Below are 47,842 nucleotides of genomic sequence, written 5' to 3' on the forward strand. Positions count from 1 at the left end.
GTATGGCAATTATCGCGGGTGAAGTCACTACCAGTGCCTGGGTCGATTTGGAAGAAGTGGTTCGATCAACAATTTGTGATATTGGCTACACCAGCTCAGAAATGGGCTTTGATGGTCGAACTTGTGCAGTGTTAAATGCAATCGGTAAGCAGTCTCCTGATATCAATCAAGGTGTTGACCGAAAAAGCAAAGAAGAACAAGGTGCTGGCGACCAGGGTTTAATGTTTGGTTATGCAACGAATGAAACGGATGTCTTAATGCCAGCGGCAATTACTTGGTCTCACCAACTGGTCGAAAGACAAGCACAAGTACGTAAAAATGGTACTTTAAGCTGGTTACGCCCAGATGCGAAAAGCCAGGTAACACTGAAGTATGAAAATGGCAAACCCGTTGCGATTGATGCGGTTGTTTTATCAACACAGCACAATCCTGATGTCAGCCAAAAAGACTTACAGGAAGCCGTGCGCGAATTAATTATTAAGCCTGTTTTACCCGAAAATCTTATTCATGCGGATACTAAATTCCATATTAACCCTACCGGTAATTTTGTCATTGGTGGTCCGGTTGGTGATTGTGGATTGACTGGCCGAAAAATCATCGTTGATACTTATGGTGGTTCGGCACATCATGGTGGTGGCGCATTCTCTGGTAAAGATCCTTCAAAAGTTGACCGCTCTGCTGCTTACGCTGGACGATATGTCGCCAAAAATATTGTTGCTGCGGGTCTGGCAGATCGCTGTGAAATTCAGGTTTCTTACGCTATCGGTGTTGCACAACCAACCAGTATTAGCTTAAATACTTTTGGTACTGGAAAAATCGACGAAGCCTTACTGGCAGAATTAGTGAAAAAACATTTCGATTTAACCCCATACGGTATTATCCAAATGCTTGATCTAATTCGACCAATTTATCGTAAAACTGCAGCATATGGTCACTTTGGCCGTGAGGATGCTGATTTTAGCTGGGAAAAAACAGATAAAGCAGACGCTTTAAGAGCTGACGCTAATCTATAATCAATACTCTTAATCACAGGTTTGACCCTGTGAGCAAAGCAAATTAACTGAGGGGTGCTGCAGCAAACAGAAAAGTGTTTGTCACGCTCAGTTGATAGGTAAAAACATTTCTAAGGGCACCCTGATTAACTGGAGAGATTCAATGTCTGATAACAAAGACTTTTACGTAAAAGATCTATCTTTAGCTGATTGGGGACGAAAAGAGATCGCCATCGCTGAAACTGAAATGCCTGGCCTGATGGCTATGCGCGAAGAATATGGTAACAGCAAGCCGCTTAAAGGCGCACGTATTGCTGGATCACTGCACATGACAATTCAAACTGCTGTGTTAATCGAGACACTGGTTGAGTTGGGCGCTGAAGTTCGTTGGGCTTCTTGTAATATTTATTCAACTCAAGATCATGCGGCGGCGGCAATTGCGGCACGTGGCATTCCGGTGTTCGCCTACAAAGGAGAAACTCTGGAAGAGTACTGGCAGTTCACCCACAATATTCTTGACTGGGGTAATGGTGAAACTGCTAACATGATTTTAGATGATGGTGGTGACGCTACACTGGCCGTGATTCTTGGACAAAAAGCAGCGACCGATGGCAGTTTATTAGAAAATCCTGGCAGTGAAGAAGAAACATTCCTCTATGCATCTATCAAAGCACAATTAGCCAAAGATCCTGAATTATATAGTCGCCTTGCTAAAAACATCCAAGGAGTTACCGAAGAGACAACCACTGGTGTTATGCGCTTAAATCAAATGGCAAAAGAAGGCACACTACCCTTCCCTGCAATTAACGTTAACGACTCGGTAACCAAATCAAAATTTGATAATCTTTATGGTTGTCGTGAGTCTTTACTTGATGGAATCAAACGTGCAACCGACGTTATGATCGCTGGAAAAATCGCTGTTGTTTGTGGCTATGGCGATGTTGGTAAAGGTTGTGCACAATCTTTACGTGGTCAGGGTGCAACCGTTTATGTCACTGAAATCGATCCAATCTGTGCTTTACAGGCAGCAATGGAAGGTTATCGTGTTGTGACAGTTGAAGATGTTGTCGCACTTGCTGATATTTTTGTTACCACCACGGGTAATTTTGACATTATCCGTCACGAACATATGATTGCAATGAAAGATCAAGCCATTGTATGTAACATTGGCCACTTCGATAATGAAATTCAAGTTGCATCACTTAAAGAGTATCAATGGGAAAACATCAAACCACAAGTCGATCACATCATTTTCCCTGATGGCAAACGCATTATTTTATTAGCCGAAGGACGATTAGTTAATCTTGGTTGTGCAACGGGCCACCCAAGTTTTGTTATGTCTAACTCTTTCACAAATCAAACGCTGGCACAAATTGAACTCTGGTCAAACGGTGACAACTATAGTAATCAAGTTTATGTATTACCTAAACATCTCGATGAGAAAGTTGCTCGTCTACACCTTGAAAAAATCGGTGCAAAATTAACGGTATTAACCGCAGAGCAAGCGGCTTATATTAATGTTGATGTAGATGGCCCATACAAACCTGATCATTATCGTTATTAATTGGCAAAGTACTTTTGTATTATTGCTAAGTAAACTATTGTGATAGAGACTTTCTCTATCACAATTTCTTCAGAAATTTTTATTTATGCGCTATCATCGCTTTTACACATCCGACAAACTTTCTCCCGGAAATAACTACCAGCTACCTAAAGAAGTTGCCCACCATTGTATTCAGGTTTTGCGTTATGCAGTCAATGCGCAGCTCGTTTTATTTAATGGTGATGGAGCTGATTATCTGGCAAAAATTACCGAAATTAATGGAAAACAATGCCATGTTATAGTGGAAGATAAAACTGTAATTGACAATGAATCACCCATTTATATTCATCTATTACAAGGTATTGCTCGTGGTGAAAAAATGGATTTAATTATACAAAAAGCGGTAGAGCTAGGTGTAAATGAAATAACACCTATTTTTACTGAAAGATGTAATGTGAAACTTGATGCAAAACGTTTGCCTAAAAAACTTGCCCACTGGCAAAGTGTTGTGATTAGTGCCTGCGAACAATCTCAACGCGCAGTAATTCCAAAAATTAATCCGCCGAGTAATATAAAGACACTCATCGGTACTGATAAAATTATGTCTTTATATCTTGATCCTGGTGCCGAACATTCAATTAACCACCTATTAAAACAATATTCCAAAAATGATAAACTCAATATTGTCATTGGACCTGAAGGTGGTTTTTCTCTAAACGATATTAACCACTTAGTTGATATTGGTGCCACCCCTGCTTTGATTGGTCCACGAGTATTACGCACAGAAACCGCAGGACTTGCGTGTATTGCTGTGGTGCAATCAACTATTGGTGACTTTTAATCTGATATATTTTTTATTGGCTAGTCATGTTTCTCAGGTAACGTTAAATTTTGATACCAGAGTCAATTTAAAAAAGCTAAGTATTAAATACGCCTATTCAATTAGAAAATAAGTACAGTGTCACTTAGCCCATTCATATAAATGATTCGAAAGTTAAATGTTATTGTTCGCAAAAATGATTTTAGCGACGATAATAATGACGTTTAGCTCCGTCAAAAATTCCCCGACTTAAGACAACACTTTTTAAAATAACCTCCCAGAACCACAAGGACAGGGATCATTTCGACCAAGTTTTTCGATAAGTTCCTTGTCTCCGTGAACAATGCGATCACCACGCTTGACTTGAGTTTCTGAAGGATAATCTTTGCGACGTTTACTGGTTACTTCAAAAGCACACCAGATTTTGATATTGAGTTTTCATAATAACGCTCCCTGAAATTAAATTAAGTGAAAGGGTCTTACTTAAATAAATTAGAAAAGAGCTGAATCAGTAAAATTCAACTTATTAGAAAGAATATGGAGCATCAGCAAAAATAACTTTTGCTGATGCTCGCGATTATATATCAAATAACTTCAATGGCTAATGGCTACTGTGCAAATGGTTGGGGTCGAGGTGTGGCACTGGAAGATGGCGGCAAAATCGGTACGGTCAGCGTTGGCTGCTCGCCGGTTAAAGTTTTCAGGAAAGCAACAATTTTTGCATTTTCTGCTTTGGTAAAGTCTCGCCCTATTTGAACTTTTGCCATGATATCTACGGCTTGCTCTAATGTATCAACACTTCCATCATGAAAATAGGGATAAGTCAGTTCAATATTTCTTAAAGTAGGTACTTTAAAAACATGTTTATCTTCTTCTTTTCCAGTAACCGCTATTCGGCCTTTCGCTTCATTAGTGGTTTTATAAGGTTGTGCAATCCCCATCTTTTGAAATGAATTACCACCAACAGCAGCGCCGTTATGACAACTAATACAGCCACTTTGTTTAAATAACTGATAACCTTCCAGTTCTTGTTGATTAATTGCATCTTTATTACCTAGCAACCACTGATCGAAGCGAGAGTTAGGTGTAATCAATGTTTTTTCAAATTCAGCAATAGCTTGAGTGACTTGTTCAATCTCAATACCTTTATGGTTAAATATTTTTTTAAATTCTTTAACATATTGCGGAATAGAATTGAGTACATCAACCACTAACACATGTGAGGCAGCCATTTCTTTTGGATTTTCAATTGGACCACCAGCTTGTTCTTTAAGATCAGCGGCTCGACCATCCCAAAATTGCGCTAAATTTAAGCTGGCATTTAACACAGTGGGAGAATTAATCGGCCCTTGTTGCCAATTATGACCAATTGAAGTCGCCAGATTATCAGTCCCTCCACGACTTAAATTGTGGCAGGAATTACAGGAAATAAATCCAGACTTTGAAAGTCGAGGTTCAAAAAATAATTTTTTTCCTAGTTCGGCAAGTTGTTTATTAACAGATGTAACGGGTTTGATGGGTTCGATGGGTTCCTTGACGCTTGCTTTCGGCCCAAATCCCAAGCTACCAACACTCAAAATCGACATTAAAGTCAATTGCAGCCTTATTGTTTTCATTTATCTCTCCGTTGGGAATATGATATTGGTTGGCAAATTAACTAGACATCCAATAGATATCCAAAGCCATTTGAGTCGGAGATTATAAACATCAAAAATCACAATAAAGTGTACAGACTACACAGTATTTAGAGATATTTTTACCCAATAAATGAGGTAACCCTGTTCTTATTTCAATAAGAGATAAAACAATTTATTGTGATATTTTTCATTAAATTAAAAATTAAAATCTGACTATTTGCAGTTAGTAATTTTGACAAATTAATGACAGTTTCCAAATAATTACCTAATCCGCCATCCAAGTTTTTTCTCAATACTGACAACCATCATGCTGGCAATATCTTTACCTGTTGCCGACTCAATCCCTTCGAGTCCAGGTGATGAATTAACTTCTAGTAACAATGGACCATTTCGTGAACGAATAATATCGACACCCGCAACTTTTAGTCCTAAGGTTTTAGCAGCAAGTATTGCCAACCTTCTCTCTTCGGGTGTGATTTTTACAATAGAGGCCGAGCCACCTTGATGAATATTCGCGCGAAACTCACCAGGTGCTGCAGTTCGTTGAATTGACGCAACCACTTTGCCATCAATGACAAAACAACGTAAATCTTTGCCATCCGCTTCTTTAATAAACTCCTGTACCAACAGATTAGCTTTCAAGGATTTAAACGCATTAATAACGCTCTCCGATGCCTTACGAGTTTCGGCCAGCACCACACCGCGACCTTGTGTACCTTCTAATAGTTTTACAATTAATGGCGCACCACCAACCATTTCGATCAAGTCGGTAGTATCAATGGGCGAATTAGCGAATCCCGTAGTAGGAATATCAATCCCGCTTTTAAGCATCAACTGTAATGAATACAATTTATCACGAGATTGTGCGATGGCATCTGATGAATTAAAGGTAAATACCCCCATACTTTCAAATTGCCGAGTCAATGCACACCCATAAAAAGTTAAGCTGGGTCTGATTCGAGTAATTACCGCATCTAAATCTTTGAGCACTTTGCCGCCACGATAATGCACCTCGGGACAAACCGCATCGAGCTTCATATAACATTGCTTTATATTAAAAAAGTCAATTTGATGACCGCGTTGTCTAGCAGCTTCAATAATGCGTTTGTTGCTGTATAAGTCAGGATTACTGGCAAGCAATCCGACTTTTAAACCATTATTTAAATGTGAATCAATTCGTGGATAGAAATTTTTGACATCTTTATCACTGTAATGGCCCAGGCAAAAACTCTCTTCTGGATCAACGATCATTCGACCTTTCATTGCTTCTCGGCCAAGCAACATTCGATATCCCATTGAGTCTCGACTGGTAAGTGTGACTTCAACTTCCCAAATATCTCTCCCTGCTCGCATTTGAGTTTTGATGACATAACGCTTTTCCGACATGCCACTTGAACTTTTAACACGACGCCTATCAAAGACTTTTGCTTCGCAGCGAATGATAGTCGAACGATCGAGTTGCAAGGGATGCACTTCAAAGCTTAACCAACTCTCTCCATCACGTTTAAATGCCTGAATATTAAATGCATGTAATGAGGAAGTTTTGGCGCCTGAGTCAACTCTGGCCTTTACCGCCGGAATTCCTAACTGTGGAAACGCACACCACTCCTCACTACCAACAATAAATTTATCCTGATTGTTTGTCATTTGGCCTTCTTACAATGCTATTTCGTGGCTAAAACACCACTGAACGGGTTAATAATTATCATGTTTTTACTTTTCTAATCGCTCATCAGCTCACAGCCGTTTTATTCGACGATTATTTTTGTTGATTCTATTTTATCAGTTCTTGCTTAAAGAGATTAACTCCTTTAAATTGTCCACTCTTCTTGTCATTATTTAGTCAAAAGTCTTTATTTTTGATGCAATCCTGATCAGGTTATCAAATGAGCGCAAACCCCAAAACTTTTTTAAGTGAAATCTCCATTTATCCCGTTAAATCACTCAGTGGTATCCAACTAGATGAGGCTAAAGTTGAAACCATTGGTCTGCAACAAGATAGAACCATGATGTTAATTGACGAAAATAATGTTTTCATTACCCAGCGCAAATACCCCGAACTGGCTCTACTTGAAGTAAAACTCAAACATAACACAATACTTATAAAATCGCCAAAACAGCAACCAATTCAAATATCTGCCAGCGACTTTCAAGTAACACCACTCCCAGTCACCATCTGGAAAGATAACTGTTATGGTTGCGTTGCCAGTGAGTCCATCAACTCATGGTTTAGTGAGTATTTAGGATTTACCGTCAAGTTGGTGACTTATTATCACACTAATCCACGCCCGACTGATGTTAAGTATTCGAAACCCGGTGATATAGTAAGCTATGCGGATGGTTATCCTGTTTTGGTAATTTCAAGTGGGTCATTAGCCGATTTGAATTCGCGTCTGCAACAACCGGTATCAATGAAGCATTTTCGGCCCAATATTGTTATCGACAATTGTGAGCCCTATGCCGAAGATGATTGGCAACAAATTCGTATCGGTGAAGTAATATTTGATGCAGTAAAACCCTGTAGTCGATGTATTCTCACAACCGTTAATCCACAAACCGGTATCAAGGATCCGCAACAAGAACCCTTAAAAACGCTGACTCAATATCGCAAATTTGATAGCGGCATCATTTTTGGCAAGAATCTTATTCCTCACTCATCAGGAAAAATTAAATTAGGTGATCAATTAACCATTATTCGCTAAGTTAACTGACAACATACCTGAATAACAACTTTTTGCTTTAATGATAATTAGCATCAACCGCTATAAGCTTTTATTTATTCATCAGTTTGTTCAGCATCAAGGTTATATTTTAAACAGCAATCAAGCAGAGCAAGACAGTGCTGTTAATTTTCGCTACAATGGCTGGCTAGTGTTTTGCCCATTTAACAATCGCTTAAAAACCGCTTGACTTCATGGCTCTTAATTTTTCCTAAGTTATTAACATGTCTATAAAAAACAGCATAATCCACGCTTTAAAGCGCACCGTAGACGGTGGTGAAATCTCTATTCAGACTCGTGAGACAGAAATTCCCCCCGAGGGTCCAATTGTTTCCTTGTTTACTCAATTGAAACAAAGCTTCCAACGCAGCGCGCAGCGCCAATATGGCTTATTTGATCCGCAACAATCAGATAATCCATTACCCGGCTGGTTAAAACAATACGAAAAAGAATCCATGAGCTTTTTGAATGTCAGCAAAAAAATAACCGAACATTTAAAAACAAAGCTCGAAGAAATTAAAGAAGGATTAAGTGCTCATATTTTAATCGTTACCGAAGAGTTATTAGAAGAAAAACAACTGTATATCTTTTGGATAAATCACACCGAAGCGCAGTATATTGACTCAGAACTAGATGTCGATATTATTGAATATATTGACGGTAGTAAATTTCAGTTTGCCCTCAAACTCGACTTCAACCAATGGCAAGTTGAAAACTGGCAACAATACCTTTCGGTGATTACCGCTCGTGGCAGTAAAGATTTGGCACACGCCTTTTTACAATTTTGTGGCTTTGTTTCCAGTGTTAACTTGCAAGAACAAACTAACGAGTTCTTATCAATTGTTGATGAATATACGCAAACATTAACACCAGAAGAAAGTAAACAATACAAAACCAAAATTGTTGATTATTGTGTTGAGCAAGATATGCAAGGTAATGCAGTAAACATTAAAGACTTATCGGAAGAACTAAACGCCAATGACCCTGAGCATTTTTCAACATTTGTCAAAGAAAAGCAGGAAGATCCTAAAGAAGAAATTTATGCTCACCGCAATAGCTTGAAAAAATTTGTACGATTTTATGGCCGTGAAAAAGATTTAAGCATCAGCTTTTCTTCTGATATGATGGGTGATAACGTCATATTTAATCCTGAAAGTGGCGAGCTCATCTTAAAGTCTATCCCCAAGGCATTACAACAACAATTGGCTAAATATTTAAAACAAGATTAATCGCTTATTCTTATTTTAGATGCTAGATTGAGTTTCATTTAATTAAGTATCAAGATGAAGACAAGACTAATTCATAAGCAGCCTGACCACTGTTAACATATTTTTTTTCAAACAGCGTTACAGGCTCAATAACGCTGACTTCATTGACGGCAAAAAGTAGCCCAGTCAGCAACTCCCAAGCTCGGGCAAATTCTGCTAAATAAAGTAACCAATTGCTTCTTAAAATAGTGTGTTTCGCTAATGGTTGCAAATAAGGAAAAACAGGATGTCCGTGCCAACGTCGTTTTAAGTGAACAGACTTGGGCCAAGGATTTGGATAATAGATATAATGATGCGTAATCGGCAACTGATATTCAACACTCAATCGCCAAATATCTTCGCAGTTAGCTTGAATTAATAAACAATTTTCGGGTAATAATGTTGATTGTCGATTTTTACTAAGTCGATAAATAGATTGGTCAACACCGACAACTAACGCATCTGGATTTTTTTCAGCTAATGCTATCGTGCTCATTGCAGTTCCACAACATGAATCCAATATGATTTGTGGGAGTTTACCTATTGAAAATTTTTCATATAACAAATTAAAAGCCACAATATTATGCTGGCGAATAGGCCGCTGATAAGGATGATAAATATGTTTATTTACGATCACATCCAGATTTTTATGTAATCCATTTTGATTAGAAGTCACTCGCTTCGAGTGATACTGAAATAAGTTGCTCGTTAAATGATGGTTGGCTAATTTGGCCGAAATCTCAGATGACAAGTTTGAAGTTCGGTTAAATTGACTTTCGTTAGAAACTAATAAACTTGTAATTTTTTTATTCTTCACCACCGACATACCCATTAACAATTAATCGGCATGATTATAGACAAATATTCGCCTGATGGAAAATCAACATTCCATCAAGCTTAATAATGATAGTTTATCAATTCAATTGTTTTGCGATATCTTGCAAACATTGTATAGCAATATCAATATCGAGCTGGTCAGTTTCCCAGTTACTTAGTGCCATACGAATAATATTTTTACCTTGCCAACGCCCGGGACTTAAAAATAAGCGTCCATCTAAATTAATTGCTTTTAAATATTCGGCAGTCTTTTGATTAGCTATATCAAGTTGAAGGTTGTCACATGCTGGTCGAAACAACACAACATTCAGTTGGCAAGGATGTACCAATTCATATTCAGCTGATGCATCAATTTTTTGCGCTAATTGCTGTGCTAAATTCACACTTTGATTAATCCAGCTGGCAATACCTTGCTTGCCATAGGCCAATAAGGTAAACCATACAGGCAACGCTCTAAAACGCCGTGAATTTTCTATACCTAATGCTAAAAAGCTAGGAGCTTCATGGTTTGATGCCAAATAAGGAGCAGGCACATTACAACTGGCAAAAAGTTTGTCTAAATGGCGTGTTAAAAAGACACCACTTTCATAAGGCACATTCAACCATTTATGACTATCGAGAGTGATCGAGTCAGCCAATTCAATGCCATCCACCAGATTTCGCTTTTTCTCATCATCTAATAGTCGGGCAAATAAGCCAAACGCCGCATCAACATGTAGCCATGCATTATGCTGTTGCGCAAGCTGACTAATGGCTTGTAAGTCATCAAAGTCGGTTAGCGTTACAGTGGCTGTGCTGGCAATAATAATTTTAGCTGGCTTTTGAGAAGCTTCTAATAATTCTGCTAGATGTTGAACATCAATAGCTTCAGAGTCAGGCTTGGCATTTACCCTAGTGACACTTTGTTGTCCAAGCCCTGCCATTCCCAAACTTTTAATCATACTTGCATGCGGTGTTGTCGCAAAAATTTCAACTTCTAACTGGTAAGCACCTTGCTTGGCCACATCAATACCTTGTTGCTCTCCGGCAAATTGTCTGGCACATAATGCTCCCAAAAAATTCGATGCAGTCGCCCCAGTTGTAATGATGCCATTAAATGTTTCTGGCAAGTCAAACATTTCACAAAGCCAACGAATCGTATGTCGTTCAACTTCACAGGCAACTGAGTCACCATCAAAAGATAAGTTTTGATCAAAGGTACTCACGAGCCAATCAGCAAAAGTTGCTACGGGAGTTGCACCTCCAGTAACAAACCCCCAATATCGAGGTCCTCGTGATGCTGATAACTGTGGAATAATATGATCACATAAATACGCTAAAGCTTGATGAAATCCTTCGCCTTGTAATGATACAGGAAGCTTGGCTAATTGAGGCGTAATTTGTCCAACAGGTCTTTCATCTAAATCTGCCATAAAATTACGGGTAATTTGAGCAAAAACATTTAAATATTCATCAAGATTTTGCCAGTCAGCTTTTGAGGGTGACATATTTTTTCCTTCTCAGTCAAACAATCTAAAATGAGAATAGCAAATCCTGACAATCAAAAAACAGATACAGATTAATTGAAATTGATAATTAACAGATTAGCGTTAAACAAAAGCATCAACACAATGTTGATGCTTTTAATTGGTCAACGGATTAGAAGAATTGATAACGAATGGTAAAGTCTACACGACGTGGCGCCTGAAATCCGGTAGGCGATAAAAAGTTTGGATTAACTTCGTTATTATCTCTGGCCAAATCTTTTTGTTGGTTTACTTCGGTAACTGTATCAAAATTAAATGGATTAAACACATCGACCTGTAACGTTAAACCTTCAACAGCTTCTGGCCGATAGTTGATCCCCATATCCAATGTATACAACCAATCGGTTTCACCATAAGCACCACGCTTACTAAGCTGTGATACGCCATTTTCATCTTTACAATAAAAACTTGATGCGCTGTAGCGCTGAAAGTTTGCATAATCAAATGAAGTATCGCCAGCATGTTCAGTGCCTGGTTCACCAATCAATCCTTCTAACGGGATATAACCATTACAACTGGTTGGCGACCCGGATGATGCACTGATACGCCCAGTTAATGTCACTTCATCGGTGAGCTTATAAGCACCATAAGCTTTAAATTGATGTCGACGATCATTTGGCAAATAGCCATCACTACCTTCCTGATAGCGATAGTGATCAAAATCCTGAGTAGCTCCGGCGTCTTCTTGTCCCAAGGTTGAATTCACATAACCTTCTACATTACCTTTGCTATAAGATAATAAATAGGAAACATTCACAAAAAAGTCATCATTAAATGTTCTCTCTGCGGTGAATTCGAGTCCTTTATAAGTTCGTTTATATTCAGGTAACTGAAAATATTCATTCGGTACGGTAACGTGAGTCAAGTTACCATCATGTTCCAAGTCAATAAACAAACTTAAGTCTTTTCCTGGATTAACGATTAAACATCCTGACATGGTTCCAGGATAAAAATTAGTAAATCCATTATCTTGTGCCCAGTTATAAAACCCATCGTGCGCACAAAAGTCATCCATTCCATCACGCACCGTCTTATAAATTAATTTAGCACCGCCCGTCCAGTTTTCTCCCAGTTCTCGCTGATAACCAATAATCAGTTCATCTTGATGCATTGGCTCTAAATCAGATACAGCAATCACCCGTGGATCGGGCACTTGAATATCAATAATTTCACTTCCAAACTGAGCACCCAGACCAATTGGTTCACCCGTTGCAACATCAAAGCCATCGGTATAAAAATATTTTTGTGTGTAGGTTTCAGTGCGTGTCGCTCGAATATTGGTATTCGATGCGATAGGAATGAAATAGCGTCCTACACTAGCAAATAATTTTTGCGTACCATCTCCCATTAAATCCCATGAAAAACCAAGACGTGGTGCAATTAAATCATCCGCTTCAACAAACACTTCATTATTTGCAGCGTAGTTAGTAAAAGTTTCATTTCGTATTCCCAAATAAAGCATTAGATCATCATTAAACATCCAGCTATCTTCAATGTAAAACGCCGTATTATCGACTTTGAAGTTACCCGATTGAGTCGCATAAGTTCTCTCGCGAACGGTTAATGTACCTACGCCAACATCAACTCCATTAACAACTCCCCCATTAGCATCATTACCAGAAATATAACGATAATAGCGCTCTCCAGAATAGGTCACACCAGGAGAATAAGAAATAAATTCCTGACTATCGTAACCAAAGCGAATAGTGTGATCACCAATAGTCCAGTCAAAATCAAATTTTAAAGCAGTGCGTTCATCGCCATCGGAGCGAAAATTTGGATCGGTTATAAAATCATTCGATTGATTCCAGCAACCTATGTACACCCTATCGGTCCAGGTTAAATCGCCTGAAGTATCCCAAGCCAATGGGCATTCACCGCCTGGAAAAACACGAGGATTTTCATTATCTTCTTTATTCGACAATTCGCCGTACATTACCTTGACACTAAAGTCATCAGTTAAATGTCCAATGTAATTAATAATTTTAATATCACCGCCATTTTCTTCGGTATAGCTGGCAATTTCTTCACCATGAATACCAGTATTAATTTCACCTACTGGATTTTTGTAATCGGTTTTTTCTTCATCCGTTTTGTTTTGAATATAGGTCATCGACAATTGATGATTGTCTGTCACAAACCAATCGAGTTTAATTAACGCATTGGGTGATGTAATTTCTTGATGAGTACTAGTACTGGTGTAGTACCAGTCATTAGTATTTTTACGGCCTTCAATGTTGGCAAAAATAAATAATTCATCTTGAATAATAGGACCACCAATTGAAACATTGTAAGCCAGTCGACTATTGTAATCATCCGAATCATAAACACTAAAAGCACCATTAATTGAGCCTTTATCAACCACATCTTTTCGATCCGCTCGCAGGCTATCGGGGGTATAATAAACGGCAGCGCTAACTTCCCACTCATTACTACCACTTTTGGTAACAATATTAGTGACACCACCAAGTGACCGACCAAACTCGGCACCATAGCCGCCAGACTTTACCTGGGTTTGTGAAATGGCATCAAACGGTAAATTGGCATAATTAAGAAAAGTACGAATATTGGTGACATCAAACCCATCAATATAATAACCATTCTCAGCAACTGAAGCGCCACCAAATGAAGGTAAATTTCCAAAGTCATCATCCCCCTGTACAGTGCCAGGCGTCAGCATTGCCACATCAACCAGATTTCTGGCGACTGGCAGCAGGCTGATTTGTTCATCGGTAAATACCATTGTAGATTCAGAAGAAGACATATCAATTGAAGACACCCGAGTCCCCACAACTCGCACAACATTTTCTTGGCTATCCATAAAGTCAACCGCTGATCCAGTACCAATTTTAACAATAATTTCGCGGGTTTTACCGTCGCTTGTGGTAACTACATAGCGACCAGGCGGCACATCTTTAAAATTAAATCGACCATCTTTGCCAACAACAACCGTTCTTTTCGCACCGGTTGCTTTGCTTTTGTAAGTAATGCTGATTCCTGTTTCTGCCTCCCCATAGATGGATCCGGTATTATTACTCGATGCTTGCACGCCTAATGGTACAGCCAGCAATGTCGAAACCGCCATTGCCGCAAGCGTTAGTTTAAACTTTTGTTTGAATTGTTTTTTATTCATGTGATGCCCCAGTTTTTGTTTTGTTGTTTTAAATTATTTTTTATGTAGTTATTTTTTGGCGTACAACAACCAAAAACGGTCAAATGGTTACCGCCAGTTCTTATTAGTTCTCATCAATTTTTATTGAATTTTTATTGAATTATTATTGAACGACAGAAGCTATCTTAATTTTTGGCAAAAAACAATAACTCAGTATCAAATATCTTGAAATTAGATATTTCAGAATAAAATTACCATTGAATCCAAGGAAGTGTTCGTTAATAAGGAGTTTAGCGTTTTTGCATTGCAAAAACATTTATCTCAAAATAAAATTCTAAGCGGCTATAGCAAGTTTTCCAGTAGATGGAAAATGAGAATAGTAAAAAGGTGATAGTCATTGATAAAGCCAGATAGACCAAAACTTAATCTATCTGAACTTTATTAGCGATGAATTAAAAGTGAGGTATTCCCTCAAATTGCTGCTACTTCGCTAGCCAATTGTGGCAACGAGTAATGGCAACGGCCCGAAATTATCGACCCATTGAGGCAAACTGGCTTAAAGAAACCGGGCGATGATATCCATTAACCTCATTTGAAAACTCTTTAATTTCATTGACGGTGTCCATAATTGCTCTGGCTTTTTCCAACACAACACGACCTTCATCGGTTATGCCAACCAAGCTCTTACCGTTGCGGCAAAATATTTCCATCCCCAGTTCTTCTTCCAGTAAACGAAGCTGCTTACTGACCCCTGGTTGGGAAGTATATAACCGCTGAGAAGCTAAGGTAATGTTCAGGTCACTCTCAGATATGGCTAAAATAAATCTAAGCTGTTGAAGTTTCATCGCTAAATTATCTCCTGTTAAGTTACAACAAATTGGGGTATTGCTTTATGCCATTTTATTCAAATGGCATAAATTTATTTACTTACTGACAGCGTCGGCATGAACACCAGCAACTGCTCTGCCTGAAGGATCAGAGTTATTGGCAAAACTGGCATCCCAAGCTAATGCTTCTTTAGTGCTACATGCAATAGACTTTCCACCTGGCACAGTGGCCGCTGCACTATTTGATTTAAATTTACTTTCAAACAGTTTGCGATAGAGTAAGCCTTCTTTGGTATCAGGTGTATTGATTGGATAATCAATTTCTGCACGTTGCATTTCAATATCTGAAATCTGTGCTTCAGCATAATCTTTTAATGAATCTATCCAACTGTAACCTACGCCATCAGAAAACTGCTCTTTTTGACGCCATAAGATTTCTTCTGGTAAATAACCTTCAAAAGCTTCACGCAGAATTCGTTTCTCTATCTTGCCGTTACCACACATTTTAGCTTCGGGGTTAATCGACATTGCAGCGTCAAGAAACTTCCGATCTAAAAATGGGACTCGAGCTTCAACGCCCCAAGCGGACATTGCTTTATTGGCACGCAGACAGTCAAACTGATGTAAGCGCTCCAGTTTACGTACAGTTTCTTCATGAAATTCACGTGCATCAGGCGCTTTATGGAAATACAAATAACCACCAAAAATTTCATCAGCACCTTCGCCTGACAGCACCATTTTAATTCCCATTGATTTAATTTTTCGAGCCATTAAAAACATCGGGGTAGATGCACGAATGGTTGTTACATCGTAAGTTTCTAAATGGTAAACAACATCTGCCAGCGCATCGATACCTTGCTGAACGGTAAAATGAATTTCATGATGAATGGTACCAATCATATCAGCAACTTTTTGTGCTGCGGCTAAATCGGGAGAACCTTTTAAACCAACCGCGAAGGAGTGTAGTTGAGGCCACCATGCCGGGCTCTTCTGATCATCTTCAATTCGTTTAGCCGCAAAACGTTGAGCCACTGACGATATAATTGATGAGTCCAGACCACCAGAAAGTAAAACCCCGTAAGGTACGTCTGACATCATGTGCTTTTTCACTGAAGCTTCAAGCGCTTCGCGAACCATTTCGGGTGATGCAGGTTTGTTGACCACTGCTTCGTAGCTTTTCCATTCTGGCTTATAATAAGGCTTGATTTCGCCTTGAGCACTATCTAAATAGTGTCCTGGTGGAAATAAATAGACTTCGCGGCATACATCACTTAGCGCTTTCATCTCTGAAGCGACATAAAGTTGACGCAGTTCGTCGTAACCATAATAAAGTGGAATAATACCAATTGGATCACGGGCAACCAAATAGCGATTGTTCACCTGATCAAACAAAATAAAAGCAAACATCCCTTCCAGTTGATTCAGTCTTTTTTCTATTTGAACTGCCGAAACCTGATTGCTTGCGGTTAAATCCTGGGCATACAGCCCCAAAATGACTTCACAATCAGATTTGGTTTGAAATTGATATTGACTGACTTCGTCAATCGCTAACTGGCGGTGATTGTAGATTTCACCATTAACTAACAAGGCTAAATTTCCATTATTATTCAGCAGTGGCTGCTCGCCACTCTCAATATCAACGATTGCTAATCGCTCATGGACCAAAACCGCGGTATCGGTCTCCCACACCCCAGACCAGTCAGGTCCGCGATGGCGTTGTTTTTGAGACTGTTCAATCGCCAAACTACGTAGCGCTTTAACATCTCCTTGAATGTCCAATATACCAAAAATGGAACACATGGAATTTCACCTTTTGCCAGCTTAATTATTGTTGATAAAAATAGTTTGAGTGATTAGTCAAGTCTGACTTTCAAACCGATATTTTACAATCATTAAACAAATCGACCAAAAAGTGAATACCTATCAATAAAAACAAGTTTTTTAGTGAATATTTTTTAATTTTTACCTATTATATTGATAATTCGTTAAAATATACCAAAAAATTCTATGCAAAACTTTCAGATCGATAATTTGGACAAAATGATTCTTAACGCACTTTTAGACGATGCGCGCATCCCTTACGCAGAACTCGGTAAGCGATTTAAGGTGAGCCCAGCCACTATTCACGTGCGTATCGAGAAAATGCGGTCAGCGGGCATCATTGTCGGTACTCGACTAGCGATAGAGCCTAAAAGGCTTGGCTACGATGTCAGTTGCTATGTTGGGATTACCTTAAATAATGCGGGCGACTACCCTGAAGTTGTCAAACGTCTCGAAGCCTTTGACGAAGTTGTTGAGGCTTACTATACAACAGGGAAATTCAGTATTTTTATAAAAGTCATCTGTCACTCCATTGACGAATTGCAATGGGTATTAATCGGCAAAATTCAGTCGATAGAAAAAATACGCGATACCGAAACCTTTATGTCGCTACAAAACCCGATTCAGCGAACAATTAAAATCTGATTACTCAGCGACATACTCAGCCAAGACATCGCCTACCTGTGTGTTGTCCATATGGCCACGCAACCGCTCACTACCTGCTCCCAGAGCATAGAGAGCAACATCACCACCGGTATGTCCTTGAGTCGTCCATCCGGTGAAGCTGCGCTGACTAATAATTTTGGCAATCTTTTCTCGAATACTATCCCAATCTTGTAAGTTGACTTTTTTCAGAGACTGCTTTTCTGCTTGACTTAATTCAATCTTCATTGATTGTTCGACTTCGCGGATAATCGCTTTAGAATTCAAGACTTTTGTCGCAATAAAAGCCGGGGTCAGACTAAACTGGCGTAAAAAGTCAACATTCCATTGATAGTGCTTGCCACTGGTTTTGGCGCCAATTGATAATCCACCCGTTTCATGGTCTGCAGTAATAACCATTAATGTATCTTTACTGGCTTTTGTATAGTCAATGGCTACTTGAGCTGCACGCTCAAAATCCTGCATTTCTGAAATGACCCCTAACACATCATTGGCATGTGCAGCCCAATCAATCTGACTACCTTCAACAATTAAAACAAATCCATTTGGTTTTAAAACAGTCAGTTTATCTAGTGCCGCTTTAGTCATATCAGCCAGAGAAGGTTGGTTAATGGTTCTATCCCAATATTTATCTAATCCTTTATTGGCAAACACACCTATCAATCGCTGCCCTGTGGCATTTTGCAATTGTTCTTTCCGGTTAACAATTTCAAATCCAAGTTGGGAAAACTCCTCGAGTATATTTCGATCATGCCGTTGAAAGAAGGTTAATCCGCCACCTAGTGCGATATCCACTAACGGCATTTGTTCATATCGATTATCAATCAATTGATCAGCAATAGCATTTTCTTTCTCTCGATCGTCAATATGAGCATAAAACGCCGCAGGTGTTGCGTGAGTTAACTGAGAAGTGACTACTAGGCCTGTTGCCTTACCTGCGATACGCGCTTTTTCAAATAGATTGCGCAGTGGTTTAGCGTTTAAATCAACAGAAATTGCACCGTTATAAGATTTTTGAGCACTTGCATAAGCCGTTGCCGAAGCGGCTGAGTCGGTAATATTTTCTTTGCTGTCAGCAGCATTGGTATTGACGCTCCCCACCAGATAAGGATCAAACACTAATGGCTCTTCAAGGGGTGTTGCTGGATTGTCCTGAAACATTCGTAACGCTTTAATGTGTGCTGGCCCCATTCCATCGCCAATGAATAAAATAATATTTTTGGGTTTTGAATGTGATTTATTGGATGACGTCAATGTCGATTGTGCATTAGCACATGCCCAAGTAACTAATATTAACACTATCCCTAATAATTTTTTACTAACTCGATTTATCATGTGTGACACCAAACTGAAACTGTCTAATAATTAAACAAGAAAAGCGACATATTACTATGTCTCTTGAAAGGTTATTTTACATTCTATGCGGCTTTATACCATAACCAGTTATAATCACAATCGAAACGCCACTGCATATAATTTTCATTGATAAAATGTTACCTGATAGCTTGCACTTTATTAAACCAGTAAGAATTGCGTTAAGCTTTTCAGACTCACATACATTCTTTGTCATGATAATTTTTGGCTAAGGATTGATATTATATTTTGTATTCATCAGCACCTTTTTATCGCATAATACGTTATTTACTCCAGCAGCAGAGACAATAGTCAATAGATTTTAATTTCAGGGTGATTGATGCAGACAAAAATCAAAAGTGTCATTATTCTGGGCGGATATGGAAATTTTGGTAAGCGTATCGCACAGCATCTTATTCAAATTAATGAGCTAACCATTTTTATTGCAGGCAGAAGTCTTTCCAAAGCACAGAATCTGTGCCAGCAATTACAACAGTCAAAGCAATGTCACTCAGTACAGCCATTACAAATTGATATCGATGACACTAATTTTTCTAATATCATCCGCACAGTTTCACCCGATCTTTTAATTCACACAAGCGGTCCATTTCAAGGCCAAGACTATCGAGTTGCACAAGCCTGCATTGCTTATCATTGTCATTACATTGACTTGGCAGATGATCGCCATTTTGTATCTCACTTTGCACAACTCAATGCGCAACTCAATCAGCAACTTAATGCTAAGCCATTAACACTTATCAGTGGCGCCAGTTCGGTACCCGGCCTTTCGTCATGTGTAATTTCCACTTATCTTCATGAGTTTGACCAGTTAGATTCAATCGAAATTGCCATTGCTCCGGGAAATCAAGCAGAAAGAGGATTAGCAACACTCGAAGCCATTTTATGTAATACAGGAAAACCACTCAAAATTTTTATCAATGGTCAATGGCAAACGCAGTTTGGCTGGATGTCGTCACAGAAAAAATTTTTTGGTTCAATCGTTGGGCACAGATGGCTGGCAAATGTTGATGTACCAGATTTACAGCTTTTTCCAGCTTATTATCGGGGCGTACAAACTGTCACCTTTCAAGCGGGGCTTGAATTAACTTTATTACATCATGTTATGGTATTGATGGCTTGGTTAACCAAAAAACAGATTATTAAAAATTGGAAAAATAAGGCGCATTACCTATTAAAAATTAGTCAATGGTTTAATTTTTTCGGTAGTGATATTGGCGGTATGTCAGTGAGATTAGTCGGAAAAAAGAAAAACAAAAGATTTCAATTAGAATGGTTACTAACGGCTCCCAACGGTATTGGCCCTTATATTCCCACAATTCCAGCCATCATTGTTGCCGAAAAATTAATCCAAGGTCAAGCGCTGGAAACAGGCGCACAGGCTTGCATTAATTTATTTTCAATAGCTGAATTTAATGAAATCGCGAATCCGATGGGAATAACAACTCAATTAGTTTGCAGTTAGTATTTTGATTAAGATGGAGAATTAAAATAATCATCAACAAGGAAAAATAATGGAACATTATTATTTATTAAAATTGATTCATATTATCGCTGCCGTTGTCACTATGGGTACGGGAGCAGGTATCGCATTTTTTATGTTGATGGCCGTGCGAACACAAGATAAGAAAATCATTCGACACACCAGTCGTATAGTCATATTGGCTGATTGGATCTTTACTGCACCCGCGGTTGTTATTCAACTATTCACAGGACTTTTACTCAGTGAATTGTTACAAATAAGCTGGCAATCAGCCTGGTTTATTACCTGCATCAGTTTATTTCTTTTTGTTGGCTGCTGCTGGATACCTGTTATTCTAATTCAATATCAACTGCACAAGCTCAGTTGCCTGCATGATTTCCGCGGCGATCAGTCGTCGTTTAAACAATTATTTAAGTACTGGATTTTTTTAGGTGTTCCTGCATTTATCGCAATGATCATTTTATTTTATCTAATGATTTTTAAGCCGTTACCTTTACACTAAAACAATCCTTTTAACGAACAAATACCAAGCTAACTGATTATGTCTAAAGTGCCATCTATTTGCTTTAAAAAATATCATTTTCTCATTCGAATAACACTTGCAGCTGTCTGGATATGGACAGCATTGACCTCGCTATTTTTTGACTTTCAATTTGGATTTAAATTACTTAAAGACTTTGGTGTATCATCCAATTATTCTCTTAGTCTGATTTACCTAGCAAGTACAATGAATTTAATCTTTGGCCTCTGGCTTATCAGCGGCAAAAAATTGCTACTCAATTGTCATCTGCAAATGATTACAATAATCCTATATACATTATTATTGAGTATTATTTCGCCGGACTTCTGGCTACATCCATTTGGTCCACTCACAAAAAATTTTCCAATGCTATTATTGATTATTCTATTTAGAGATAAATTAATTCAAGTCTCTAATCAAAAACAATCCAATGGATAGAAAAAATATAATACTGATAATCAGTCTATATAATAAAATGAAACAACTATAAGCTTTTGTCATCGACTCATTTTACCTAATGCAATAAAACTTAAGGTAAAATAAGAGAAAAAAGGAGTATACAACCTCAATGCAAGCCACTATTTTAAAAAAATTCCTCGGAATTATATGCAGTTTATTTTGCTGTAGTTATTTAGTTGCTGAGTCTCAAGTAACTACGCAAAAGCAACAATTTAAACTTCCCCATATTGATTCTCACATTGAAGTTGATGGTATTCTTGATGAAGCAGCATGGGCGCAAGCACTTGTCGTTTCTCTGGACTATGAAACCCAACCAGGAGAAAACACTAAACCGCCCGTTACAACAGAAGTATTATTATTTGATAACGGGATCAATATTTATGTTGCATTTAAAGCTTTCGACCCACAGCCGAAAGCCATTCGCAACTACCTGACTGATCGCGATAATATATGGGAAACGGACTTAGTCGGCATTAAATTTGATACCTTCGGCGAATCAAGAAAAGCATTTCAGTTTTTTACCAATGCACTTGGCGTACAAGCGGACTCTATTCAAGAAGACTTTAAAGGTGACAACTCGAATTGGGACACCATTTGGGATAGTGTAGCACAAATCACTGAATGGGGTTATTTGGTTGAAATGTCAATTCCCTTAAAAGCCCTACGTTTTCCCGCGAGTCAAACACAGCAAAAATGGGCATTTGAGGCAATACGTTTTTATCCAAGGGATGTACGCCACAGAATAGCTAACACGCCAGTTAACCGTGATATATCTTGCAATATTTGTCAATTTGATCAGCTAGTCGGACTAAAAAATGCAAAACCATCAAAAAATTTAAATCTAATACCAACACTAGTAACAAACCGGGTTGATCATAAAGATCAGTCAATTGATGAATGGAATGAAGGCGATGTTGAACATGAATTTGGTTTAGACTTACGCTGGGGTATCACCCAAGATATTTATTTGAATGCCACCTTAAATCCTGACTTCTCGCAAGTTGAAGCAGATTCACCACAACTGGATGTGAATAACCCTTTCTCAATATTTGTTGAAGAAAAACGTCCTTTCTTTTTAGATGGTGTCGATTATTTTGAGACAAATAATAATCTGGTCAACACTCGCAATATAATCGCGCCGGATTATGGGCTAAAAGTATCAGGACAAACCAATGGTCATAGCTTTGGACTAATGAGCACCAATGACGAACACACCAGTTATTTATTACCTTCCTCTTCCCGTTCAGAAGTTGTCAGATTGAATGAAGAAAAAAGTGAAAATCAGGTGCTTCGCTACTCTTATGATTTAGGCAACAAAAATAATATTGGTATATTACATACCCGCAGAACAGCCGATGAGTACCATAATAAAGTTACTGCTATCGATGCCAAATATTGGCTTGATCAGTATCACTCAATGACGCTTCAATATATGTCCGCAGACACCCAGAATACAAATGAAATTGCAGCACTTTACGAATTACCAAAAACTCAAACCGGCGATGCACTGACAGTAAGTTTAAAGCATGAATCTCGCAATTGGCGGGGTTACATTGATTATATTGAATACGACAAAAATTTTCGTGCGGACTTAGGATTTATCAGTCAAGTAAACTTTGATAAAACGATTGTTGGTTTAAGCCATCGCTGGTATCCCGAAAACAATGATTCCTGGTGGAAGAAAATAATAGTCACCAGTGACTGGGATCATACTTTTGATAATGATGGTCTAAAGCTGGAAGAAGAACTAGAACTACATTTTGGTGTTGAGGGTAATTATCAAAGTCTTTTCGAAACCGGTATTATCAAACGTCGAAAATACTGGAATGGTTATTATTTTAATGAACGGCATATGTATTCAGATCTCACTATTACGCCAATACGTGGTTTAAAACTCTATTTAAGTTATGAATGGGGAGACAACATTGATTTTGCCAATACTAGAATTGGTAAACAAACCAGTTTAATTCCAGAAATATCTTGGCAAATTAATACCAATTGGCAAACTTCTCTTGACTACCGACATGTTAACTTTGATATTCAAGCTGGCGAATTATTTACAGCGAAATTATCAAATTTTCGCATCACATACTTAATGAATGTTCGCAGTTTCTTACGTTTTACCATGCAACAAACCGATATTTCTCGCACTATTGAAAACTATACAATACCGGTTAATGCCACTAGTAAAAGTGTCAGTTCGCAATTTTTATATTCTTATAAAATTAATCCACAAACTTTATTTTTTGCGGGTTATGCAGACGAAGGCTATCAGGATGATAATCTTACACATATTGAAAAAACAGGTCGCTCAGTGTTTATGAAATTTTCATATGCATGGCAACTATAAAATTATTATTATCCATATCCGATCATTAAACAATAAAACAGCCACAGCCAGTTTTTTAAGTTTTTCTGGCTGTGATTTTTATAAGGTTTATTCTGATAATGAAAATAAAATATAGCGGGAAAATTAACTAAAGTAATTGAATGATTCTTTCTGTTATATTACTAAGCGCTATTGAATCATGTTTTATCGAGCAAACCTTGCGTTTTATCCTGCTCAACCTTATCGGCATAACACCACTGCAATGCCTGCTCAAAGGAGGTAAAAGTTTTTAACTGCCAAGAAGTATCTTTGGTTAAGACTTCATAAAAGTATGCCCTTGCTTGGCCTGATTCATATTCAGCAACGACCGAAGCATTTTTAACACCAGGAAAACTTTTGGCTAACGCATAAATATAAGCGGCCAATTGACGGATATCATCAGGCTTAATTCGTGATTCACCAATTTTTGACCAGTCAGAAATAATATATCGAATCTTTTCCATCTTTATACTATTACCAACATGAAGAACTGACGCGATCAAATCTTCTCCGGTTACAATGCCCGAATAAGTTGCATGCACTAATTCATCAGAGAGCCAATCATAAACAACAGTCATCCTCTTCTCCCGTAACTTCCTGATTTAATGACAATCAAGATTAGACCATCGACCACTTACAATATCATTTGATCACCAAAAAAATTGAAACTAAACAGTCCCGTATTTTTTTAGTTATTGCGCTAATAAATTTGACACCCTTAATTGTAGTTCAGGGATGACTTCTTTTTCAAACCACTGATTACGTTTTAACCAAATATTATTTCGTGGGCTAGGGTGAGGCAGTGGTAAAATTTGTGGTGCGTAATTCTGCCAGCATTTTACAGTTTCTGTCAGGTTTTTCTTAATTTTATTTTGTAAATAATACTTTTGAGCATACTGACCAATAGCAAGAATTAATTCTATACTGTTAAGTTCGGCTAATAATTGATGATGCCAGGTTTTTGAGCACTCTTTGCGCGGCGGTAAATCGCCAGATTTTCCCGTTCCTGGATAACAAAATCCCATTGGAATTATCGCAATTTTATTGGCATCATAAAAAGTCGCCTCATCAACCCCCATCCATTGACGTAACCTCACTCCGCTGGGATCATTAAACGGGATTGATGTTTGATGAACCCGAATACCAGGCGCCTGCCCGGCAACCAGAATTCTAGCCCCTTTTTCGGCACGAAAAACGGGATTGGCTCCCATTGGTAATTCACCAATACAAAGCTGACATTGCTTAATCTTTTGTTTTAACTGCTGAAAACTATTCACTTAAAATATCCCTAAAGCTGAAACCTCTCATGTTACATCAATCCGTTTAATCATACTCATTCAAGTTAAAGAGCGAGTCTTAAATCTGCTTTCAATTTTGCACGAAGCGTGATGTGAAATAAACACAAATACTAACATTCAGTAACTAAAGACAACAGCCAGTTAATTATGACAAAAATTATTCTTCAATATTTTTTATCTGATGATGGGAATGATAAATATTTAACAATTGCTTTTCAAAATCTGTGGTATAGGCTTGAGTATTAAAAACTGGGGAAGATTTTTTTTGAACCTGTATTTTTTGTTTTATCGCTTGAAGCTTCTCTGGAGAGCGTGCGATGGTAATGGCTCTTTGTTGATAAGCTTGATGATTTTCGGTAATCAACTCGTCCAACTGCATAAAATGTAGTAGGCTTCCCGCGACTCGAGAAATAAAAGTTTTTCCTACCAAGGTAATCACCGGTACACCAGCCCAAAGCGCATCACTGGTTGTTGTGTGCCCGTTAACGGGAAAAGCATCCAGCATTATATCTACTAATTGAATACGCGCTAAATGTTCTGCTGGACTGCAGCGGGGAGCAAATATGATTCGTCCCTCATCAACACCGCTTTCAATGAAAACACTTTTAATCACCGCTTGAGCAGCCACATCAACAGATAAACACCAAAAAATACTCTCTGGTACATTGATAAGAATCTGACTCCAGGTTTGCAACATTTCTTTGGACAATTTATAGCTTTGATGAAAGGCACCAAAAATAATATGGTTTAAAGGCAAACCATAATCAAAGTGCGATGGCTTACTTGCTAAATGACGAGTATCATCATTGGGTTGGTAACAATAATTCAAATTTAACATAGACTCTTCAAATTGAGCCGACTGGCTTTGCGTAATAAAACGGTCAGCAACCGCAAAATCAACCAGTTTTTTTCCCATTGTTGCCGGATATCCTAAATAAGCAATTTGAATAGGGGCTGGTCGATAAGCCAAAATTTGCGACCGCGAATTTTGAGTAAACCCCTTAAGATCAATGAGCAGATCGATGTGTTGGTTTTGTATTAATTGGGCGACTTGCTTATCATTGAAATACTGCACATCATGAAAAAAATCAAATGCATTTAAAAGCCGCTTGCGCATATTGGAATGATCGTCAACACCATAGGAAAAGGCATGAACTTCAAATTGATGACGGTCATGCAATTCAATGACTCTCACTAACAAACTGGCAGTCGCATGTTCATGAAAGTCAGCCGAAAGATAGCCAAGTTTTATTTTCTGATGTGAAGTCTGTTTTTTGGATAACTCGTTTATTAATCTTTGCTTTATTAATACTTGTGGTTGCGTTTCTCCATTAGAACTTCCTTTTGCGGGCAAAGGTATAATCGTTTGTGCGTGCTGTTTAAACCAGTGATTAGCTATCGCCAGTTGTTCACTAGCATCGCTATCTTCCAGTGTAATAAAACTAAACGGTGGTAATTCGACCGCCACGTGATTGGCTAATAACTGACGACATATTGTAACTTGCTCTTGTGCTTCGTCCCAGCGACAAACCTGTCTCAACATGTGTAATAACGGTGCACGTGCTGCATGAAATTCTTTATCTAGTATTAATGTTTTTTTAAAGTATTCAATTGCTGCCGAATAATTACGCTGTAGTGCTTTTAATATACCTAAATTATAAATTGCTTCAATACAGTGTTCATCTAATTCTATTGCAGAGTTAAAAGCCGCTTCGGCTTGTTCAAATATCTGCATCCGCTTATATAAATTTCCCAAATGGTTAAAAAAATTCGGACTGACATGTTGGTGAGACAATAACCATTGGAACCGCGCTAGAGCCTGCTCAAATCGCCCTAAAGCCGAATTGCAGATACCACTGAGTAAATAAGCATCTGAATAATGAGCATTAATTTGTATTGATTTTTCACTACAATTGAGCGCTTCATCATACTGTTTGATAGCAATTAGCGCACTTGCCATATTTGACCAGGCAATAAAATGCTGTGGATTAAGCTCTACAACTTGGCATAATAATTCGAGCGCCTGAGTATTTAGTTGTTGGTTTAAATGAATTGATGCCAAATTATTCATCGCATCGATTTGATGTGGTGATAAGTGCAATACTTGCTGATAGCACTCGGCGGCTTCGCTGAATTGTTGCATTTGAAAATAGCTGTTACCTAGTAATAGCCAAGTCTGCCAATTTTTGGCATCTATGTTTAACCGTGATTTCAACCAGTCAATCGCCGCGCTATATTCGCCCAGCTGAATCAGACAAAATCCCAGATTATCAGCGAGTTCGGCATTTATTCTATTTTCTTGCACTAATTGCTGTAATAGCTGTTTGGCTTTAGCAAATTCTCCCACCTGAACCCAAACATTAACCAACGATTGAGTAAAACTCATTTCTTTAGGATTAAGCTGAACCGCTCTTTGCAAATAGTGAACACTGTCGTTCAGCTCTTTTAACTGCAAACAAACCAAGCCCAGTAAATGATTAATTTCGGGGTTAGCTTCAGCATGTTGTAAAATTTTAAGATATTGCGCTTTTGCAGCACTTAATTGGCCTGCTTGATGATCTTTAACGGCCTGATTAATCCACTGCGAGAGTTTCTTATTATGAATTTTTTTGCTGTTAATTGTATTATTACTCACTCAATTGACATAAAAGACGATTAATTTATGTTAAGCATAGTTGAATTTAACACAACCATCGCAAGTTATCGTGACTTCTATCGTTTTACAAAAACCTGTTCATCCATTCAGCAACCTGAGTAGCATCATGGCTATTTTGTTGTTGTAAGCCAGCAATCAGTCTTTGTACTTCTTCGGGCGGATGATTTTGGCTGAGTTTGGCTTTTGCATCAATTGCGTCAATTGAAACTTTAAACCCAACAATCGCCTTTAGCATCGCATCCAGTTTTTTAGACTGAAGCTTCTCAATGGTCCAGGGATTTTTTAGATTGGCTTCATGCTTAGCACTTAAATCAATTAATAACTGTAATAATTGTGTTTCATCCATCAAGGTTGCTTTACCTGTTATCTGTACGCTAACAAAATTCCAGGTCGGAACACCTTGAGAATGAGAAAACCAATTTGGCGAAATGTAAGCATCAGGCCCTGAAAAACAGACTTTCAAATCATCTGCTTTTTCAAGCATTTTCCAATGAGAGTTAGATTTTGCGACATGTGCATATAAACAACGTTGCGAAGTATCCAGTAAAAACGGAATTTGGTTGATTTCAAGCACCCCATTGCGGCATGAAACTAAATGCGCAAAGCTATACTGCTGTATTAATTGAAATATAATTTTTTCGTCATCTAACTGAAAATGAGCGGGGCAATACATGATTTTTGTCCTTAAAAAGTGAGTAGTGATCAACTTTACCGAGGTTAAAATAATTATTCAATAAAATATCACAAACATAATTAATGGTTCTGTTTCAACATTTCGGTGACTTTAGCGCTGTACAAAACAGACATTTATGGCTACGAGTATTGCCAACTAGGCAATAAACATGCAATATATTCTTCCATACTGATTATTGCACCTCCTGCTCTCCTTCACAGTTATATTTCATGCAATAATCACATTAAAATTGATTAATGTCGTGGTGCACAGCGTATGATGAATTATTTAAATAAATCTTTTCAACCAGTTATCTCGCTATCTGTAGCAACTTCTTTAGCCTTGTTGATAGCTTGCGGTGGTGGTGGTAGCAGCAATAATGTTAATCCTAGTCAACCGCCAAGTTGGCAACAGGGCGTATTTGAGAATGAAGGCAAATTTAAGAATTATTGCCAAATGCCGCGCAGTGGCACAGACTCTCAAGGCAACGTTTTTCCCGATAAACAAGGTACCACTTTACAAGAAAATCATTGGTTGCGCGCCTGGAGCAACAATACCTACCTTTGGTACGATGAAATTGTTGATCAAGATCCAGCAGACTTTAGTAATACCGAAAGCTATTTTAATGTTTTAAAAACAACCGCGTTATCGCCATCAGGTAACAATAAAGATAAATTTCACTTTACTTATGACTCAGAAGAGTGGGAACAACTATCGCAATCTGGACAATCAGCCGGGTACGGTGCCGAGTGGACGATTGTTGCCAGTGCGCCACCAAGAAAGATTTTAGTTGCCTTTACCGAGGAAAATGCCCCGGCTTCTCAGGCAGGAGCCAATTTAGAACGCGGTACAGAAATATTAATGATTGATAACATTGATGTAATTAACGCCGATGACCAGGCCAGTGTTAATATTATTAATGCAGGACTTTTTCCGGCCAATGAAGGTGAAACTCATACCTTTGTTGTGCGCGATGCGGGCGCCTCTACAAACCGGACTGTCACAATGACTTCGGCAATTATTACTTCTGCACCAGTAAGGCAAACAGCAACAATTGATACCAACAATGGAAAAGTTGGTTACCTGCTATTTAATGCGCATATCGCAACGGCTGAAGAAGGACTGGTCGATGCTATTAATCAATTACAACAAGATAATATTGACGATCTGGTACTCGACTTACGATATAACGGCGGAGGATTGCTTGCAATAGCCAGTCAACTAAGTTACATGATAGCGGGTGCTAATGCGACGAATAACAAAGTGTTTGAAGAAATACGCTTTAACGATAAACACACTTCAACTAACCCAGTAACTGGACGTGCTCTGGCTCCAACCCCTTTTTATAACACGACGTTAGGCTTTTCTTTAACACAAGGCCAGTCATTACCCACACTCAACCTGAGCCGCGTTTTTATTTTATCAACCGACGACACCTGCTCAGCCAGCGAATCCATTATTAATGCACTAAGAGGAATTGATGTTGAAGTAATACTCATTGGCTCAACGACTTGCGGTAAACCCTATGGTTTTTATCCAACAGATAACTGCGGCACGACCTATTTCACCATTCAATTCCGTGGAGAAAATGATAAAGGTTTTGGTGATTACTCTGATGGATTTTCTCCGGTAAATACCGCTGGTACAGTTGGCGAAGTAGTCAATGGTTGCTCGATTGCTGATGACTTTAATCATTTATTAGGTAACCCCCAAGAGTCTTTGTTAAGTGCGGCATTAACATACCGAGAAACGGGCTCGTGCCCTACCCCAACCGGAGTAGCAGTTAAACATCATAACTCCCCTCAACAAGGCACCGGTAAAACACAGGCTAGCGGGATTGCAATTAATAAACCCATTAAACTCAACGATAAAATATTTGGCATACCACAATAACGATTGAGGTTAATTTTACTCATAAAATGACAATTGCAAAGGTCAATAATATGTTAACAAAACGAAAACATATGAATTTTAGTTTAATTCTCGTTTACTCAACCCTTAGCCTATTATTGACCGGATGCAAAGCATTAGATCCCGCGGCATCAGAAAACTCAGACTCAATTTATTCAGCAGTTGATGCTATCATTCCAAAACACACTCCCAACTCAATTGCCGAATTGCAATTATACGTGAGCCAAGTTGTTACCGAAGGTAAAGTCACACTCACAGAAAATGCATTCGCCCAACAAAGCAAGTTATCAATTGAGCGCACACCAATTAAAACCCTTCAAGGACCAATAGTCGGTCGCTCATTGGAAACACCGCATTTATTTTTGCTAATACTGGAAAATAACCAGCAGTGCGTTTTAATTCATCAACAATCACAACAGCATTGGGTTTTACAAGAAGCAAAGTGTGTGGCTAGGGAATAAAGGTTAGCTCAATATTTGAAATGCTCATATTTGATACTTTATTTACACTTCACAAAATAAAAATGGCCACTACTTTGAGTGACCACTTTCAAAAGCTTAATTGAAATAAGTTTTTACTTTCCTTCTGGGTTATAAACCCACATCATGTTATTTACGTGGTTTCCAGTATCTTCACCGATAATGACTTTGCCATCATCTAAAACAACCAGGTTATCTGGGTTAGAAATAGAATCAGTAGCACATCGATTAACTGCACTAGAGTCATATTGACCACCTACAACGACGGGTTCCATTCGAATGGCATTATAGCTAGAATCTAAACCAAAACGATAAACAGCACCACAGCGATTTTCTTGTAGTTGGATATCCCCTTCACTATCAGCCATTCCTCTTTCAACAGCAGACATTGCGACATACATATATGGAACGGTTCCACTTGCAACACCGTCATAATTGATATTAATACCTTCCATTTTTCTAAATTCAGTTGTTGCGCCTTTCGCTTTAGCTGCTTTTAATGTTTCAAGAAAGGCATAGCGATCATCACCAGTTCCATTCTCAGCCCAATCAGTAATTTCTGCATCAGTAATATAACTTGTTGAATCCGCTACATAGTCAGTTTCATCAATGCCATCATACTCATTGATCCATCCTTCAATCTGAGTATTATTAGAACTACCTAAAGCAATCCAGCTAATATCGAATCCAGCTTTACTGACATCAGAAGTCGCATCTTGCATTAACTTGGCAGCATAAAGCGTTCCAGCAGTTAAATCTCCGGCAGTCGTAGCGACAAATTTATAGAATCCTTTATCCGTTCCATCGTCAGTAATGTAAACGGTTTTTTGATCAGGCATGATTACAACATTTTCATGCGCAACACGACCTAAAGTGAATTGCTTAACAGGAACAGGAGCAGCTTCAGTTGGCTGAGTAATTTCTACAATATACCCATAGTCATATGGGTTAGGGAAAGTTCCTCCTAAATAAGTTTGTATGTTTTGAACATCCGTATAATTAGGATAACCATCAGAATAAGCAGGATTGTTCCAGTTAGCAGCATTTTCAGCTTCATAGTTTTCTTCAGAAGTTAAAGGCGTCCCCCAAGGAGAAACTGTCCCAAAACAGTTAATCATAGTTCCTGCTACACTTGAAAAGTCAACATTTAATGCAGCATCAACATTCCAAGTACCATTATCGGCTTTAGAAACCATCAAACGACTCATTGCACCTGGCCTATCTTCAAATGCAGTAAATAAATATCCCTGTGAGCCATCTGCATTGGCTGGAATGAAAGCATTAAAATCAGGATCTTGTGATTGCTTGATTTTAGCTGACTCATCAGCTGTAACAATAGCGCCTAATCCGAAAGCTAATGCACCGCCAAAAGTATCTTCGGCACGCCCTAATGCCTGATACTCACCCGCAAAAACCTGAACAGTTTGCGCTTCTGCAGAGTCTGCCGCAGGTACAGGTAGATCTTGAGTTCTTGGATCAAAGTTATCAAAGTCAACGCCATTCCAAACGCCAACAGCGGCATTGTTTTCTGGCGCAGGAAGAGCATCATCAGGATGCTGTACATTAAAAAATAACTCACCGTTATCAGTTTTATAAATACCCGTAATTTCAGCACCAAGAGGTACTGTTGCTATTCGAATGAGTTTAGCAACAGCGGTTAAGTCTTCACCATTCACACCGTCCTGACCATCTTGTCCCGCAGGGCCAGCAGGTCCGACAGCACCATCATCCCCATCATCAGCGCACCCAGTAAACAAAACACTTGATATAGCAAGTGCTAAAACCCCAAATTTAAATTTCATGTTATTTTTCATCTCTTTTCCTCGGTCAAATAAATTGAATCAATATCCTAAAAACTCTCTTGAAAATATTTAATTACTTAAGTCGAGAGCTATTGTTTAATTCGAATATCCCAGCCAAATAAACGGCTATTCTTTTGCAATGGCGGCTCACTTTCATCAACATTTTTGTGAACATTAATTACAGGATAAATAGTTGCATCACGTCCAAAAATAAAACTCTGGTGTCGTACAATATGGGTGTAAGCTTTATTTAACGCTAAAGCTCTTTCTTTTGAAGGGGTTATTAATTGATATACATCAGCACTTTTTACTGATTCTTCATTTACAGAACCGTCAGAGTTAAACCAGCGAGCCAGCATCTCGTCATTTTCTCTAAACTCATTACCGCCACCACTGAGTTTCAAATATTGAAGAATTTCACCTTCATATTGAGAAACACTAGGTGTATCCTGCATTCCTTTTAAATTAATATATCCCCACCCCTTAGCACCTTCGATTTTTCTCGCAAAAGAAAAAGTCTGATCAATAGTGGTACCAATAGCGGCATGACACCCCATGCAAAACATTTTTTCTTCTAAATTTTGTTCGCGCAAACTTCCGTCATAATTTTCTATGAATCCCTGCAATAACCAACCCATTCCATTTGACATACCTTTATCATGGTGATTAACATAACTAGGCAACTCTTCTAAAAATTTTTCTTTTCGTTCTCTGGCATACCTAGCAGTTAGTTCATCATCAGTCAGCGTTTTAATCTTTTTCATGTACCGCAACTCTTTCATTCTTGGTGGAACATGTATTTGCTCTTTGTCATCTACGCCTACATATCTAACAGAGTGCATAAACTCAGTCCCCTCTGGAAATTGCTGCGCAACTAAAACTACATCTGTTGCATCACCAACAAACTGAGAGCGTTTTACCAATGTTGAGACTTTCTGCGTAATCTGCTGGTCACCATTAAGATCAAGATTTAATAAAATCTCATTTGTTTCAGGAATGCTAATACTCTCAAGCTGCTTAATGTTAAGCTCAACTAATGAAAGATTTATTAAATAAATTTGATTATTTAATTTCCCCTGGATTTGTCTGAATTTTTGAGGAAGACGAATAACAACATCATCAGTTGAACCATTGGTTGGCCAAAAGGTACTCGGGAGAGGTTTATAGTTAAAGGCAACCCAGCCACTTCCGTCGAGTGCCATTCCTTGAGAGTCAAATGCTTTTGCGGATAGTTGATAATCATTTAAATCAGGAATAAATCCCTTCCAGTTTGGATTAGCATTTAATTCATCAACTAAACTCGTATAATTTTCTTGATTTATATAATGTAAAATTTGTTTGTCTGTAATTTTTTTATTCCAAGTAGAACGATCAACAAATAAATTTTTCCAATGATTAACGGTTCCTATGTCGGAAAATAAATACCCACCTTGCAAGCCTCCATCGTTTAGTTTATTCACTCGATACTCTTCATTCGGTGTATAAATTTGGTGACATACATAGCAGGGATTGTTAACACCTTCAGTTTTGGTGTAACACATTGGAGGAACGGGTGCTTCTTCATTTAAAAGTTGAAATTCTTTATTTTTCACTCGGTCTTCTATTGCAACTTCGGGCAAGCCGATTTCATTGGTGACAATATTATTATTACCAGAAACATAACTAGAATCGGAACATCCTCCAGTTAAAAAAATCACGCCTAATACTAGAAAAATTGGTAATAATAGGTATTTCTTCATGTTTATAGTTAAGTCTCAAAATTAATAAATGAGATGATCCTATCTGAGCATTATGACAAAAGAATTAAATCTCTTTAAGGTGAGAACAAGGCACTATTTGAATTCATGTCGACTAAACTGATATAAGCCAATTAAGTTGAATTAAATATTTACCAGAATAGTTAACTGTGTGTATACAGTTACTGGAAGAAGTAATGTAGATGAACTTTATCACTCAGCAGTTAGTTGTGAATAAAAATTATCAGATACCCCAGCGATCAAAATGACTGGGGCTTTTGTAGGAACATCTGCATATATAGCAGTTATATAGACAATTGATTCTTAATCAAACTTTAAATCGTGAAATAACCTGTTTTAGACGGTTGGCTTCTTCCGATAATTGATCAGCACAAGTCGACATGACTTTCACAGAATCGGTGTTTTCTTTTGCGCCACTATGGATATGTTCAACTTTTTCAGAAATATCAGAAGCAACGGTTACCTGTTGTGAAGTTGCCAAAGCAATTTCTTCTGCTTGTTGTCGAATATTGGCAACCGATGATGTGATACCAGTTAATTCAACGTTAACCTGTTCAATTTGATCAACACCTTCTTTGGCTAAATCTCGACTTGTTGTCATTACTGATTCAGCACGTAATGCACTGCTTTGTAAACTTTCAATAATGTGTTGAATATTTTCAGTTGAATCTTGAGTTCGACTGGCTAAAGTACGAACTTCATCAGCAACAACGGCAAATCCTCGGCCTTGCTCTCCAGCGCGAGCAGCTTCAATTGCCGCATTCAGTGCCAACAGGTTGGTCTGCTCTGCAATACTTTTAATCACTTCCAGCACTTCATTAATACTATCCGAATCGGCTCGCAGTTTGCCGACCACTTCACTGGCTTGCAATACCCCGTCAGACAGATTACCAATTTTACCGGTTGCTCCCTGAACAACATTTTGACCAGTTTGCACTTGCTCATCAGCCTTATCTGCCGATTGAGAAGTTTGCTCAGCGCCGCTTGAAATGCCTTCTACCGTATGCACCATTTCAGCAACAGCAGTAGCAACTAATTCAATTTCACCGAGTTGCTGCAAGACGCGTGTTTGCGTTGATGAAGACATATTGGAAATATCAATTGCTGCTTCATTCACCTGCTCTGTCGTTCCAACAACCTGCGTCACCAACTGTTGGATCTGTTCCACAAAGTAATTAAATTCATAGGCCAACTCGCCAAATTCATCTTCTCTTTTAATCGAAAGGCGCTGTGTTAGATCACCCTCACCTCGCGCAATATTTTTAAGTGCTTGAACCAATTCATTGAGCGGTTTAAGTACAGTCGCTGTTTCAAAATAAATAATTAAAGCCAAAATAAGACTGGTACCAATAACGCTCAGCCATGTCATTAAGGCCACTTTATTAATCGGTTCTTCTATCACGGATTCTGGCAACATAAAGCCAAGATGCCAATTTAGCAAAGGTTCTTCAATTGAAATGTCTTGAAAAATAACTCGATGTTTGACTCCTTTCCAACTAACCGTTTCTATTCCTTTATCTTCATTTAACATCCGCTGCTGAAGCAGTTTAAAGTTTTCGGAAGATTGCAGCTCATCGATAGCTTCAAGTCGCGTTCCTTCACCAAACTGCTTAATAGACAATTCGGGAAAAAAAACCATGTTGCCATCACCGCTAATTAAAAAGGCATCACCTTTTCCTTGATATTTGATTTTATCCAAAATATTCAAACCAATGGTTGAAATAAGTACATCAACACCACCGATTCCAATCAAGGTACCATTTTCATCATGCACTAAATGCTGAATGGCGGTTATGATGGCACCATCAAAAATATCAATACTGGCATTCCCGACATGATCACGATTAATCTTCATCGCATCAATCCACCAAGGGCGTTTAGTGGCCCAATATTCTTTATCTTCACGACGACCAGTTTCGGTAAAGTATTCACCGGTTTTCGCATGTGCAAAGTACACACTTTTCACTTTTGGGTCGGAGTTTGTTAAGAGCTTAAAGTGCTTCATGATGCGATCGTATTCTGGATCGTCTCCCATGGGTTGTTGACGAGTGTTATATTTAGAAAACCAGTCCAACACCATCGGACTTGAGAAAAGTGTTTTGTTCAAATATTGCTTGGATTCAAAGAAATTAACTATTTCCAAGCTTTCGGCATAAACCAGACTTTCGATCGATTCCTCTATTTGTTTACGAGTCTGATCACTGACAAAGTTCACGGCAAAAAAGGCAAATATCACCAGCAAAACCAGCACGGAACCACCCGATGCTATGACCAGGCGTCTGGAAATAGACCTCCTACGTACAAACGACATAAAACATTCTCCAAAACTGATACACCTGTGGTTGCAAAACTATCGTCATCCTTCAGATAGTTATCACTATTATTCTCATTTACTCATTGAATAAATCATTTTTAGTAATAGGTGCTAACTTGTTAATTTTTAATAAAAATAGCTACTACTTAGCATAGACAGCATTCAATTTTTTTGCCAATTCAAACAGTAAAAAAGATCGGCAAAACACTAAGTTTACTGGGCTAAATGCTGATGATTCTTTTTTACCGATTAAATTGAATACGCAATAGATAATAACAACGTCATTTCCTTGCTATAAAAAAATTATCAAAATTTATGCCAAAAATAAGATATTCACTATCAATACCTAAATTTAACAACAAATATTCATTAAAATTCGCCAGTAAAATAGTCAGTGTGCGTTACTGAGTGGAAAGTATTGAGGTGAGTATTGAGGTGAGTATTGAGGTGAGTATTGAGAGCAGAGTATTGAGAGGAGAGTATTGAGAAAAGTTCTTAATAAGAACCAATTGAGAACAAATTACCAGTTGATACGAAAGACAAATACTCGCAGTTAAAGCGTCTTTGGACGGTCATTTTTCAATTTTAATTTATCAAAAACCTACCAAAGACACTCGGTTAATTGTACACGGCTTAATTTAAAAACGGCCGGTAACCGACCTGAAAAAGTACTTTCAGGTCATAAGCTTAAAACAGTTATACTCGACGAATTTGGTTAAAAAACCAAGATACCAGCAATCCAAAACCAATCGCACCAGCCAGCATGGCTAACCATTCGCTACCCGCCCAATCAGTTCCTATTCCAGCCGGTTTTTTACTTTGAATAAACGCAACAGCAGCAATAGCCACGCCTAATAAACCTTCACCACCGACAAAGCCACTCCCCAATAACACGCCACGCTCTCGCCGATCATCCAATTGCTGCGAACTTTTGGATTTTTTCTCAAAATAATGTCGAATTAGTCCACCAATAAAAATAGGTGTCATTGTCGAAACCGGCAAATATACGCCGACGGCAAACGGCAAAGAGGGAATTTTAGCAAGCTCACATACCACCGCTATTCCAGCGCCAATTGCAACCAGTTCCCAAGGGAGATTTTGGTCGAGGACACCATCAATAACCACTTTCATGAGTGTTGCCTGTGGTGCAGGTAGTTCTTTAGAGCCAAAGCCAAATGTTTCAGCCAATAACATAACCGATAAACACACAAATGTTGCCGATGTAATCACACCAATCAGTTCTGCTATTTGCTGTTTTTTGGGAGTTGCGCCTAAGAGAAAACCACTTTTCAAGTCTTGCGAGGTATCTCCCGAAATAGAAGCGGCAATAGCAACAACGCAACCAACAATCAAAGTTGCCGCTTTGCCGGTTTCATCAGTCCACCCCATAGTCAAAAAGATTGTTGCGGTTCCCAATAAAGCCGCAATTGTCATACCGCTAGTCGGGTTAGAGCTCACCCCAACCAAACCGACAATACGTGAAGCTACCGTCACAAAAAAGAACGCGAACAGTGTGACGCACAGTGCTGCAATCAGGCGCGTATCCATGCCACCTACTGCACCAAATGCATTGGGAAACAAAGTAAGTACCAGAATCACCAAAAAGACCCCACCAGCCACTAATTTGATTGGGAGGTCTTGTTGAGTTCGGGGCACTTGAGTGGCAGATTCATTACCCGATAAGTGACGAGCACCGACTTTGAAGCTTTCCAACATCATGGGAATACTGCGAATCAAAGTGATAATACCCGCAGTTGCCACAGCGCCTGCGCCGATATACCGTATATACCGAGTCCAAATTTGTCCCGCAGACATATCCTTAATTAAGAAAGTCGTCTCAGGAAATAAAGGTACGGTTTGTGACTCTCCCCAGTAAGCAATAGCGGGAATAAAAACCAGCGCCGATAATAAACCACCACCGACCATTATTGCGGCAATTCTGGGACCGAGGATATAACCAACGCCAAATAATGCAGCCGAAAGATCAATCCCGATGCTAGCTTTTTTAATCAAAGGAACGTTAAACGAAAGATGATCGGGGATAACCTTTATCCACGAAGTTAGCGTTTTAAATAGCGCCGCAATGCCCATACCAATAAAGATATATTTTGCTTTATTGCCGCCAACCTCATTAGCCACCAAAACTTCCGCACATGCGGTACCTTCAGGATAAGGTAAATTACCATGCTCTTTTTCAATTAAGTATTGGCGCAAAGGAATCATAAATAATATACCCAGTAATCCGCCACACATGGCCAAAATAGTCATCTGCAGCAAATCAGGCGCCATTCCCCACATAAATAATGCAGGTAAGGTAAATATCACACCACTGGCAACCGAACTTGAAGCCGATCCAGTTGTTTGCGCAATATTTGTTTCCAATATGGTGCTTTTAATACCGGCCTTCCCCAATATTTTAAATACGGCTACAACCATAACCGCAACCGGAATCGATGTACTAATGGTTAATCCGGCACGCAGTCCCAAATAGGCATTGGCCGCTCCAAATATAATGCCAAATAAAATGCCAAGCCCGACAGACTTGATAGTAAACTCACTAATCGATTCACTGGCCGCAATATAAGGAGGATATTTTTCTCCGGGTCGCAACCGAGTATAAGCTTTTGGATCAAGACCTTTATTGTTACTCACTTCAGACTCCTGCATTTCATTATTTTACGTGGTTATTTGATTCGTCTATGAATAATCATTCAAATCATCCCAATGAAGTTAGCTGTCATGTTTTTGTTAATTATTGTTTTGACATTAAAAGCACGGCAGATTATAAAAGTCAAATACGAACTACTGGCTTGAACGGTTTAACGAATCGAACTTTAGATGAAAAAATGTTGCCCTGCTATTGGTTAAATGTCATCTGTTGCGATTTTTGATAATCAAAGATGGATATGAAAGGCGGTGCGGCAGATATTTCCTTTGCTGCCGAATACGTTGTAGATGGATTAGGGTTAATGGGGACCGGGGGACACACGAAGGATGAAACGGCCGATATTAGTAGCCTGATACAAAACTCACAAAAAGCCGCCTTGCTAATCTACCGCTTGAGTCAAACTAAAGCCTCACCCACTAAGTCTCAACAATAATGCCAGTTTATTCAATTTGAGTGATTAACTAAAACCAGCTATCTACATCATCATCGAGCTGCTTTTGACAACGCTTTAACTGTAAATTATAGCGTGCAGCTCGTTGCTTGACTTTCAGCGCCACTTTTTTTAACCAAGGTTTTTGGTTAAAGGTTTTTCGGGCATATCCACCGCGGCCTTCGTGATAGGCTAAATATTGCCCAAATGCATCCCATTTTGATAACTTCAAACGCTTTTGTGAACCATCGGTATACCAACCAATAAAATCAATTGCATCTTCAAAATCATCTCGATCGGCTCCGGCATTACCGGTTTGCTTAAGATATTCTTCCCAAGCAGGATCCTGAGCCTGTGCATAGCCATATGCCGATGACTTTCTGGGTAAAGGAATAATACCCAAAAACCAGTCTCGTTTGGGCTGAGCATCAGCAATAAAGCGAGATTCCTGATGCATGATTGCCATCATGACATAAATTGGCGTTCCCCAGCGGTGCTGAGCTTCTCTGGCCGCTTCATACCAGTCAGTTTCGCCCCAAAAAATATCGCATAAATTATCGGAGTTTTGAGGCACATAGGTAGCGCAACCGGATAACAAAAAGAACAGCCCTAATAAGACGGTATACAATCGCAAAGTGATCAATTTCATTTGCACAACTTCCTAGTTTTCAATGCAATTGGCTAAAAGTGACATCTTAGCAAAGGATTAGCGTAAATTTAACCTTTTGATCTATAATCCGCTTTTGTAATAATTATTATGCTGAGGGTATTGTTTTGGCTGAGGCCATTTCCGTACCAATATAAAGTCAGGCAAAGCGTCGCGCTATTTCGAGGTGTAAAATCAGCAATCGTCACTTCAGTCACAATCGTCACCTCTGTCACAATCAATCTGGCGAGCTGTCTAAGGGCAATCAGCAGGCTATTGGCATTTTCGACTCGGGTGTTGGCGGACTTAGTATATTTAATGCAGTAAAAGATTTTCTTCCTCAAGAAAATATTATCTATTTAGCCGATACACGCTATGCCCCTTACGGAGATCAAAGTGAAGCTTTTATCATAGAAAGATCACAAAAAATAACAGACTTTTTGCTACAGCATTCAATCAAACTCTTGGTGGTTGCATGCAACACCGCCACAGCTGCTGCAATACAAGTTTTGCGAGACAATTATTCAATCCCGATTATTGGTGTCGAACCGGCAATTAAACCCGCGGTAGAAAAGACCCCAGAGGGAAGAATTGGTGTAATTGCCACCAAAGCAACCCTAAAGAGCGAAAAATACCAACGACTCAAGGCACGCTTTGCCGAAAACGCCAGCATCACCGAAAAAGCAACCCCTTTATTTGTACAACTGGTTGAAACTGTGGCTCAGTTACAACCTCAGCATATCGCTGAAATAAAGCAAGAGCTGCAAATCTTTATTGACCAAAAAGTTAATACGCTGGTTTTAGGCTGTACCCATTTCCCATTTTTAAACGAGGTAATCGCACAAATTATGGGGGCAGAAGTCACTATTTTAGAAAATGCTCAGCCCGTCGCTAAAGAAATAGCCCGTAAACTGGGCGATAATGTCAACTTACAAAATACCGCTCGTCAATTGACTTTTTACTCGAGTAATCCTGCCGCAGCCCAAGCCAAATTCAACCTTATTCTGAGACAGAAAGTTAATTTATTACCTTTTTAAATCAATAGCAAAGCTTCACTCTTGCCAAAACACGCCTATCAATCACTAAAACTGTATGCAACATCAATTAATAGACCTAAAGGAACAGAAGCCGCACGTAATAAGCGGATAGCGTTATGCCTTTAATGACTACAATGAATAAGATGATTGATGAATAAAATTATTGACGATTTATTGATAATTATTAGAGTTAATACTAATTAGAATTGGCATTAAATAAGCAAACCAGCGAATAAACGCCCTATTTTTTCAAATGAAAGTTTATTCGCTAGCTTTTATATTCACGGATTTTTTGATCCGCTATATGTTAGGTAAAAGACCTATCAATTGACGCTTTCCAAAACTTTTTGGCAGGCACTTTGATAGATTTGATTAATCTGATATTGAGGTAGTCCGCTCTTTTTAGCACTATCAATTAAACCGAGCAGCGCTGATGACAAGTCATCAAAAGGGCCAACAACACCTTCACGAGTACGAAAAAAGTGTCCTTCATCACTCACAATAAATCTATCCGTTCTTGTAAACTGAACTTCTTCTAGGTCGTCACCTAATCGACGATTCGAAACCATAATCTACTTCTCTTTTTTCTGATGTTTACCAATAATTTATGGGTAATATAATACGCCGTTCAATTATTCAAGCGTAGCCGTCAAATCTGAATATCTTGTGAGAGATCTTCCATTAAACAATGCTAATTTAAGCTTCGCTAACTTACTCTGACTTAATAGAAAACTTCATTTCAATTTATAATCAATCAGTTAGTTTGCAGTCAGCTAAAATACCAAGCGCTTGTTTAATTAGTTCAACAATAATCACGTCAGGTTTAATCTACGCAATATATTTTATTTATGAATTAATCCTACTATTCATATTTCTTATAAAAAGTACAACTCACATTAACCAACATTGGTTGAGTGTTAAAACTGAATATTAACCAACAAATGTCAATACAAATTCAATAGCACTCAACCTTATTGATATAAATTGAATAAATTAATTTCTAATTAAAAATCTTTTTCTTACTATCAATACTTAAAAAGCAGCTATTCGACTGACACCTTACACAAATCGGAGGCAATTATATAAAATAATTCAAACATCTCAAGAAGAGAAAAAAGTTTTTCTATATCTTTCTCTAATAAGAATAAAAATACATATTTCTATTCCGCTTTACTCTAATTAACAACCTATTACCTCATTAAAGAGCCATTATCAAAAAAAACTAAAAGACAGGAAAAAAACATTTTCTTGCTCTAAGATTAATTTATCAGTTTTTTTTATACTTTGAATCTTAAAACAGAATCGAGCAGTGTCAAAACGAATCTCTAACACACAGTTTAACAATCTAATCATCCAATTTATTGGCCCGCTACTAATGAGCTTTTGTTTTATCACTCAATCAATAGCCATAGAAAATCAACTAACCGGTCAGTCGCAAACTACCGATGAAATATATAAATACACGACCAATATCACCGTCAAAGTTGAAAATTTTCAACAGGCCGTTAAAGTGTTTCAATGGCTTGATTTAATACGATTGACCAATATCGGCGAAGCAACTCTGAACAGCATTGAAAACAGTCAACATCAGTTAATCATTTTTCATAGTGATGTAGCTTTACTTTCTGCGGGCATTACAGGAGCCACACTTTCTGAAAATCTGACAAATGGTGTAGGCGAAGATGCTTATATTAAATTTTTTCTAGATATGGATGAAAACGGAACTAACTGCATACTCAATGAAAATGGTCATTATGTTCCATACCTTGCCGTTCACAACCTGTTTCATGAGTTGATTCACGCTAAACATAAAATGAATGGCACCTGGTTATATTTTAATTCTGAAAGACAAGCCATTAAAGAAGAAAATATTTTTCGAATTGAGTGGGCTGGCTTTCGGTTTACAAGTTATTCCTTACGAACTGAATATTTTGAAGATGAAGACATTAAGCTGAGCTACAACGGTAGCTGTCATAGTAGTTAAATAAAATACTCATTAAATAAATCTCACTAAAAAATAATATAAAAACTTCTCACCGCTTTTTATTCATTAGTTGCATAATATACGCTATCTTTTTATTAGCGCCTTCATTGTTAATTTTTAGAATTGCGCAATACATCGACAAAGTGTCACTATAAAATAAAAACAAGGTAGCCTATGTTAGGTCGAACCAGCATTAAACATTACTCAATTATCAAACTATTTTTATTAATTGGAATCTTACTCCCCAGTTTTTTATGGCTATATCAGCTCATTGATTCGGCACTCAAGGCAAACCACATCAATCTACATTCCATAGAAACCTGGGCAAGTAAAAAGCGCTCACTGACACAAATAGAATCTACTCAGGATCTCCCCCACGCAGCGCCAGGAAAACTCCATGGTGTTGATGTATCCCATTATCAAGGCATCATTAACTGGCAACATGTTAAACAGCATAATATTCATTTTACCATTGCTAAAGCAACTGGCGGCGAAACCTATATCGACCCACAATTTAAGCACAATTGGCAAGGGATGCGAGCCTCAGGTTTTGCACGAGGTGCTTATCATTTTTTTTATGCCAACGATGATCCTCACAAGCAAGCAAATCACTTTTTAACAACGGTCGGAGAATTTAAAGCTTCAGATCTACCACCAATTTTAGATGTAGAAATCACCGATCATGTTTCACAGTCCAAACTTTTAAGTCGCGTACTAGTATGGCTGGAAACTGTTGAGAAAAAGTCCCGACGCTTACCGATTCTTTACACAGATGTCGCCTTTGCCAAACAATATCTTAACAGTGAAAAATTGAGTAAGTACCCATTATGGATTGCCGATTACAATAAAACACAGCCACCGCTACCTTCGGCCTGGCAAAAACAAGGCTGGCAACTTTGGCAATTTACCCAGTCAGGTAATATTAATGGAATTAATGGAGATGTTGATTTAAGTCGATTTAAGGGTAATGCCGAACAATTTGCCCAGTTTATAAGGCAAACTCATTTATAACCTATCTCCGTGTTACTTATTTTTATATTTTTAAGGTTAGTCCAAAAAACTCAATATAAAAACATCATATTTAAACAGGAAATATTATTGTGTCATCGTTAACATCATCATTTTCGATTGAAGAAAAAAACAAGCTGATACATCTTTTTAAACTCTTGTTACTGCTGTTTTTAATACACTTAGCCAACTCAGGCATGTTAACCGGGCTAATTAACTTTATTTTCCATCAATCAATAGAAGCGGTTAATTTTAAATATTTAAACGCAGCAATTGCCGAATCAGAAGAGACACTATTAGTGCTTAGTGAAACTAAATCTTTACTAGCGGTCATTCAGAGCAGCACCGGAGGCATTTCTTTTTTTATTGATGTGCAAGTACAATTGGGCCAAATGCTCAATGTTGTCGTAGAACTGATTGACTATGCATGGAAAATATCGTTAGGCGCACTAGCAACCATTGAAGTACTCAAAATAATACAATCTGTTGCGACGCTTTCAATGACACCACTTCTGGTCATATTATTACAAAGTATAGCACTCTCGATTGCGCTCAAAAATCGCTTACCGACCATTGCTTTAAAACTCAAAAAAATAACTGATATTGGCTTATTTTTGGTAATTTTTACTCACATTATTATTCCTTTATCTATTTTTTTAACCGCAACGCTTAGTCATCACTATCTGCGAGATCATCGCGCAGCTATTCACGAGCAGTACCAACAAATTCATAAAAGTCTTCCCAAACATCATACAGTGAGCGAAATGCATTCTGAAGTAAAAGACAGCATAAAAACCTTTAAAGCAGTACATAGCAAAGCCAATAAACACTCAACTAACTATGCCGGAGTAACAACTAAACACTTTGTTTACAGTTTTATTGAATTTTTCATTACCCCAATTACATTGGCAATATTGTTAGCTAGCTTTTTAGTAGCCGTGATTCGCCGATTACGGCATTAATTAATCTGGCAATTAAAATTGAACTCGGCTCAAATTAAATTAAATTCTAATTAAACACTATGATAAGAGCATTATGCTCTGTTTTTCAGTTAATGCAGCAATTGCTGCATTAACCCGATCAATTAAAACAAGCACCTTATTACTGATGACTCTGCCAATGATGTTCCATGGAAAAACTATTAATCGTTTCGCGTACCACATGATCAATGGCTTGCGCTTGATTTTGGTGAATAACGCCAGGTTGTGAGTAACGAATGAGACTAGGCTTTGGTGGTATATGGGTGAACATGCTCCTAAAACTTTGTCGCATCTGATTATAAGAGATTGCCGAACCATTATTAAAAGTACGCACAACAGAAGTCGATGTACCAACCCCTTTGTGAGGTACAACCCCGCCGACATTGATAACGAATTCACTACCGTTATAATGCATCGGAGAATCACTATCTCTAGTTACCGCATAGGTAACTAGCGCTGCGGTTAGCCCAGTTGCAACTCCTGCAGCCAATGCGAATGGACCAGAAACGGCTCCCCCCACTAAACCAGCAACAAAACCTTGAGTGAACGCAGCCGCAGCACCGCCAGCGATAGTTGCAGTTGCTGCTGCTACGCTATTATCAACCGCATTCGACTTGGTTGCAGCGCTCTGGTTATCTGTCGTAATCGCTTCAGCTTGTGCGCCATTTACACAGCCAACCGTCACCGAATTTTCACAAAATCCTGCCTCTTGAAATTTTTCTCTTACTTGATTTGCCGTTTCAGAAGTACAATGCTCCGTCGTACATTCACTCGAGTGTTCTGCCAGTCCAGAAGAGTCCACCGCATTAACAGGATTATTACTGACATATTGGTAAAGATTATACGATGCCGGTTTATATGGATTAAAATCTCGTTGCGGATCCGGTCGAATAAACCTTGCACTATCACCCGAATAATATCGGGCACGCATATACGTTAGCCCCGTTGCGTGATCATCTTCATGTCGAGTAAACCCATAAGTCCCTGTATGTTGATCTACCGCATTAGCAATTAATTGACTACCAACAACAAAGTTTTTTCGCTAGATGCGGTTTTGAGCTAAGAAAAGAGTTCACCTTAAAACCAATTAAGAGTAAATCTTAACCAGCTCATTATTCAACTTATCTTCAATCAGTTTCTGATTGTTTTATTTTCACTGAGCATCTTATACTCTACTTCATTACAACCAAGCTGAATGATTTTAAAAATAAGTAAGTTAGCTTTTGCGTAACTTTCAATTAAGAAGTATAAAATAAATCCCCCCAAAATACTCAAGGTAAGAATATATGAGTCACCAGCCACAAACTGACCTTTATTATTCACTGCAAACTTAATTGCCTCCTTTAATAAATATCCAACCCATGCCCAACAAATTACTAGAGCTGTTCGCAAGCCAATCACTCTTACTTTGACACGACGCTCAAACTCTCTCATATTTTCTTTAATAAGAGTAACTTGCTCTCTATGAGAAAGGTTTAACCTTTTCAGCGCATCAGAAACAAACTTAACATATTCATCATGCACACCACAAAAGCAATACGAGGAAGGAATAGAAAACACCGAAATAACAATCAAAAAGCAAAAGAGAGCAGCATTCGCATTATTGAATAAAGTAATTGTACTTGACGTCCAAAACAACAATTCAAAAAGCCAGTACAAAGTCAAAGAAGCCAAAGCCAATAAAGCTATAAACTTGGCTATTCCCGACAAAAACACTCCTACCCCCACCATCAACAAACTCAATGGAAGGCGGTAATTTTTCAATAGCCAGTTCAAAGCTTCATACTTTGACAATCCCACTTCAGCAACCATTACCTCAACCTCTTTAACAAGTGATTTTGAAAACCCATATAACATAAGCACTCCTGATTAAATTTAATTAAACTTTAGATTTAATGCTTACACAGCTATCGAGGTGATGCATTCAAAAACTCCACTTTTCACCACTTTTTTCAGTAGGTTAATTGAAAGTATAAAATCCTTTGCATATCAATTAATAGTTACATTAATCTCAATAATTATTCGCCAATAGTTCTGGGCATTCAAACTCTAACTAGAGCGCCAGCAAATATAACAACAAGATTGAACTTAAGCAGTTTCTTTTATCGCCATTTGAATTAACAAATGATATGTAGGGTTCTGAAGTAATTGCTCAAAAAGCGGGGGCATTATGTAAGCAATCGATCACAAGAAAATCAGAAAAAGATCAATTTAATTGGCGAAAATCGATCACATTTAAAAGATTCAGTTAAT

The 47,842-nt window shown here is 38.3% G+C and carries 38 protein-coding genes and 1 pseudogene (1 of these 39 running past the window's edge); 17 read left to right on the forward strand and 22 right to left on the reverse strand.

Going from position 1 to position 47,842, the window contains the following annotated elements:
• The 3 genes from metK to ABVT42_RS07780 all read left to right on the forward strand — a co-directional run.
• A protein-coding gene (metK, locus tag ABVT42_RS07770; RefSeq protein WP_353873980.1) for a methionine adenosyltransferase crosses the window boundary here: on the forward strand, window positions 1–1,013 show its 3' portion. 148 nt of this gene lie to the left of the window's left edge; the window shows 1,013 of its 1,161 coding nt (coding positions 149–1,161); its start codon lies beyond the left edge, outside the window; its stop codon occupies window positions 1,011–1,013.
• 142 nt (window positions 1,014–1,155) lie between these two features.
• The gene (gene ahcY / locus ABVT42_RS07775; RefSeq protein WP_353873978.1) at window positions 1,156–2,556 is read left to right on the forward strand and encodes an adenosylhomocysteinase; all 1,401 of its coding nucleotides are present in this window, start codon (window positions 1,156–1,158) and stop codon (window positions 2,554–2,556) included.
• Between the two features lie 85 nt (window positions 2,557–2,641).
• Entirely contained in the window at window positions 2,642–3,376 is a 735-nt protein-coding gene (locus tag ABVT42_RS07780) for a 16S rRNA (uracil(1498)-N(3))-methyltransferase (protein ID WP_353873977.1), read from the forward strand.
• A 243-nt stretch (window positions 3,377–3,619) separates the two neighbouring features.
• On the opposite strand, the gene ABVT42_RS07785 is transcribed toward ABVT42_RS07780, so the two are convergent.
• The 4 genes and pseudogenes from ABVT42_RS07785 to ABVT42_RS07800 form a co-directional block, all read right to left on the reverse strand.
• Window positions 3,620–3,784 carry an SEC-C metal-binding domain-containing protein gene (locus ABVT42_RS07785; RefSeq protein WP_367023618.1) on the reverse strand — a complete coding sequence of 55 codons (165 nt, stop codon included), beginning with the start codon at window positions 3,782–3,784 and terminating at the stop codon, window positions 3,620–3,622.
• 179 nt (window positions 3,785–3,963) lie between these two features.
• Window positions 3,964–4,971: a cytochrome-c peroxidase gene (locus ABVT42_RS07790; protein WP_353873976.1), complete on the reverse strand. Its 1,008-nt coding sequence runs from the start codon at window positions 4,969–4,971 to the stop codon at window positions 3,964–3,966.
• 282 nt (window positions 4,972–5,253) lie between these two features.
• Window positions 5,254–6,168, reverse strand: a complete 915-nt coding sequence (gene rimK, locus ABVT42_RS07795; protein WP_353874196.1) for a 30S ribosomal protein S6--L-glutamate ligase — start codon at window positions 6,166–6,168, stop codon at window positions 5,254–5,256.
• A 60-nt stretch (window positions 6,169–6,228) separates the two neighbouring features.
• Window positions 6,229–6,639: pseudogene (locus ABVT42_RS07800) on the reverse strand (ATP-dependent zinc protease family protein); the annotation flags it as partial.
• A 239-nt stretch (window positions 6,640–6,878) separates the two neighbouring features.
• Between ABVT42_RS07800 and ABVT42_RS07805 the strand changes: the two are divergent.
• Together ABVT42_RS07805 and ABVT42_RS07810 are read left to right on the forward strand one after the other, a co-directional pair.
• The gene (locus ABVT42_RS07805) at window positions 6,879–7,694 is read left to right on the forward strand and encodes an MOSC domain-containing protein (RefSeq protein ID WP_353873975.1); all 816 of its coding nucleotides are present in this window, start codon (window positions 6,879–6,881) and stop codon (window positions 7,692–7,694) included.
• A 242-nt stretch (window positions 7,695–7,936) separates the two neighbouring features.
• The gene (locus ABVT42_RS07810) at window positions 7,937–8,941 is read left to right on the forward strand and encodes a nucleoid-associated protein (protein ID WP_353873974.1); all 1,005 of its coding nucleotides are present in this window, start codon (window positions 7,937–7,939) and stop codon (window positions 8,939–8,941) included.
• Between the two features lie 49 nt (window positions 8,942–8,990).
• On the opposite strand, the gene ABVT42_RS07815 is transcribed toward ABVT42_RS07810, so the two are convergent.
• From ABVT42_RS07815 to asnB, 5 genes are all read right to left on the reverse strand, one after another.
• Window positions 8,991–9,776, reverse strand: coding sequence for a class I SAM-dependent methyltransferase (locus tag ABVT42_RS07815; RefSeq protein ID WP_353873973.1), 786 nt, complete (start codon window positions 9,774–9,776; stop codon window positions 8,991–8,993).
• 97 nt (window positions 9,777–9,873) lie between these two features.
• A complete protein-coding gene (locus ABVT42_RS07820; protein WP_353873972.1) occupies window positions 9,874–11,283 on the reverse strand; it encodes a pyridoxal phosphate-dependent decarboxylase family protein in 1,410 nt (469 codons plus the stop codon).
• Window positions 11,284–11,434: 151 nt separating this feature from the next.
• Window positions 11,435–14,455, reverse strand: coding sequence for a TonB-dependent receptor (locus ABVT42_RS07825; protein WP_353873971.1), 3,021 nt, complete (start codon window positions 14,453–14,455; stop codon window positions 11,435–11,437).
• Window positions 14,456–14,964: 509 nt separating this feature from the next.
• Window positions 14,965–15,279, reverse strand: coding sequence for a LysR family transcriptional regulator (locus tag ABVT42_RS22425; RefSeq protein WP_417281475.1), 315 nt, complete (start codon window positions 15,277–15,279; stop codon window positions 14,965–14,967).
• A gap of 78 nt (window positions 15,280–15,357) precedes the next feature.
• Window positions 15,358–17,061, reverse strand: a complete 1,704-nt coding sequence (gene asnB / locus ABVT42_RS07835; protein ID WP_353873970.1) for an asparagine synthase B — start codon at window positions 17,059–17,061, stop codon at window positions 15,358–15,360.
• Between the two features lie 207 nt (window positions 17,062–17,268).
• Here asnB and asnC point away from each other — a divergent pair, with 207 nt between their 5' ends.
• Entirely contained in the window at window positions 17,269–17,727 is a 459-nt protein-coding gene (gene asnC, locus ABVT42_RS07840; RefSeq protein WP_353873969.1) for a transcriptional regulator AsnC, read from the forward strand.
• On the opposite strand, the gene ABVT42_RS07845 is transcribed toward asnC, so the two are convergent.
• Window positions 17,728–19,080 carry an alkaline phosphatase gene (locus ABVT42_RS07845; protein WP_353873968.1) on the reverse strand — a complete coding sequence of 451 codons (1,353 nt, stop codon included), beginning with the start codon at window positions 19,078–19,080 and terminating at the stop codon, window positions 17,728–17,730.
• A gap of 358 nt (window positions 19,081–19,438) precedes the next feature.
• Here ABVT42_RS07845 and ABVT42_RS07850 point away from each other — a divergent pair, with 358 nt between their 5' ends.
• The 4 genes from ABVT42_RS07850 (at window position 19,439) to ABVT42_RS07865 (ending at window position 23,928) form a co-directional block, all read left to right on the forward strand.
• The gene (locus tag ABVT42_RS07850) at window positions 19,439–20,581 is read left to right on the forward strand and encodes a saccharopine dehydrogenase family protein (protein ID WP_353873967.1); all 1,143 of its coding nucleotides are present in this window, start codon (window positions 19,439–19,441) and stop codon (window positions 20,579–20,581) included.
• Window positions 20,582–20,630: 49 nt separating this feature from the next.
• The gene (locus ABVT42_RS07855; RefSeq protein ID WP_353873966.1) at window positions 20,631–21,101 is read left to right on the forward strand and encodes a DUF2269 family protein; all 471 of its coding nucleotides are present in this window, start codon (window positions 20,631–20,633) and stop codon (window positions 21,099–21,101) included.
• Between the two features lie 39 nt (window positions 21,102–21,140).
• Window positions 21,141–21,557 (forward strand): DoxX-like family protein, encoded by a 417-nt coding sequence (locus tag ABVT42_RS07860; protein ID WP_353873965.1) that lies wholly within the window; start codon window positions 21,141–21,143, stop codon window positions 21,555–21,557.
• A 130-nt stretch (window positions 21,558–21,687) separates the two neighbouring features.
• Window positions 21,688–23,928, forward strand: a complete 2,241-nt coding sequence (locus tag ABVT42_RS07865; protein ID WP_353873964.1) for a carbohydrate binding family 9 domain-containing protein — start codon at window positions 21,688–21,690, stop codon at window positions 23,926–23,928.
• Window positions 23,929–24,104: 176 nt separating this feature from the next.
• On the opposite strand, the gene ABVT42_RS07870 is transcribed toward ABVT42_RS07865, so the two are convergent.
• From ABVT42_RS07870 to ABVT42_RS07885, 4 genes are all read right to left on the reverse strand, one after another.
• Entirely contained in the window at window positions 24,105–24,524 is a 420-nt protein-coding gene (locus ABVT42_RS07870; protein WP_353873963.1) for a hypothetical protein, read from the reverse strand.
• Between the two features lie 114 nt (window positions 24,525–24,638).
• The gene (locus tag ABVT42_RS07875) at window positions 24,639–25,223 is read right to left on the reverse strand and encodes a uracil-DNA glycosylase family protein (RefSeq protein ID WP_353873962.1); all 585 of its coding nucleotides are present in this window, start codon (window positions 25,221–25,223) and stop codon (window positions 24,639–24,641) included.
• Window positions 25,224–25,401: 178 nt separating this feature from the next.
• The gene (locus ABVT42_RS07880) at window positions 25,402–27,879 is read right to left on the reverse strand and encodes a tetratricopeptide repeat protein (protein WP_353873961.1); all 2,478 of its coding nucleotides are present in this window, start codon (window positions 27,877–27,879) and stop codon (window positions 25,402–25,404) included.
• Window positions 27,880–27,964: 85 nt separating this feature from the next.
• Window positions 27,965–28,573: an FMN-binding negative transcriptional regulator gene (locus ABVT42_RS07885; protein WP_353873960.1), complete on the reverse strand. Its 609-nt coding sequence runs from the start codon at window positions 28,571–28,573 to the stop codon at window positions 27,965–27,967.
• 276 nt (window positions 28,574–28,849) lie between these two features.
• Here ABVT42_RS07885 and ABVT42_RS07890 point away from each other — a divergent pair, with 276 nt between their 5' ends.
• Both ABVT42_RS07890 and ABVT42_RS07895 read left to right on the forward strand, forming a co-directional pair.
• On the forward strand, window positions 28,850–30,466 hold the full coding sequence (locus ABVT42_RS07890; protein ID WP_353873959.1) for a S41 family peptidase: 1,617 nt from the start codon (window positions 28,850–28,852) through the stop codon (window positions 30,464–30,466).
• A gap of 71 nt (window positions 30,467–30,537) precedes the next feature.
• The gene (locus tag ABVT42_RS07895) at window positions 30,538–30,945 is read left to right on the forward strand and encodes a hypothetical protein (protein WP_367023610.1); all 408 of its coding nucleotides are present in this window, start codon (window positions 30,538–30,540) and stop codon (window positions 30,943–30,945) included.
• A 113-nt stretch (window positions 30,946–31,058) separates the two neighbouring features.
• On the opposite strand, the gene ABVT42_RS07900 is transcribed toward ABVT42_RS07895, so the two are convergent.
• The 4 genes from ABVT42_RS07900 to ABVT42_RS07915 all read right to left on the reverse strand — a co-directional run bounded on the left by ABVT42_RS07900 (window position 31,059) and on the right by ABVT42_RS07915 (window position 39,488).
• Window positions 31,059–32,765, reverse strand: a complete 1,707-nt coding sequence (locus ABVT42_RS07900; protein WP_353873957.1) for an alkaline phosphatase PhoX — start codon at window positions 32,763–32,765, stop codon at window positions 31,059–31,061.
• 89 nt (window positions 32,766–32,854) lie between these two features.
• Window positions 32,855–34,504: a hypothetical protein gene (locus ABVT42_RS07905; RefSeq protein ID WP_353873956.1), complete on the reverse strand. Its 1,650-nt coding sequence runs from the start codon at window positions 34,502–34,504 to the stop codon at window positions 32,855–32,857.
• A 325-nt stretch (window positions 34,505–34,829) separates the two neighbouring features.
• Window positions 34,830–36,833 carry a methyl-accepting chemotaxis protein gene (locus ABVT42_RS07910; protein WP_353873954.1) on the reverse strand — a complete coding sequence of 668 codons (2,004 nt, stop codon included), beginning with the start codon at window positions 36,831–36,833 and terminating at the stop codon, window positions 34,830–34,832.
• A gap of 699 nt (window positions 36,834–37,532) precedes the next feature.
• A complete protein-coding gene (locus tag ABVT42_RS07915) occupies window positions 37,533–39,488 on the reverse strand; it encodes an OPT family oligopeptide transporter (RefSeq protein ID WP_353873953.1) in 1,956 nt (651 codons plus the stop codon).
• A 248-nt stretch (window positions 39,489–39,736) separates the two neighbouring features.
• On the opposite strand from ABVT42_RS07915, the gene ABVT42_RS07920 reads away from it, so the two are divergent.
• On the forward strand, window positions 39,737–39,937 hold the full coding sequence (locus tag ABVT42_RS07920; protein WP_353873952.1) for a hypothetical protein: 201 nt from the start codon (window positions 39,737–39,739) through the stop codon (window positions 39,935–39,937).
• A 28-nt stretch (window positions 39,938–39,965) separates the two neighbouring features.
• Here ABVT42_RS07920 and ABVT42_RS07925 read toward each other — a convergent pair whose 3' ends face one another.
• Entirely contained in the window at window positions 39,966–40,583 is a 618-nt protein-coding gene (locus ABVT42_RS07925; protein WP_353873951.1) for a transglycosylase SLT domain-containing protein, read from the reverse strand.
• A 278-nt stretch (window positions 40,584–40,861) separates the two neighbouring features.
• On the opposite strand from ABVT42_RS07925, the gene murI reads away from it, so the two are divergent.
• A complete protein-coding gene (murI, locus tag ABVT42_RS07930; protein WP_367023619.1) occupies window positions 40,862–41,617 on the forward strand; it encodes a glutamate racemase in 756 nt (251 codons plus the stop codon).
• Window positions 41,618–41,940: 323 nt separating this feature from the next.
• On the opposite strand, the gene ABVT42_RS07935 is transcribed toward murI, so the two are convergent.
• Entirely contained in the window at window positions 41,941–42,186 is a 246-nt protein-coding gene (locus tag ABVT42_RS07935) for a DUF6316 family protein (RefSeq protein WP_353873950.1), read from the reverse strand.
• A gap of 740 nt (window positions 42,187–42,926) precedes the next feature.
• On the opposite strand from ABVT42_RS07935, the gene ABVT42_RS07940 reads away from it, so the two are divergent.
• The 3 genes from ABVT42_RS07940 to ABVT42_RS07950 all read left to right on the forward strand — a co-directional run bounded on the left by ABVT42_RS07940 (window position 42,927) and on the right by ABVT42_RS07950 (window position 45,571).
• Window positions 42,927–43,601 (forward strand): type III secretion system effector protein, encoded by a 675-nt coding sequence (locus ABVT42_RS07940; protein WP_353873949.1) that lies wholly within the window; start codon window positions 42,927–42,929, stop codon window positions 43,599–43,601.
• 174 nt (window positions 43,602–43,775) lie between these two features.
• On the forward strand, window positions 43,776–44,612 hold the full coding sequence (locus ABVT42_RS07945; RefSeq protein ID WP_353873948.1) for a glycoside hydrolase family 25 protein: 837 nt from the start codon (window positions 43,776–43,778) through the stop codon (window positions 44,610–44,612).
• A gap of 89 nt (window positions 44,613–44,701) precedes the next feature.
• Window positions 44,702–45,571 carry a hypothetical protein gene (locus tag ABVT42_RS07950; RefSeq protein WP_353873947.1) on the forward strand — a complete coding sequence of 290 codons (870 nt, stop codon included), beginning with the start codon at window positions 44,702–44,704 and terminating at the stop codon, window positions 45,569–45,571.
• Between the two features lie 139 nt (window positions 45,572–45,710).
• Here ABVT42_RS07950 and ABVT42_RS07955 read toward each other — a convergent pair whose 3' ends face one another.
• Both ABVT42_RS07955 and ABVT42_RS07960 read right to left on the reverse strand, forming a co-directional pair.
• The gene (locus tag ABVT42_RS07955) at window positions 45,711–46,601 is read right to left on the reverse strand and encodes an RHS repeat-associated core domain-containing protein (protein WP_353874194.1); all 891 of its coding nucleotides are present in this window, start codon (window positions 46,599–46,601) and stop codon (window positions 45,711–45,713) included.
• 119 nt (window positions 46,602–46,720) lie between these two features.
• Window positions 46,721–47,446, reverse strand: coding sequence for a hypothetical protein (locus ABVT42_RS07960; RefSeq protein ID WP_353873946.1), 726 nt, complete (start codon window positions 47,444–47,446; stop codon window positions 46,721–46,723).
• Window positions 47,447–47,842: the final 396 nt, after the last annotated feature.

This window comes from Aliikangiella maris, from assembly GCF_040719265.1.
Classification (GTDB): Bacteria; Pseudomonadota; Gammaproteobacteria; order Enterobacterales; family Kangiellaceae; genus Aliikangiella; species Aliikangiella maris.

Excerpts from the sequence above, each read along its gene's own strand:
- ahcY (WP_353873978.1), top strand. The coding sequence starts at position 1,156 with ATGTCTGATAACAAAGACTTTTACGTAAAAGATCTATCTTTAGCTGAT.
- ABVT42_RS07780 (WP_353873977.1), top strand. The coding sequence starts at position 2,642 with ATGCGCTATCATCGCTTTTACACATCCGACAAACTTTCTCCCGGAAAT.
- ABVT42_RS07790 (WP_353873976.1), bottom strand. The coding sequence starts at position 4,971 with ATGAAAACAATAAGGCTGCAATTGACTTTAATGTCGATTTTGAGTGTT.
- ABVT42_RS07805 (WP_353873975.1), top strand. The coding sequence starts at position 6,879 with ATGAGCGCAAACCCCAAAACTTTTTTAAGTGAAATCTCCATTTATCCC.
- ABVT42_RS07810 (WP_353873974.1), top strand. The coding sequence starts at position 7,937 with ATGTCTATAAAAAACAGCATAATCCACGCTTTAAAGCGCACCGTAGAC.
- ABVT42_RS07820 (WP_353873972.1), bottom strand. The coding sequence starts at position 11,283 with ATGTCACCCTCAAAAGCTGACTGGCAAAATCTTGATGAATATTTAAAT.
- ABVT42_RS07825 (WP_353873971.1), bottom strand. The coding sequence starts at position 14,455 with ATGAATAAAAAACAATTCAAACAAAAGTTTAAACTAACGCTTGCGGCA.
- ABVT42_RS22425 (WP_417281475.1), bottom strand. The coding sequence starts at position 15,279 with ATGAAACTTCAACAGCTTAGATTTATTTTAGCCATATCTGAGAGTGAC.
- asnB (WP_353873970.1), bottom strand. The coding sequence starts at position 17,061 with ATGTGTTCCATTTTTGGTATATTGGACATTCAAGGAGATGTTAAAGCG.
- asnC (WP_353873969.1), top strand. The coding sequence starts at position 17,269 with ATGCAAAACTTTCAGATCGATAATTTGGACAAAATGATTCTTAACGCA.
- ABVT42_RS07845 (WP_353873968.1), bottom strand. The coding sequence starts at position 19,080 with ATGATAAATCGAGTTAGTAAAAAATTATTAGGGATAGTGTTAATATTA.
- ABVT42_RS07850 (WP_353873967.1), top strand. The coding sequence starts at position 19,439 with ATGCAGACAAAAATCAAAAGTGTCATTATTCTGGGCGGATATGGAAAT.
- ABVT42_RS07855 (WP_353873966.1), top strand. The coding sequence starts at position 20,631 with ATGGAACATTATTATTTATTAAAATTGATTCATATTATCGCTGCCGTT.
- ABVT42_RS07860 (WP_353873965.1), top strand. The coding sequence starts at position 21,141 with ATGTCTAAAGTGCCATCTATTTGCTTTAAAAAATATCATTTTCTCATT.
- ABVT42_RS07865 (WP_353873964.1), top strand. The coding sequence starts at position 21,688 with ATGCAAGCCACTATTTTAAAAAAATTCCTCGGAATTATATGCAGTTTA.
- ABVT42_RS07870 (WP_353873963.1), bottom strand. The coding sequence starts at position 24,524 with ATGACTGTTGTTTATGATTGGCTCTCTGATGAATTAGTGCATGCAACT.
- ABVT42_RS07885 (WP_353873960.1), bottom strand. The coding sequence starts at position 28,573 with ATGTATTGCCCCGCTCATTTTCAGTTAGATGACGAAAAAATTATATTT.
- ABVT42_RS07890 (WP_353873959.1), top strand. The coding sequence starts at position 28,850 with ATGATGAATTATTTAAATAAATCTTTTCAACCAGTTATCTCGCTATCT.
- ABVT42_RS07895 (WP_367023610.1), top strand. The coding sequence starts at position 30,538 with ATGAATTTTAGTTTAATTCTCGTTTACTCAACCCTTAGCCTATTATTG.
- ABVT42_RS07900 (WP_353873957.1), bottom strand. The coding sequence starts at position 32,765 with ATGAAATTTAAATTTGGGGTTTTAGCACTTGCTATATCAAGTGTTTTG.
- ABVT42_RS07905 (WP_353873956.1), bottom strand. The coding sequence starts at position 34,504 with ATGAAGAAATACCTATTATTACCAATTTTTCTAGTATTAGGCGTGATT.
- ABVT42_RS07910 (WP_353873954.1), bottom strand. The coding sequence starts at position 36,833 with ATGTCGTTTGTACGTAGGAGGTCTATTTCCAGACGCCTGGTCATAGCA.
- ABVT42_RS07920 (WP_353873952.1), top strand. The coding sequence starts at position 39,737 with ATGGATATGAAAGGCGGTGCGGCAGATATTTCCTTTGCTGCCGAATAC.
- ABVT42_RS07925 (WP_353873951.1), bottom strand. The coding sequence starts at position 40,583 with ATGAAATTGATCACTTTGCGATTGTATACCGTCTTATTAGGGCTGTTC.
- ABVT42_RS07935 (WP_353873950.1), bottom strand. The coding sequence starts at position 42,186 with ATGGTTTCGAATCGTCGATTAGGTGACGACCTAGAAGAAGTTCAGTTT.
- ABVT42_RS07945 (WP_353873948.1), top strand. The coding sequence starts at position 43,776 with ATGTTAGGTCGAACCAGCATTAAACATTACTCAATTATCAAACTATTT.
- ABVT42_RS07960 (WP_353873946.1), bottom strand. The coding sequence starts at position 47,446 with ATGTTATATGGGTTTTCAAAATCACTTGTTAAAGAGGTTGAGGTAATG.